General features: G+C 60.3%; 51 protein-coding genes (1 of these 51 cut by a window edge). 19 read left to right on the plus strand and 32 right to left on the minus strand.

The annotated features are described in order from the left end of the window. The first annotated feature begins 383 nt into the window (after positions 1–383). The 4 genes from FHS83_RS00005 to FHS83_RS00020 all read left to right on the plus strand — a co-directional run bounded on the left by FHS83_RS00005 (position 384) and on the right by FHS83_RS00020 (position 3,102). The gene (locus FHS83_RS00005; protein ID WP_167085145.1) at positions 384–623 is read left to right on the plus strand and encodes a GIY-YIG nuclease family protein; all 240 of its coding nucleotides are present in this window, start codon (positions 384–386) and stop codon (positions 621–623) included. Between the two features lie 69 nt (positions 624–692). Beyond that, positions 693–1,145, plus strand: a complete 453-nt coding sequence (locus tag FHS83_RS00010; protein ID WP_167079627.1) for an endonuclease domain-containing protein — start codon at positions 693–695, stop codon at positions 1,143–1,145. Between the two features lie 104 nt (positions 1,146–1,249). Next, positions 1,250–2,743 (plus strand): GMC oxidoreductase, encoded by a 1,494-nt coding sequence (locus tag FHS83_RS00015; RefSeq protein WP_167079629.1) that lies wholly within the window; start codon positions 1,250–1,252, stop codon positions 2,741–2,743. Then, positions 2,740–3,102, plus strand: coding sequence for a hypothetical protein (locus FHS83_RS00020; protein ID WP_167079631.1), 363 nt, complete (start codon positions 2,740–2,742; stop codon positions 3,100–3,102). The genes FHS83_RS00015 and FHS83_RS00020 overlap by 4 nt, the downstream gene beginning before the upstream one ends. Here the strand turns inward: FHS83_RS00020 and FHS83_RS00025 are convergent, their stop codons facing one another. Continuing rightward, positions 3,103–4,869 (minus strand): aminodeoxychorismate synthase component I, encoded by a 1,767-nt coding sequence (locus FHS83_RS00025; RefSeq protein WP_167079633.1) that lies wholly within the window; start codon positions 4,867–4,869, stop codon positions 3,103–3,105. It abuts the gene before it with no gap. Positions 4,870–5,020: 151 nt separating this feature from the next. Here FHS83_RS00025 and FHS83_RS00030 point away from each other — a divergent pair, with 151 nt between their 5' ends. The 3 genes from FHS83_RS00030 (at position 5,021) to FHS83_RS00040 (ending at position 6,598) form a co-directional block, all read left to right on the plus strand. Further along, complete coding sequence (locus FHS83_RS00030) at positions 5,021–5,455, plus strand: Hsp20 family protein (RefSeq protein WP_167079635.1); 435 nt, start codon at positions 5,021–5,023, stop codon at positions 5,453–5,455. Continuing rightward, entirely contained in the window at positions 5,452–5,703 is a 252-nt protein-coding gene (locus tag FHS83_RS00035) for a DUF1150 family protein (RefSeq protein WP_167079637.1), read from the plus strand. Before FHS83_RS00030 ends, FHS83_RS00035 begins: the two co-directional genes overlap by 4 nt. A 142-nt stretch (positions 5,704–5,845) precedes the next feature. Beyond that, positions 5,846–6,598 carry an acyl-[acyl-carrier-protein] thioesterase gene (locus FHS83_RS00040; RefSeq protein WP_167079639.1) on the plus strand — a complete coding sequence of 251 codons (753 nt, stop codon included), beginning with the start codon at positions 5,846–5,848 and terminating at the stop codon, positions 6,596–6,598. 3 nt (positions 6,599–6,601) lie between these two features. Here FHS83_RS00040 and FHS83_RS00045 read toward each other — a convergent pair whose 3' ends face one another. The 8 genes from FHS83_RS00045 to FHS83_RS00080 all read right to left on the minus strand — a co-directional run bounded on the left by FHS83_RS00045 (position 6,602) and on the right by FHS83_RS00080 (position 15,650). Further along, the gene (locus FHS83_RS00045; RefSeq protein ID WP_167079641.1) at positions 6,602–9,385 is read right to left on the minus strand and encodes a UPF0182 family protein; all 2,784 of its coding nucleotides are present in this window, start codon (positions 9,383–9,385) and stop codon (positions 6,602–6,604) included. Positions 9,386–9,488: 103 nt separating this feature from the next. Further along, entirely contained in the window at positions 9,489–9,965 is a 477-nt protein-coding gene (gene ptsN, locus FHS83_RS00050) for a PTS IIA-like nitrogen regulatory protein PtsN (RefSeq protein ID WP_167079643.1), read from the minus strand. 188 nt (positions 9,966–10,153) lie between these two features. Then, entirely contained in the window at positions 10,154–11,680 is a 1,527-nt protein-coding gene (gene rpoN / locus FHS83_RS00055; RefSeq protein WP_167079645.1) for an RNA polymerase factor sigma-54, read from the minus strand. 55 nt (positions 11,681–11,735) lie between these two features. After that, positions 11,736–12,515, minus strand: coding sequence for an LPS export ABC transporter ATP-binding protein (gene lptB / locus FHS83_RS00060; RefSeq protein WP_167079647.1), 780 nt, complete (start codon positions 12,513–12,515; stop codon positions 11,736–11,738). A 40-nt stretch (positions 12,516–12,555) separates the two neighbouring features. Then, on the minus strand, positions 12,556–13,068 hold the full coding sequence (lptA, locus tag FHS83_RS00065) for a lipopolysaccharide transport periplasmic protein LptA (protein ID WP_167079649.1): 513 nt from the start codon (positions 13,066–13,068) through the stop codon (positions 12,556–12,558). Further along, the gene (gene lptC, locus FHS83_RS00070) at positions 13,065–13,826 is read right to left on the minus strand and encodes an LPS export ABC transporter periplasmic protein LptC (RefSeq protein WP_167079651.1); all 762 of its coding nucleotides are present in this window, start codon (positions 13,824–13,826) and stop codon (positions 13,065–13,067) included. Before lptC ends, lptA begins: the two co-directional genes overlap by 4 nt. Beyond that, entirely contained in the window at positions 13,823–14,821 is a 999-nt protein-coding gene (locus FHS83_RS00075; RefSeq protein WP_167079653.1) for a KpsF/GutQ family sugar-phosphate isomerase, read from the minus strand. Before FHS83_RS00075 ends, lptC begins: the two co-directional genes overlap by 4 nt. Positions 14,822–15,038: 217 nt before the next feature. Next, positions 15,039–15,650, minus strand: coding sequence for a ribonuclease D (locus FHS83_RS00080; RefSeq protein WP_167079655.1), 612 nt, complete (start codon positions 15,648–15,650; stop codon positions 15,039–15,041). A gap of 151 nt (positions 15,651–15,801) precedes the next feature. Here FHS83_RS00080 and FHS83_RS19220 point away from each other — a divergent pair, with 151 nt between their 5' ends. Further along, positions 15,802–16,590, plus strand: a complete 789-nt coding sequence (locus tag FHS83_RS19220) for a hypothetical protein (RefSeq protein ID WP_208414143.1) — start codon at positions 15,802–15,804, stop codon at positions 16,588–16,590. On the opposite strand, the gene FHS83_RS00090 is transcribed toward FHS83_RS19220, so the two are convergent. Genes FHS83_RS00090 through FHS83_RS00120 form a run of 7 tightly spaced genes read right to left on the minus strand, consistent with a single transcriptional unit; the run spans position 16,522 to position 25,548 of the window. Continuing rightward, entirely contained in the window at positions 16,522–18,426 is a 1,905-nt protein-coding gene (locus tag FHS83_RS00090; RefSeq protein WP_167079657.1) for an XrtA/PEP-CTERM system amidotransferase, read from the minus strand. The genes FHS83_RS19220 and FHS83_RS00090 overlap by 69 nt on opposite strands. Before the next feature lie 8 nt (positions 18,427–18,434). Beyond that, on the minus strand, positions 18,435–19,946 hold the full coding sequence (gene xrtA, locus FHS83_RS00095) for an exosortase A (RefSeq protein WP_167079659.1): 1,512 nt from the start codon (positions 19,944–19,946) through the stop codon (positions 18,435–18,437). After that, positions 19,943–21,154, minus strand: coding sequence for a TIGR03087 family PEP-CTERM/XrtA system glycosyltransferase (locus FHS83_RS00100; protein ID WP_167079661.1), 1,212 nt, complete (start codon positions 21,152–21,154; stop codon positions 19,943–19,945). The genes xrtA and FHS83_RS00100 overlap by 4 nt, the downstream gene beginning before the upstream one ends. Beyond that, positions 21,151–22,044, minus strand: a complete 894-nt coding sequence (locus FHS83_RS00105) for an XrtA system polysaccharide deacetylase (protein ID WP_167079663.1) — start codon at positions 22,042–22,044, stop codon at positions 21,151–21,153. The genes FHS83_RS00100 and FHS83_RS00105 overlap by 4 nt, the downstream gene beginning before the upstream one ends. Before the next feature lie 21 nt (positions 22,045–22,065). Next, the gene (locus FHS83_RS00110; protein WP_167079666.1) at positions 22,066–23,055 is read right to left on the minus strand and encodes an XrtA/PEP-CTERM system-associated ATPase; all 990 of its coding nucleotides are present in this window, start codon (positions 23,053–23,055) and stop codon (positions 22,066–22,068) included. Between the two features lie 7 nt (positions 23,056–23,062). Then, positions 23,063–24,004 carry an AAA family ATPase gene (locus FHS83_RS00115; RefSeq protein ID WP_167079668.1) on the minus strand — a complete coding sequence of 314 codons (942 nt, stop codon included), beginning with the start codon at positions 24,002–24,004 and terminating at the stop codon, positions 23,063–23,065. After that, positions 24,001–25,548: an XrtA system polysaccharide chain length determinant gene (locus FHS83_RS00120; protein WP_167079670.1), complete on the minus strand. Its 1,548-nt coding sequence runs from the start codon at positions 25,546–25,548 to the stop codon at positions 24,001–24,003. Before FHS83_RS00120 ends, FHS83_RS00115 begins: the two co-directional genes overlap by 4 nt. A 255-nt stretch (positions 25,549–25,803) precedes the next feature. Between FHS83_RS00120 and FHS83_RS00125 the strand changes: the two genes are divergently transcribed. Beyond that, on the plus strand, positions 25,804–27,294 hold the full coding sequence (locus FHS83_RS00125; protein ID WP_167079672.1) for a lipopolysaccharide biosynthesis protein: 1,491 nt from the start codon (positions 25,804–25,806) through the stop codon (positions 27,292–27,294). Here the strand turns inward: FHS83_RS00125 and FHS83_RS00130 are convergent. The 3 genes from FHS83_RS00130 to FHS83_RS00140 all read right to left on the minus strand — a co-directional run bounded on the left by FHS83_RS00130 (position 27,274) and on the right by FHS83_RS00140 (position 30,631). After that, positions 27,274–28,329: a FemAB family XrtA/PEP-CTERM system-associated protein gene (locus tag FHS83_RS00130; protein ID WP_167079674.1), complete on the minus strand. Its 1,056-nt coding sequence runs from the start codon at positions 28,327–28,329 to the stop codon at positions 27,274–27,276. The two genes, FHS83_RS00125 and FHS83_RS00130, sit on opposite strands and share 21 nt — an antisense overlap. Continuing rightward, positions 28,329–29,813, minus strand: a complete 1,485-nt coding sequence (locus tag FHS83_RS00135) for a porin family protein (RefSeq protein WP_167079675.1) — start codon at positions 29,811–29,813, stop codon at positions 28,329–28,331. Before FHS83_RS00135 ends, FHS83_RS00130 begins: the two co-directional genes overlap by 1 nt. 197 nt (positions 29,814–30,010) lie before the next feature. Beyond that, positions 30,011–30,631 carry an XrtA/PEP-CTERM system exopolysaccharide export protein gene (locus tag FHS83_RS00140; protein WP_167079677.1) on the minus strand — a complete coding sequence of 207 codons (621 nt, stop codon included), beginning with the start codon at positions 30,629–30,631 and terminating at the stop codon, positions 30,011–30,013. 429 nt (positions 30,632–31,060) lie between these two features. Here FHS83_RS00140 and FHS83_RS00145 point away from each other — a divergent pair, with 429 nt between their 5' ends. Beyond that, on the plus strand, positions 31,061–32,557 hold the full coding sequence (locus FHS83_RS00145) for a TIGR03013 family XrtA/PEP-CTERM system glycosyltransferase (RefSeq protein WP_167079679.1): 1,497 nt from the start codon (positions 31,061–31,063) through the stop codon (positions 32,555–32,557). Here the strand turns inward: FHS83_RS00145 and FHS83_RS00150 are convergent. Beyond that, positions 32,508–33,761: a glycosyltransferase gene (locus tag FHS83_RS00150; RefSeq protein WP_167079681.1), complete on the minus strand. Its 1,254-nt coding sequence runs from the start codon at positions 33,759–33,761 to the stop codon at positions 32,508–32,510. The genes FHS83_RS00145 and FHS83_RS00150 overlap by 50 nt on opposite strands. Continuing rightward, the gene (locus tag FHS83_RS00155; RefSeq protein ID WP_167079683.1) at positions 33,758–35,068 is read right to left on the minus strand and encodes a nucleotide sugar dehydrogenase; all 1,311 of its coding nucleotides are present in this window, start codon (positions 35,066–35,068) and stop codon (positions 33,758–33,760) included. The genes FHS83_RS00150 and FHS83_RS00155 overlap by 4 nt, the downstream gene beginning before the upstream one ends. Before the next feature lie 124 nt (positions 35,069–35,192). Between FHS83_RS00155 and FHS83_RS00160 the strand changes: the two genes are divergently transcribed. The 4 genes from FHS83_RS00160 (at position 35,193) to prsT (ending at position 42,681) form a co-directional block, all read left to right on the plus strand. Next, positions 35,193–36,410 (plus strand): glycosyltransferase family 4 protein, encoded by a 1,218-nt coding sequence (locus tag FHS83_RS00160; protein ID WP_167079685.1) that lies wholly within the window; start codon positions 35,193–35,195, stop codon positions 36,408–36,410. Between the two features lie 88 nt (positions 36,411–36,498). Continuing rightward, positions 36,499–38,514: an XrtA/PEP-CTERM system histidine kinase PrsK gene (prsK, locus tag FHS83_RS00165; RefSeq protein ID WP_167079687.1), complete on the plus strand. Its 2,016-nt coding sequence runs from the start codon at positions 36,499–36,501 to the stop codon at positions 38,512–38,514. Next, entirely contained in the window at positions 38,511–39,878 is a 1,368-nt protein-coding gene (prsR, locus tag FHS83_RS00170; RefSeq protein WP_208414145.1) for a PEP-CTERM-box response regulator transcription factor, read from the plus strand. Before prsK ends, prsR begins: the two co-directional genes overlap by 4 nt. A gap of 16 nt (positions 39,879–39,894) precedes the next feature. Continuing rightward, a complete protein-coding gene (prsT, locus tag FHS83_RS00175; RefSeq protein ID WP_167079689.1) occupies positions 39,895–42,681 on the plus strand; it encodes an XrtA/PEP-CTERM system TPR-repeat protein PrsT in 2,787 nt (928 codons plus the stop codon). Here the strand turns inward: prsT and FHS83_RS00180 are convergent. From FHS83_RS00180 to FHS83_RS00195, 4 genes are read right to left on the minus strand one after another with little or no spacing between them, the layout of a single operon-like run. After that, positions 42,662–43,231 carry a hypothetical protein gene (locus FHS83_RS00180; RefSeq protein ID WP_167079691.1) on the minus strand — a complete coding sequence of 190 codons (570 nt, stop codon included), beginning with the start codon at positions 43,229–43,231 and terminating at the stop codon, positions 42,662–42,664. The two genes, prsT and FHS83_RS00180, sit on opposite strands and share 20 nt — an antisense overlap. Beyond that, entirely contained in the window at positions 43,228–44,250 is a 1,023-nt protein-coding gene (locus FHS83_RS00185; RefSeq protein WP_167079693.1) for a GNAT family N-acetyltransferase, read from the minus strand. Before FHS83_RS00185 ends, FHS83_RS00180 begins: the two co-directional genes overlap by 4 nt. Next, positions 44,250–45,530: a putative O-glycosylation ligase, exosortase A system-associated gene (locus FHS83_RS00190; RefSeq protein ID WP_167079695.1), complete on the minus strand. Its 1,281-nt coding sequence runs from the start codon at positions 45,528–45,530 to the stop codon at positions 44,250–44,252. The genes FHS83_RS00185 and FHS83_RS00190 overlap by 1 nt, the downstream gene beginning before the upstream one ends. Positions 45,531–45,557: 27 nt before the next feature. Next, the gene (locus tag FHS83_RS00195) at positions 45,558–46,430 is read right to left on the minus strand and encodes a glycosyltransferase family 2 protein (protein ID WP_167079698.1); all 873 of its coding nucleotides are present in this window, start codon (positions 46,428–46,430) and stop codon (positions 45,558–45,560) included. A 183-nt stretch (positions 46,431–46,613) separates the two neighbouring features. Between FHS83_RS00195 and FHS83_RS00200 the strand changes: the two genes are divergently transcribed. Together FHS83_RS00200 and FHS83_RS00205 are read left to right on the plus strand one after the other, a co-directional pair. Further along, a complete protein-coding gene (locus FHS83_RS00200; protein WP_167079700.1) occupies positions 46,614–47,591 on the plus strand; it encodes a glycosyltransferase family 2 protein in 978 nt (325 codons plus the stop codon). Continuing rightward, positions 47,591–48,538, plus strand: a complete 948-nt coding sequence (locus tag FHS83_RS00205; RefSeq protein WP_167079702.1) for a glycosyltransferase — start codon at positions 47,591–47,593, stop codon at positions 48,536–48,538. The genes FHS83_RS00200 and FHS83_RS00205 overlap by 1 nt, the downstream gene beginning before the upstream one ends. Here FHS83_RS00205 and FHS83_RS19715 read toward each other — a convergent pair. Then, positions 48,514–49,593, minus strand: coding sequence for a GNAT family N-acetyltransferase (locus tag FHS83_RS19715; protein WP_167079704.1), 1,080 nt, complete (start codon positions 49,591–49,593; stop codon positions 48,514–48,516). The genes FHS83_RS00205 and FHS83_RS19715 overlap by 25 nt on opposite strands. An 83-nt stretch (positions 49,594–49,676) precedes the next feature. Here FHS83_RS19715 and FHS83_RS00215 point away from each other — a divergent pair, with 83 nt between their 5' ends. Next, positions 49,677–51,668, plus strand: coding sequence for a hypothetical protein (locus FHS83_RS00215; protein WP_167079706.1), 1,992 nt, complete (start codon positions 49,677–49,679; stop codon positions 51,666–51,668). Here FHS83_RS00215 and FHS83_RS00220 read toward each other — a convergent pair. After that, a complete protein-coding gene (locus FHS83_RS00220; protein ID WP_167079708.1) occupies positions 51,614–52,579 on the minus strand; it encodes a hypothetical protein in 966 nt (321 codons plus the stop codon). The genes FHS83_RS00215 and FHS83_RS00220 overlap by 55 nt on opposite strands. A 62-nt stretch (positions 52,580–52,641) precedes the next feature. Here FHS83_RS00220 and FHS83_RS00225 point away from each other — a divergent pair, with 62 nt between their 5' ends. Continuing rightward, positions 52,642–53,547 carry a right-handed parallel beta-helix repeat-containing protein gene (locus FHS83_RS00225; protein WP_167079710.1) on the plus strand — a complete coding sequence of 302 codons (906 nt, stop codon included), beginning with the start codon at positions 52,642–52,644 and terminating at the stop codon, positions 53,545–53,547. Here FHS83_RS00225 and FHS83_RS00230 read toward each other — a convergent pair. From FHS83_RS00230 to FHS83_RS00240, 3 genes are read right to left on the minus strand one after another with little or no spacing between them, the layout of a single operon-like run. After that, the gene (locus FHS83_RS00230; protein ID WP_167079711.1) at positions 53,544–53,723 is read right to left on the minus strand and encodes a hypothetical protein; all 180 of its coding nucleotides are present in this window, start codon (positions 53,721–53,723) and stop codon (positions 53,544–53,546) included. The genes FHS83_RS00225 and FHS83_RS00230 overlap by 4 nt on opposite strands. After that, entirely contained in the window at positions 53,720–54,802 is a 1,083-nt protein-coding gene (locus FHS83_RS00235) for a glycosyltransferase family 4 protein (RefSeq protein WP_167079713.1), read from the minus strand. Before FHS83_RS00235 ends, FHS83_RS00230 begins: the two co-directional genes overlap by 4 nt. Before the next feature lies 1 nt (position 54,803). Beyond that, a complete protein-coding gene (locus FHS83_RS00240) occupies positions 54,804–55,103 on the minus strand; it encodes a sugar transferase (protein ID WP_167079715.1) in 300 nt (99 codons plus the stop codon). Positions 55,104–55,229: 126 nt separating this feature from the next. Between FHS83_RS00240 and FHS83_RS00245 the strand changes: the two genes are divergently transcribed. After that, on the plus strand, positions 55,230–55,379 hold the full coding sequence (locus tag FHS83_RS00245) for a hypothetical protein (RefSeq protein WP_167079717.1): 150 nt from the start codon (positions 55,230–55,232) through the stop codon (positions 55,377–55,379). On the opposite strand, the gene FHS83_RS00250 is transcribed toward FHS83_RS00245, so the two are convergent. Next, the gene (locus FHS83_RS00250) at positions 55,370–56,431 is read right to left on the minus strand and encodes a glycosyltransferase family 4 protein (protein ID WP_167079719.1); all 1,062 of its coding nucleotides are present in this window, start codon (positions 56,429–56,431) and stop codon (positions 55,370–55,372) included. The genes FHS83_RS00245 and FHS83_RS00250 overlap by 10 nt on opposite strands. Further along, positions 56,428–57,136, minus strand: partial view of a glycosyltransferase gene (locus tag FHS83_RS00255; protein ID WP_167079721.1) — the 3' end only. Its footprint extends 1,580 nt past the window's final position; the window shows 709 of its 2,289 coding nt (coding positions 1,581–2,289); its start codon lies beyond the right edge, outside the window; its stop codon occupies positions 56,428–56,430. Before FHS83_RS00255 ends, FHS83_RS00250 begins: the two co-directional genes overlap by 4 nt.

Below are 57,136 nucleotides of genomic sequence, written 5' to 3' on the forward strand. Positions count from 1 at the left end.
GATAGCACGCAGGCGGGCCTCCTCGGACCGCGCAGCTTCGGCTCGGCAAGCCAGTCTTTCTTATCGATTTTCTCTTTCACGGCTACGCTGCGCAGCGGCGGAGGATGCCGCGCCGAAGTGCGATAGCACGCAGGCGGGCCTCCTCGGACCGCGCAGCTTCGGCTCGGCAAGCCAGTCTTTCTTATCGATTTTCTCTTTCACGGCTACGCTGCGCAGCAGCGGAGGATGCCGCGCCGAAGTGCGATAGCACGCAGGCGGGCCTCCTCGGACCGCGCAGCTTCGGCTCGGCAAGCCAGTCTCCTCCCCTCGAACAATAGTTCCATCTCGATTCGCCCTCCGTTACGGAATACACTCGCATGGCGAGAGTTTTGGGTGTTGGGGCGATGAAATACGTTTACATCCTCGCTAGCCAGAGCGCAGAAGAGCATTTCTATGTCGGACTTACCGGCGATCTGCGTGCTCGCCTAGCGAAGCACAACGCAGGTGAAGTGCCGCACACCTCGAAATATCGTCCTTGGCACATCAAGACCTATATTGGCTTCAGCGATCCAGGCCGCGCCGCTGCTTTCGAGCAGTATTTGAAATCGGGATCTGGCAGAGCATTCGCCAAGATGCACCTCTAGGCGAAGCTCCTCTGGGTTCTTCCCCATTTTCCGCTATGGTTCTCTTGGAATCTTCGGGGCGACGCCTCCTTGTTCACACGCAACAAACCTTTGCAGCGCCGAAAGCCCTTGGGGCCGGGCAAGAAGAGTCTGGCGCGGTCGGGCTGGCGCAAGAAGCCCAACGGCACCTCCACCAACCGCGACAGCGAGCTTGAGGAAGACGTTGCCGAAGACGATACCGACGCGCGGGCCCATCGCGCGCTCTGGGCCTTGCTACGCGAGAACGGTATCAACGGCTTCATCTTCCGCGAGCATGAGCGGATCGGGCCTTATGTCGTGAACTTCTATTGTCCCGCCGCCAAGCTGGCCGTCGATATCCGCCTCGCCGGAGACAGCGACGCAGCGCGCACTGCCTGGCTCACCACGCAAGGGATACGTCTTACTCCGCTCAAGGCGCGCGAGGTGCTGGCTGATTCGAAAGCCGCGCTCGATCGCCTCGCCGAGAGCTTTACCCTGCGGGTCATTTCGCGTGAAGAGCCCTGATCCCACGGCGATTTGTGTTTGCGACGTGATACAAATTACATCTTGGAGAAGACTTGCGCCGCCTCGCCCGCTACATTCCGACGCGGATTTGAAAGGCGCATATTTTGGGGTCCTTCATTGATGCCCGCACCGTTCCATCGGGCACCGTTCTAGAAACCGATCTTTGCATCATCGGCGGCGGACCGTCGGGGATTTGCCTCGCGCTCGCCTTGGCAAAGACCAATCTTCATGTCGTGCTTTTGGAAAGCGGCGGCATGGAATTCGACGCCAAGACGCAGGCGCTCTATCAGGGCGACACCTCCGGCGCACCCTATCTCACGCTGGAAGCCTCGCGCTTGCGCTTTCTCGGCGGCAGCTCGAATCATTGGGGTGGCTGGTGCCGCCCGCTCGATGCCATCGATTTCGAAAAGCGCGATTGGCTGGCTCACTCCGGCTGGCCCATCACCAAGGCCGATGTCGACCGTTATTTCGTCAAGGCCCATTCGCTCTGCGAGGCGGGCACGCTGCTCTACGATCGCGCAGCGGATTTCACCCAGGACCCGATCCTGAAACTTGCCGAAGGCGGGGTGCGGACGCGGTTTTTCCAATTCTCCAAAATGCGCGACAGCGTCTTCCCCACCCATTTCGGAGAGCGCTATGCCCCAGATCTGAAAAAGGTGGCGAAGCTTTCGGTGTATCTGAACGCCAATGTCACGCGGCTGGGGTTGGACAAGAGCGGCGCGAAGATTGCCGAGATCGATGTCGCGACGCTGACGGGCAAGCATTTCAAGGTGAAGCCGCGTGCGGCTGTGCTCGCCACCGGCGCTATCGAATCGGCGCGGCTCTTGCTCGCCTCCAACGATGTCCGTCCGTCGGGCGTGGGCAACAGCACCGATATGGTGGGGCGGTTCTTTGCCGATCACCCTACCCCGCGCGACACGGCAACTCTGGTGGTGTTCGACGGCAAGCTCTCGCCCTATTACGGCGCCATCCAGACCATCAAGGGCGCCATCGTCCGCGGTGGCTTCTTTCCGAGCGAAGCCTATCGGCGAAAGCACAAGGTGATGGCCTCCTCCGCCACGGTGGAGAGCAAGGCCGAGCTCGATGCGCTGGGCAAAGCGGCGGTCGCCGAAACGGCGCGGGCGCTCGGCGTGGATGCCTCCGACGCGGTGGCCTATTCGCTCGGCTGCGGCATGGAGGTGACGCCGGATCCCGATCGCCGCCTGACACTTGAAGCGGCGCGCGATGCGCTCGGCCTGCCCAAGATCAAGCTGACGATGAAAATTGCCGACGAAGATTTCGAACAGTATCGCGCGACGCTTGCCGAACTCGGGCGACAGCTTCTGGCGGCGCGTACCGGCATGATCCGCCTGAACCTTTCGAGCCGTTCGGAGTGGCTCGCCAATCTCGATTGGGGCAACCACCATATGGGCACGACGCGGATGAGCGCCAATCCCAAGACCGGCGTGGTGGATGCCAATCTGAAAGTGCATGACGTCGCCAATCTCTATGTCGCGGGAAGTTCTGTTTTCCCGACCTATGGCGCGGCGAACCCCACCATCAATTTGCTGGCGCTGGTGCTACGGCTGGCCGATCACCTGAAAGGCGCCCTGGCATGAGCCTTTCGCGGCGAAACGTGGTGCTGGCGATCGCCGGGATGGGCGGGCTGACCGGCGCGGTACTCAGCGGGCGCGCGCTGCTGCGCAAGCGCTATGCCCCGACGCCCTATGACGATCTTCTGGCGCTGACGAAGGACCGCGATGCCGCCGCGCAAATCGGCGAAACGGTGCTGGCACATATCGAGCCCTTTGAGCCAGAAGATGCGGCGGCGGCGTTGCGGTCGCATATGCGAGGACGTGCACTGGCGGAGGTCGCAGTGGAGGACGCCAAGGCCGCGGAGGTGGTAGAAGCCGGCGGCTGGGTGCTGCCCAAATCCGTAGCGGTGATCTGCGCGCTGGCAGCCAAGGCGGCAGGGTAATTACAAACTCGCCCTTATCAGCCCCCGCAACGAATTGCCGAGATAGAACCCGCCTTCGAGGTCTTCGGGGGTGAGCAACGCCTCACGCGCGCGGTCGGTGTCGAGCAGTTCTTCGCGCAAGATGCCCGGCAGGCAGCCGGAGGATAGCGGCGGGGTGAGCAGCACACCGTCGCGCTCGACGAAGATGTTGGTGCGGCTCGCCTCCACCACCTCGCCTTTCTCATTGAGGAAGATCACCTCATCAAAGGGCGGACATTGGGCGGAAAATGCGCTTTCGTAATGGGCACGCCAATTGGTTTTGTGGCGGGCAAGCAAGTCGGTGCTTTGCAGACGCGTCGGAGAGATGGTGCAGCGCCAATGCTCTTTGGCGGGGCCGAGGCGTCCCGTGGTGCAGCCGATCTCGCCGGCTTCGTCGAGTGTCAGGCGCAAGCGATGGGCCACCGCATCCTGCTCCGGCAGCGCGAGCGCATAGGTCGCCTCATCGAGCACGTCTTGGGCGCGCGAAGGATCAAAAGAAAGCCCCAGCGCCGCCGCCGAACGGGCCATGCGGGCAAAATGGCGCTCCAGCCGCACAAAGCCCTCCGCTTTCGACCAGCGCAATGTCTCGATCAATTCAAGCGGCTTTCGGCCTTGCGTGAAATAGCGCGCCTTGAGCAGCGCTTCGGCATATTCGTCCTCGCCCCGCGAATCCTGCACTACCCCGCCACCGATACCGAGTTCGCCGCGCCCGCCTGAAATCGTCATTGTACGGATGGCAACATTGAAGCGGGCCGAACCATCCGGGGCGAAATAGCCGATGGCACCGCAATAGACGCCGCGCGAGCTTTCCTCCAATTCGGCCAAAACTTCCTGGGCGCGGATTTTCGGCGCGCCCGTGATCGAGCCGCAAGGAAACAGCGCCTTCACGACCTCGGCGGCGCCCTGTTCCGGTTTCAGCTTGGCGGTGATGGTGGAGACCATCTGATGCAAGGTGGGATAGGTCTCCACCGCAAAAAGGCTCGGCACCGAAACACTGCCAGTCTCGGCGATGCGGCCAAGATCGTTGCGCAAAAGATCGACGATCATCAGATTTTCGGCGCGGTCCTTGGGGCTTTGGGCCAGGGCCTCTTGGGCGCGCGCATCTGCCGCCGGATCGGCACCTCGCCCGGCGGTGCCCTTCATCGGCTTGGCAGTGAGAACGCCATCGGCGGAAAGATCGAAGAACAGCTCCGGCGAGAGGCTGAGGATGTGACGCTCTCCATCCTCGACATAGGCGCCGTAGCGGGCGCCTGCGGCCTGCCGAAGCCCGGCATAGAGCGCCAAAGGATCACCCTGGAAGGCAAAGCGGGACCGGAAGCTGAGATTGGCCTGATAGATGTCCCCCGCCGCGATATAGGCCTTCACACGGTCAAAGCGGGCCCGGTAGGCGGTTTCATCCCATTCGGGCGTCAGTGGCCCCGCATAGGCCCGGCCCTGCTGCCAGGCGATCAGCGCCCCGCTGGCAGCCTCGCCAGAGAGGACCTCCGGGGCATCAAAGACCCCGAACCAGGCGAGCGGGCCACGGCGACCGTCGGGCAAGCGCGCCAAAAGCTTGGGCTCGAGCACATAGCCCAGCTCATAGGAAAAATATCCCGCAACATAATTTCCCGCCGCGCGCGCCGCTTCGAGTGCCAAAAGCAGCGGCGCGACCTCTTCCGACCGATCCGCCCGGAGTACGGCTTTGGGCGCAATAAAGCTGCGCAGCGAGCATTCCGTAACGTCATCAAGAAGCAGGACAGGCCTTGTCATGGGATAAACTGCACCAAGCGGTAAGCAACGGCGCATCCATATCTTGAACCGGAGGGATTTCCTCCCACATTCTGTATCAAGCGGTGCCGATTTCCGGGCCGCTCCTGCCGGCGAAAGCCGGACCCCAAAGCCGCTTAAGGAGGGCTTTGATATGAACCGGACCGTGATTTTTAACAGCCCGTTCCTTTTGGGCTTCGAGCGCCTCGAACAATTGCTCGAACGCACCGCCAAAAGTGGCGATGGCTATCCCCCTTACAACATTGAACAAGCAGGCGAGGACAAGCTGCGCATTACCCTGGCGGTAGCCGGGTTCTCGCGCGAGGATCTGCAAGTGACGGTGGAAGACCGCCAGCTCCTCATCCGCGGCAAGCAATCAGAAGGGGAAGACCGCAATTTCCTGCATCGCGGGATTGCGGCACGTCAATTTCAGCGGGCCTTCGTGCTCGCCGAGGGGATCGAAGTGACCGCTGCCAGTCTGGAACACGGACTTTTGAGCATCGACCTCGAACGCCCCAAGAGCAACACAATCGTTCGTACCATAGAGATCCAGGCGGGGCGCCCGGCACTGAGGAGGTCCGAGCCATGACAGAGGTTGAATTCGAACCGCTCGACACTGTTGAAGATGATGTGGAGCGGGTTGCGTACATCAAACCGACCGGCAGCGCGGAAGCGCATCGGCTCGGCCTCATTCCCCCCGGCATCGAACTTCCGCCGGACAGTAAGATTTTCGTCTTGCATGCCGCCGATGGCAGCGTCCTCGGCGTCACCGACAATTACGATACGGCCTATGGCGCGGCGGTGCAGAACCAGTTCACACCGGTCTCGCTGCACTGAACACTGCGCTGCGTTTTGCGCCGCTTAAGAATGAGAACCGGGACGCGAAAGCGCCCCGGTTTTTCTTTGCGCTGATCGGCGCCCTTGCCTGCCCCAAGTGATGGGTCCAAGTAGGGTGACGGCTTGCGGGATGAGAGCGGCAATGGATAGCGCGATCTGGGTTCAGCACTACGACGTCAACACCATGGTGCTCGACCATCACAAGCGGCTGTCCTTGGTCGGCCTTCTCAACATGCTGCAGGACACAGCCTGGATTCACGCCAAACATCGCGGCTGGGGGTTTGAAGACCTCATCGCCAAGGGCACGATCTGGGTGCTGGCGCGTCAGAAGCTGGTGATGCAGGCATGGCCGATGTGGGAAGACCGCATCACCCTGCATACCTGGGGGCGGGCTGGCGGCAGTGTGATGGCGCTGCGCGAATTCGAGATCTTTTCCGGCGACAAGAAGATTGGGGAATCCACCACAAGCTGGCTGGTGCTGGACTACGAAACGCGCAAGCCGCAAAAGCTTGACCGGGTTTCGTTCAATCTGATGTGCCGCGAGGAAGGCAACCTTGCCATCGCTGCCGAACGCCTGACGCCGCGCAGCGATCTTGTGCTGGCAGCCGAGTTCGATGTCCGCCACAGCGATCTCGACGTCAACGGCCATGTCAACAACACGCGCTATGCCGCCTGGCTGACCGATACGATGTCGAGCGGTGATCTCGCCGGTTTCGATATCACAGAATACGACGTGAACTTCCTGGCCGAGACCAGCCTCGGCGATCGCATTCTCATCGAAAGCGAAGACGGCGCGCGCGGCGAAGACGGATGCATCACCCGCGCCTATCAGGGCCGCAAGGCGGGCGCCGACAAACCCGCCTTCGTGCAGCGCGTGGTCTTGCGGCCGCGCTGAGCCCTACTTCTTCCCCGCGTTCATCTCCTCGAGCAGCGGCTTCATAGCGTTGAGTTCGGCGCCGAAGCCGGCCCAATCGCCAGCCTTCAGCTTGGCGAGCGCCTTGTTGTAGTGGTCGAGCGCGGCGCGCGCGGCGTCGGAGGCCGGGCCCTTGCCTTGCGCGGCGTCTTTCAACGCGGGCAGCGGGTTTTGCGCGCCTGCTGCTGCGGCTGCGGCGTCCGCGGCAGCCCCATTCGGCGCGGGGAAGAGCGTAGCAAGAACCTTGGCCAAGCTCTCATCCATCACCACCTTGCCATTATAGACCGCGATGACACGCTTCAACTCGGGCAACTGGCCGGAGGCGGCGCGCAAGTAGAGCGGCATCACATAAAGCAAGGAATCATCGATCGGCACGACCAGAAGATTGCCGTGGATGACGCGCGAACCCATCTGGTTCCACAGCGAAATCTGCTGGCTCACCTCGGTGTTCTGGCTGATCAGCGCATTGATCTGAAAGGGGCCGTAGACGAGCTTGTCTTTCGGGAAGGTGTACACCACCAGCTTACCGTAGCTTGGCCCATCGCAGCGCGCGGCAAGCCACGCGATCATGTTATCGCGCTGGTTCGGCGCCATCGGCAGCATCAGCACGAACTCGGTCTCTTTCTCCCCCGGCAGGCGCATGTTGAGGTAATACGGCGCCATACGGCCTTCGGCATCCCCCTCGTCGCTCGCAGGGCGCTTGGGGAATTGCCACAAATCCTCGCGGTTATAGAACACCTCCGGCGTCTGCATGTGATAGGCGCGGTACATGTCGGCCTGGACGGTGAAGAAGTCCTCCGGGTAGCGCACATGCTGGCGAAGATCGGCGGGCATCGCCGCGATCGGCCGGAACAGACCCGGATAGATGCGCGCATAGGTTTTGATAAGAGGATCGCCGGCATCGGCGATGTAGAAATCCACCGTGCCGTTATAGGCATCCACCACCACCTTCACCGAATTGCGGATGTAATTGGCGGTGCCATCCTCCATGCGCTTGGAATAGGGGAAGGCGCTGGAGACGGTATAGGCGTCCTGAATCCAGAAGAGCTTGCCATCCGAGACGACGATATAGGGGTCTTTGTCCAGACGGAGGAAAGGCGCGATCTTCTTGACGCGGGAGGCGATGTTGCGATGGAAGACGATGCGGCTTTCCGGCGTCACATAAGACGACAAGAGGATGTTGATATCGCCGAAATACCAGGAATAGAGCGCGCGGTTGGCAAGCCCGCCAATCTTCACACCATCCTTGCCGGTATAGGCCGCGTAAACGTTCTGATCGCCCTTGGGGTAATCGAATTCCGGGGTCGAGCTTTTGACGATGACATAGCTTTCCAGCTCTTCGCCGAAATAGATGCGCGGCTCGGTGATTTTGGGACCGCCATTGGAGATCGGCGGAATATCCTGCACATAAAGCGCGGGCAGCCCCCCTTCGGTCGCCTTGGTGACGGGCGACATCGCCACACCGTTGCCGTGCGTGAAGATCACATGGAGATTGAGCCAGGTCTGCACGTTCGACGGCAACAAATCCGATTTCAGCTCGCGCGCCGAGGTCATCACCTGCTGATAGCGCCCATCCAGCCAATAGCGGTCTACGTCGGCGTCGTGGAATTTGTAATAGGTGCGGATTTCCTGGAGCTGGCCGTAGCTCGACAGCAAGGGCTTGTAGTCCCACAGCCGGATATTATCGATGGTGGCGCTGTTGTTCTTGAGCGAGGCATAGCTCAGCGCGTCATCGCCCTCGAAAGGCTTCACCTCGATGCGGTTGAGGTCATAGGCCTCGCGCGTCATGGCGATGTTGCGCGCAATATAGGGCGCTTCAAGCTGCAACTGGCTCGGTTTGACCACGAAACGCTCGAACACCCCGGCGGCCAGCGGCGCGATGACGATGGAGAAAACCACAAGGCCGAAACAGGCGAAGAGCGGCAGCTTCAGGCTCTGGCCGCGGACATTGGCAAAACACACCAGCGCGGCAACCAGCGACAGGCAAGCCATGATCCAGAAGAGCGGCATCTGCAGATGGACATCGGTGTAGCTCGCCCCCACCACGACACCGTTATCGCCATAGACAAGACCAAAGCGCTGCAGCCAGAAATCGGCCGCCTTCGCGACGAGATAGAGCCCAGCGATCACCGAGATATGCGCCGCGGCGGCGGGCGCCACATAGCGGCGCTGCTGATCCACGATGATAGCGCCATGCACCCAATAGAGCGCGGCGGCAAAAATGCCCGATACGACCAGAATGAACAGCAGCCAATCCTTCAGCGCCTCATAGACCGGCAGGCTGAACAGGAAGAAACCGATATCCAAACCGAACAGGGGATCCTTCTCGCCATAAGGAACCTGATGGAGATAGCGCAGCACCAGATCCCAGACGCCAAAGGACGATAACGCTATCAGAAAGCCGAGCCCCGCCCCGGCCACAATGACCGCCGGTCCCCAAGGAAAATTGCGATAAAGCTGTTCCAGCGCGGCGGGCGGATTCAGCCCTTCAATGCTGTTCCAGGGTGAAGCGACGGGGCGCAGCATACGGCGCGGGCCCGCGCGGCGCTGGGCGAGAATACCATTGACGATGAGAAGCGCGGCGCTGACCGCAAATACCGCCGTAAAGAGCGCGATCCGGGCCAAAACCCGCGTCCAGAACACCTCCGCAAGGCCAAGAGAGGAGAACCAGCTCCAATCCACCAGGAAGCCAGCCAGAACGCGGAACCCCACCAGAAGGGCGATGGCCGCACCGATAATGATAAGAAGAAAACGATTGTTGGCGCTCACGATCCTGCCCAAGCGGATACACGCAGCAAGGGATACACCCCGCCCCACGCCCCTACAAGGCGCCGACCGTTCAAGCTTTGTTGTACGGAGGAATCAGGAACCGCTAAGCAGCGGCGGAGGCGCTGCCGTTATTCTGCGGCTCGGTCAGAATGGCGTAGAGCGCCTCTGCCGTGGTCGCCTTGCGCAGCTTCTCACAGACCGCCTGATTGCGCAGAAGCCGCGAGACGCGCGCCAGTGCCTTCAGATGATCCGCACCTGCGCCTTCGGGCGCGAGCAGCATGAAAACGAGATCGACCGGCTGATTATCCACCGCCTCGTATTCGAGCGCGTTATCGAGCTTGGCAAAGAGGCCCGTGATCTTGGAGATATCGTCGAGACGGCCATGCGGGATGGCGATGCCCTGCCCCACACCGGTGGTGCCAAGACGCTCGCGCTCGACCAAGGTCTCGAGGATGCGGATCGACGGCACGCGCGTGAGGAAAGACGCCTTATCAGCGAGATGTTGCAAAAGATGCTTCTTGTCCTTGAACTTCAAAGAAGGAAGCACGCCCTCTGGACTGAGCAGATCGGAGATTTGCATGACGGTCCTACGGTAACCTTCTCTGACCTAGAGAACACTCAACACCGAACGCGCTACCCGGACGCTTGTTGCCAAACTGTCTTGCGGCTTAACCCGCTTTAATCCGTAAAAGCCCGTATTGGACGGGTCTTCTTTCGAAGGGCGCGGACCCATTAGTCCGGGCCATTTTCAAAGTCAACGTCCCCCTTTCAGTGCGGGGCTAAATCGCGGTTTTCCGGGGATTTCAGGCGGCGGCGTTCGACCGAGGACGGGATACGCATCGATTCGCGATACTTGGCCACGGTACGGCGGGCGATATTCACACCATCGGCGGTCAGAAGCGCGACGATGCGGTCATCAGAGAGAATTTCACGCGGCTCCTCGCGTTCGATCATCTCGCGGATACGGTCGCGTACAGCTTCGGCCGAGTGCGATTCAGAGCCATCCATCGATTGAATTGCGGCGGTGAAGAAGTATTTCAGCTCGAAAAGCCCGCGCGGCGTGGAGATGTATTTGTTCGATGTGACGCGGCTCACCGTCGATTCATGCATGCCGATGGCATCGGCGATGGTCCTGAGATTGAGCGGCCGCAAGTGCCGCACGCCATAGGTCAAGAAACCATCCTGCTGGCGCACGATCTCGCTCGCCACCTTCAAAATGGTGCGGGCGCGCTGATCGAGGCTTTTGACCAGCCAATTGGCGTTGTTGAGGCATTCCGTGAGAAAGGTCTTGGCATCCTTGTCGCGCGCCTTGACCGAGACATTCGCATAATAGCGCGCATTCACGAGCAGACGCGGCAAGGTATCGCTGTTCAGTTCCACCATCCAGCCGCCATCAGGCCCCTCTCGCACCATCACATCAGGCACCACGGGCTGCACCGGCTCGGTCGCGAACATCATCCCCGGTTTGGGGCAGAGGGCGCGGATTTCGGCCAGCATATCGGAGATGTCAGCGCTATCGACGCCGCAAATCTGGGCCAGCCCCGCCATATCGCGCCGCGCGACAAGATCAAGATGGGCGACCATCGCCTCCATGGCCGGATCGAAACGGTCTTTTTCCTTGAGCTGCAGGGCGAGGCATTCGGCGAGATCGCGCGCCGCCACCCCGATAGGGTCGAAGCCTTGCAGGACCTTCAAGGTCGCTTCGACGGTGGTGATATCCGCCCCGAGGCGCTCGGCCACTTCAGCCAGATCGCCCCGCATATAGCCCGCCTCGTCCACTGCATCGATCAAAGAGACGCAGATGAGCCGCTTCTCAGGATCGAGCGCGGCAATCGCAAGCTGATCGAGCAGATGATCCTTGAGCGTGCCGCCATCGGCGACGGTGGCTTCCAGAAGGTCCTCGTCGCCTTCATAGCGCGAGCCGGATTTGACGGTGGACCAATCGGTGAGAGGTTCATTGGGCGCTGCACTGACGGCGCCACGCTCCTCACCGTCGGAATAGCGGTCCTCACCAGTGGCATCCATATCGGCGCATTTGGAGAAATCCTCGCGCGAGAGCTCGCGGTCGAGAGCTTCCGCAGGGCCCGCCTCGGCTTGGGGCGGAGCCTCGGCCTCGCCAGCGACGGGGGCGGGATTGTCGTCACGTTCGAGAAGCGGGTTCTTCTCCAGCTCCTGCTCGCAGAATTCGGCCAGCTCCACATTCGACAACTGCAGCAGCTTGATCGCCTGCTGCAATTGCGGGGTCATGACCAGGCTTTGGCCTTGGCGAATTTCGAGGCGTTGGGAGATCGCCATCAGCGTGTCTCCCCTGCCCGCGCGCGGGCGTTACGCAACGAATGCCAGCGGCCAATCATAGCGAGAACTTTTCACCCAAATACACACGCCGAACATCACGGTCGGCCACGATATCGTCGGGCGTGCCTTCCCTCAGCACAACACCATCATGCAGGATGTAGGCGCGGTCGATGATGTCGAGCGCGTCGCGCACATTGTGATCGGTGATGAGTACGCCGACGCCGCGATCCTTCAGATGCTTCACCAGGGCGCGGATTTCGCCCACGGCAATGGGATCGATGCCGGCGAGCGGCTCGTCGAGCAGGATGTAAGAGGGATGGGTCGCCAAAGCGCGCGCGATTTCCACGCGACGGCGCTCGCCGCCCGACAAAGCGATGGAGGGCGTATTGCGCACATGGGTGACGCCGAATTCGGCGAGCAGTTCTTCCACCGCCGCTTCCAGCGCACCCGGATCGGGCTCCACCAGCTCGGCGGTGGCGCGGATATTCTGCTCAGCGGTGAGACCGCGGAAGATGGAAGCTTCCTGCGGCAGATAGCCAATGCCCATGCGGGCGCGGCGATACATCGGCAGACGGGTGACGTCGTAACCGTCCACCTCGATCGTGCCTGCATCGACCGGAATGAGGCCGGTGATCATGTAGAAGCAGGTCGTCTTACCTGCGCCGTTCGGCCCGAGAAGACCAACGACCTCGCCACGCTTCACCGACAAACTCACGGAGCGCACCACGGGACGCTTGTTGTAGGCTTTGGCGAGACGGGTCGCGACCAAACCCTTGCCGCCGTCCACCACGCGGGGGCGGTTCACTTCGGGATCCAGGGTCTCGGTCGGTTCCATGCGAGAACTGTGCCTACCTATGCTTAAGGAACATTGAAGTTCAGGGTTTTTGTGTGTCACTTGGCTCGCTGGAGGGCGAAAACAAGGCCTGCACTCTGCCGCCCTTGCCCTCGCCGCCGTCAAGCGTCGCGAGACCCGTAATCAAATTCACCACCAACTGGCGGCCACGCATGACATTCTTGTCCTTCGTGAGCACGACGTTGCCCGTTAAGGTAATGATACGCGGGTTGACGTCGTAAACCCCGTTATCCCCGGTCGCGATACCGGACGGCGCGTCAATCACCACCTTGCCCTGGGCGTTGATCCGGCTCGGCTTATCGTTGACGAACTGCGCCCGCATGGTGTTCGCGCGAAGCGCCACCTCGCCCTGATGCACGACGACATTCCCGGTATAAAGGCCGGTCTTAGCGTTGGCATCCGCGGTGAAATTATCCGCCGAGATATCGATCGGCGCGTTGGGATTGAGCATACCCTTGCCGAAGCTGGCCTGCTGCGCAACGCCCGCCCCTGTCAGGGCAGCCAAAGCGAAACCCGCGATAAGATAGCCCCTCATTTCTTGCTCGCCTTCTGCGGAATAAGCGTCATATGGACGTGCCCGCTGAGTTTGACTTCTTTCTTTATCCGGTCGGCGTGGAAACGATCGGCGCGGAACCGCCCGAGAGGACCATGCCCCTCCACCGGCGTATCGCTCTCGATCACGTTCTGATGGATATAGGCCGTCGCGGCCGTGGTATGGAGCTGATAGCCATTGTCAGTGAAAATCGAAATCCCGCCATCAAGCTTCAGGATGCCCGCCTCGCCATCGATCCAGCCATGGGCGGCGGTGGCGTTGACCCAGCTCTGGTTCTCGAACTGCATATCGGCATCGATCTGCTTCAAGCTGGCGCGCTTCTTGTTCTTGTCGGTGGGATCCTGCACCAGCTCGGCGAAGGTGATCTTATAGGGATTGCCCTTATCATCGACGCCGGTGAAGCTCGATTTGGTCATGGTCAGGTCGCGCGCGAGATTGCCGCGCTGCTGCACGCCGATGGTGCGATCCTTCTGGCGCGGCATCACCGAATAGGCGACCACAGAGGCGAGCAGCACCACCGCCGCGATCGGCAAAATGCCTTTCATGACGCTGACAAAACGCGAATAGCGCAAGGCGTCCATCGCCTTCAGACGCTGGCCCTGAGCCCAATCGCGCGCAGGCGCGATGCGCGGCAGCACCGGCGGCAAGACCGTCTTGGGCTTCTTCTCCGCCTCAACCTCGCCGGAAGGTCCGGGCAAAGGCTGTGCGACAGCCGACTTCACCTCGTCTCTGCGGGTCATCGCAGACCTGCGCGCAGACAATCATGGATATGCAGCAAGCCGACGGGCTTGGCGGCCACGGGCTTGCCCTCGAGTACGAACAGCTGGGTGATTTTCTTCTCGTTCATCAGGGCAAGCGCTTCGGCAGCGAGCTGATCAACGCGCACCACCTTGGGCGAGCGGGTCATCACATCCCCGGCTTTGGCGTCTTTCAGATTCTCGTCAAAGCGGCGGCGCAAATCGCCATCGGTGATGATCCCGACCAGCGCGCCGGATGCATCTACGACCCCGACACAGCCGAAATTACGCTTCTCCATCACCGAGATGGCTTGGCGCAGCGGCGCATCAAGGCGCGCCAGCGGCAGCTCGTCGGCGCTATGCATGAGATCGCCGACCTTGGTCAGCGCCCGCCCCAAAGAGCCACCGGGATGCAGATTACGATAGGCTTCGGTCGAAAACCCGCGCCGTTCCATCAAGGCAATGGCGAGGGCATCGCCCATCACCAGCATCATGGTGGTGGAGGTGGTCGGTGCGAGGCCATGCGGGCAGGATTCGCGCACATGCGGCAGCACCAGCGCCACATCGGACGCCTTGAGCAAGGTCGATTCGGGATTCCAGGCCATGCCAATCAAGGGAATCCCGAAACGCTTAGCGTAGACGATGAAATCGGAAAGCTCGGAGGTTTCCCCGCTCCAGGACAGGATCACCAGCACGTCCTGCAGCGTGATCTCGCCAAGATCGCCATGGCTCGCCTCGGAAGGATGGACGAAATGCGCGGGCGTACCCGTGGAGGCCATGGTAGCGGCGATTTTACGGGCAATATGGCCGGATTTGCCGATACCGGAGACGATCACCCGCCCTTTCACACCGACAAGGACATCCACAGCGCGGCTGAAGGCCGGGCCAAGCGCATCACCAAGCAGGCTGACAGCCTCCCCCGCCGACGCGATGACTCGCCGGGCAACCGAAAGGTCCCCGGACTGTTCAGGCGGGCTGCTGGTAGGCACAGAACGCATCAAACACCCAAGAAAGAAGGTCGAAAACTGGCCCCTGCCCTGACAGGATGGCACCCATCAGAGCCAGAAAGCCGCGAGCGGGCCACCGAAAAGCAGCCGCCTTAAGCGAAATTCGTGCCAAGTGTGGCCAAAACCCCGCCGCGGTCAAGCTGGCTTCTCTGACTGGGGTAAATATCTGTACCAACGGCCAGATTTCCAGCCCCTGAGGGCCTCACCCTCAATGCGCGAAGATATCCACCTCGCCCCAGCCTGCCAGATCCAGCGCGGTACGGGTGGGCAGGAAGTTGAAGCAGGAGGCGGCGAGCTCGGTCCGCCCCTCGCGCGCCAGCATGGTGTCGAGCACCTCTTTCAGGCGGTGGAGATAGGCGACGTCATTGCCCGCATAGGCAAGCTGGCGCTCGGAAAGCTCGGGCGCGCCCCAATCGGAGCTTTGCTGCTCCTTGGAGAGATCGACACCCAAGAGCTCGCGCACCAAGTCCTTCAAACCGTGCTTATCGGTATAGGTGCGCACCAGCTTGGAAGCGATCTTGGTGCAATAGATCGGCGCGGTGACTACTTCGAGATGGCGCTGGAACATGGTGACGTCGAAGCGCGCGAAGTGGAAGAGCTTGATGGTGTTGGGGTCGGAGAGCAGCTTCTTCAGATTGGGCGCGTTGTAGCCGCCGGGCATGAACTGCACGGCATGGCAAACCCCATCGCCAGAGGAAAGCTGCGCCAGGCAGAGGCGGTCGCGGAAGGGGTTGAGGCCCAAGGTCTCGGTATCGATGGCCACAATGGGGCCGAGGTCCAGCCCATCCGGGAGGTCGTTCTTGTAGAGCTTGATCTTCAAAAGACACCTATGAAACTTCGGCAAAACTGCCCGTGATCGTAAATATCTTTTACGCCATCGCAGGGCTTCGTCCATAACGCTTTATGGGCGCGGCGTCAGTTCCCGCGGCACAAAGCTTGCTCCCGCAACATCTGTATGGGCGGGAGGGAAAATGAAAAGGCATGTCTTAAGGTTCGCGGCGAGCCTCATCTTCACGACGGGCACGGTCGGCGTGCTGGGATTGCAGGTGAATCCGGGCGATTTCACCAGCATTGCAGCCAAGGCAGAGACACAGGCCAGCATGACAAGCGCCGCATTGTGGCGGCAGGGAAAACGATTCTCGAGCGGGATTTCAGGTTTCCTGCAGCGCAGCGTTGCGCGTCCTGCCCGCGCGCTCCAGCCGCAAGTGTCAGCCGAATTTACAGAAACGGGGCCGCGCAACACCGCGGCGCCAACCGGTTCGATCGGCGTCGCACCACAGCCAGCCTTCATAGAGATCGGCGGAGGTCTTATCGGCGGCGGGTACTATTCGGGCGGTAACGGCGGCGGCACGCCAGGCGGCGGCGGCGGCTCTAATCCGGGTGGCGGAGGCAATGGCGGCGGCACAACGCCTGGCGGCGGCGACAATGGCGGTGGCGCGACACCGGGTGGCGATCACCCTGGCGGCGGCGATCATCCCGATAACGGAGGCAATGGTGGCGGCACCACGCCGGGTGGTGGTGGCGGCACGACGCCTGGTGGCGGAGACAATGGCGGTGGCACAACGCCAGGCGGCGGTGATCATCCCGGCGGTGGGGATAACAATGGCGGCTGCGGCGAGAATTGCGTGAACGTGCCGGAAAGCGGCGGCATGCTCTATGCCGTGCTTTTGGCGTGGAGCTTGGCTTTCGGACTACACCAGTTCGGGCGTCGGCGTCAGGTGGCGCTGCAAGAAGCCGTCAAACATCCAGATCAGCCATAAGGTGCGGCTGTTATCGGACCAACCTTTGCGGTGCGCATCCAGCATGCGTGCCGCAAAAGGCAAGTCCAAAAACTCATCCAGCGCCGTACCGCGCTTGAGGCGCAAGCTGAAAGCCTCGCCGAATTCGCCGCGGAACCAGCGCGCCAGCGGCACCGAGAAGCCCTGTTTGGGGCGATAGAGCACCTTATGCGGCAATAAGGGTTCAAGCGCACGTTTTAGAACGAACTTGCCCTCGCCGCCCCTGAGCTTGAAATCGCGCGGCAGGCTGAGTGCCCATTCGACAAAGCTCGCATCCAGCATGGGCACGCGCACTTCCAGACTGTTCGCCATGGAAGCACGATCGACCTTGGTGAGGATGTCGCCGGGGAGCCAGGTTTTGAGATCAACATATTGCGCCATAGCGACGGGATCATCGAAGGGCGCATTCTTCATGTGCTGAGCGATCACATCGGCGGCGCGATAGCCTTTGAGTGCCCGCTTTAGCTCCGGCGCGAACAAGGCCGAACGCAACTCATCACTAGTGACCGAGACATTATGGAAATAGCCCTCTGCGGTGGTCGCCGCCAATTCGCGAAAGGTCTGGCGGGCACGAAACATCCGCGGCGCCCAATCAAGCTGCGGGTAGACCTCGCCCAGCGTGCCAAACACCAACCGGCGCATCAGGCCCGGAAAAACACCCCGTAACGCCTCTTCGCGGGCATGGAAGGGATAGCGGCGATAGCCTGCGAACAATTCATCCCCGCCATCGCCTGAGAGCGCCACGGTGACATGGCGGCGCGCCAGCTTGCATAAGCGATAGGTCGGCATCGCCGAAGAATCCCCGAAAGGCTCATCATAAATGCCCGGCAGCCGCGCCACCGTTTCCATATCGTCGGGCGAGACCACCTCGACATGCTGGGTGACGCCATAGCGCGAGGCCACCGCTTCGGCATGACTGCGCTCATCGAAAGCAGCCTCTTTAAAACCAATGGTGAAAGCGGAAAGGCCTTGCGGCAGAGATTTCGCCATCAAGGCGGTAATGGCGCTGGAATCCACCCCGCCCGACAAAAAGGTGCCGACCGGCACGTCGGCGACAAGCTGCGCGTTCACCGAGGCCGCAAGCCGCGCGCGCAATTCCTCCGCCACCGTCGCCGCATCGCAAGGCGCATCCGAGATCGGCTTGGGCTGCCAATAGGTCCTGAGTTTAGGCTCCTGCCCGCGTTGCAGGCTTAAGGCGCAGCCAGCGCCGAGCTTCTTCACCCCGGCATAGATGGTGCGCGGATCTGTGACATAACCATAGGCAAAGAAATCCTCCACCGCGCGCGGATCTATGCGGCGAGGGAAATCCGGACGCACCGTCAGCGCCTTCAGCTCCGAAGCAAAGACGAAGGTCTTGTCGGGCAGCACAGCATAATAGAGCGGCTTCTCGCCCAACCGGTCGCGCGCCAGGAACAGGGTTTGCTCGCTCCTGTCCCACAGCGCGAAAGCAAATTGTCCCTCGATATGATCGACGCAATCATGGCCCCAGGCGACCCAGGCGCGCAGGATCACTTCGGTGTCGGAATTGGTGCGGAAGGGATGGCCCTGCCGCTCCAATTGGCGGCGAAGCTGGCGGTAATTGAAAATCTCACCATTGAAGACGATGGCGATGCGGCTGCCTTCGGTGAACATCGGCTGCTCACCGGTGGAAAGATCGATGATGGCCAGGCGGCGATGGCCAAGCGCGAGACCGGGTTCGAAATGAAAGCCCTCCCCGTCGGGCCCGCGATGCGCAATGGCATCGTTCATGGCTTTCGACAGCAGGCGATCAGGCTGCAAGAGCCCCACCATATCAAACCATCCCGAGATTCCGCACATGACTGCCTCTATCGCGCGTGATCAATCCGCGCCTTGATGGGAGAAAGCGTGGTGGCGACATCTTTCAGACGCTTGCGCGCCGTATCGAGATCACCCTCCACAGGGGTGGAAAGCGCCAGAAGCGCCGCGCCCTCGCCGCCCGAAATGGCGCTGCGCATGCGGTTGAGCTTCACGGCGAAAGCGCTGGTGGTGTAATCACCGCCGCTGACATAGCTCCACCAGATGAGCCGCGAGACACCGCCCGAGCCGAGAACAAGCTCGCGGAACTCGATAGGTTTTCCGCCGATACTGGCATTGGCCGTTGACTGGGAAATGGGGTGCCAGATTTCTTCATCCCACATCTTATTGGCAGAGGAGATGAGATGGCGCCCGCCATCGCCGTAATACTCGGTATGTACCGAGACGGGCGGTGTCTCGGGCTTCCATAGCGAGAACTCGAGCCGCGCATCCGGCGATTGGTATTGCGGTGCCCAATCGCGGGTGACGGCTGAAACCTGCCATTCCGCAAAAGACGGCGGCAAAGCGAAAGCATTGGTATTAACCGGAACGGCTGCTTCCGCCCGCCAAACTGCAAAACCCGGCACCAGTGCCATTGCGAGTACTGCGGTGAGAAGCACCGGTACCAGAGGCGAGGATTTTAGAGCGCAGGGCAAGACGGGCGCTGCGCCCGGCATCTCATCGGCGAATTTCAGCCCGACATACATCAGGACGGCCAGGATCGCGACCGAGAAGCCCCAGCCATAGACAAGATGATCCGCGCCAACCGCGATGCGGTTATCGCTAAAATGGGCGAGCAAGACGATGCCGAGCGCGCGAAAGCCATTGCCGATGATGGGCACGATCACACTCGCGAGCATAAAGAGAAAGATTTTGCGCGGTGTATTATAGGTCAGATAGGAAAACAGCGCGCCCACCGCAACGGTGGCAATCAGAAAGCGCAGCCCCGCACAGGCCTCGGCCACCTGGAACTTGCCATTGGCAAGCTCGATCAGATTGCCTTCGGTGTAGTGCAGAATACCGAGAATATTGAGGCCGTGGTCGATGAACCAGGTCGTGAAGTGTTGCAGGGGCGCGATAAGATACTCACCCATCGGCACCAGGAAAAAGAGATAAAGGCAAGGAAAAAGGATTGCGCGATAGACCGCCCCGCCCAAAAGCGCCCAAATCAGGATTTGCGCAAAAGCCACAACCGCGAGCTGTTCGATTTCATTGATCGAGGCGAGCTCTCCCAGAAAGGCGGCCACGATCACCAGCGGCGCCAGAAGCAGCGCAGGCGCATAAGCGGCGGGGCTGAGCACCGCCAGTTCATCACGCTTATTCCAGATGAGATAGGCAGAAACCGGAATGATGAGAAAGCAGTGCGAGAAGGTAGGAGAGACCCACCACACCGTTACCGCCGCCGCGATGGCAGGGGCATAGAAAATTCCCAAGGCGATCAGCGCGAGCACCAGGGCAGAAAGATGCAGGCTCCAAGTAGAAATGCGCTTGGCGGCGGGGGCAAATTCTGTCGCGCTGCTCATAAAGTGGCCTCCAAGCTATCCGATTCCGGGGCGAGCAATTCATCCAGCAGCGCGAGATTTGTGTCCCAGCTATAGTGGCGCTCCACCAAATGCCGGCCATTTGACGCGATACGCGCGCGATCCGGCCCCGTCGCGGCGGCAATCACCGCCTCGGCAAATTCAGCGGCGCTATCGGCCACCCAAAGATCGCGCCCGGCGATAACACTGAGGCCACGGCTGGCGGGCGTGGTAGCCACCACCGGCTTTTGCAGCGCGAGCCCTTCCAGCACCTTATTCTGCACCCCGCGCGCCAGGCGCAGCGGCGCCACCACCGAAGACGCATGGGCGATATAGGGGCGAACATCCTCCACCCTGCCCGTCACCACCACACCCTCACGCGGCTTCAACAGTTCCGGTGCGGGCTTTGCCCCAACGATGTAGAATTTGGCTTTCGGCAGCGTGCGGCGGATCAGCGGAAATATCTGCTCAGCAAACCACAAGGCCCCTTCGACATTGGGGCGGTAATCCATTGTGCCCACCATGGCGAGCGGGATTTCATCGCCGCCGTAGGGCGCTGGAAAACTCTGCTTTGGACTATAACGTTCAAGATCTACGCCATTAGCCATGCTGAAAATGTGGCGGCGGCTTTCAGGCGCGAACGCGCGAAAGGTATCAGCTTCGAAGGGGGAGACCAGCAGCGTGGCACTAAAGTGCACCGCCGCATCCCGCTCCAGCGTGAGAAGTGTGCGCGCCTCGCGGCCATAGAGCCAGGCCTTAGGCCCGCGCACGGCGTTAGCATATTGGCGCCATTTATCGGAATCGACGTCCACCATATCGAGCAGCGCGCGATCTGGCGCGATACGACCCATCACAAAGGGCGCCATGGCGGAGCTAAACACCACCACGCGATCGACGCGCGGCAGCATATGATTGACCCAGCGGCGCAGGCGTGTACTGGCGAAATAAGAGGTAGTGAGCGGTGCGCCCGCAACCAGCGCGCCCAGCATGCGTGCCCCGGAAACCATCTTGTTCAAGGGTACAAGACAGCACTCGCCTTTGACATAGCGACGTAAGGCGGCTTCGTGCTGCAAATCCGAAGCATCATCCACAAAAGCGCCGAGATGGACACGATGACACTTAGAAAGGTGACGCAGAATGTGGAAGGCGCGGATTTTCTCGCCCTTGTCGGGCGGATAGGGAATGCGGTGGCAGAGGAACAATATGTTCACGCTGCCTCCAGGAAAATCTCATCCATGCGGCCCCATTGATAGGAGACAAGCAGCCGCTTCAGCTTATCTTCCATGCGCGAAAGATTGGTGTAGTGGCGGATGCGCGATTTGAGAGACGCACCGCGCACGCGGGGCTGGCCCGCATCGATTTCCCAGGGATGAAAATAAAACACCAGCGGCTGATCATCCCGCGCGCGCACGCTATCCATCGCCCTTCGCGAAAGGCCGAACGGCAGAAGTCGAAAATAGCCGCCGCCACCGCTTGGCCAATTGCGGCCCAACCAACGCAAGGAGGTGACGGGGATTTCGAGGAAATCATCCTCGGCCAGCGGATGAAAGGCAAAGCGTGGCGCTTCCGGAATGCCGTAATTGTCATGCGCGATGGGATTGGTGGAGGAGGAATAGCGATAGCCCGCCAAGGCCAGCGCCTCCATCACCCAGAGATTTTCCTTCATCACCGAAAAGCTCGGCGCGCGATAGCCCTTCACCGCCACCCCGCTGATATCCTCCAGCACCGATTTGGCGCGACTGACATCGCCAAGGAATTCCGAAAAGCTTTGGGAATCTGCACGTTTGTGATCGCTGCCATGCGAGGCAAGCTCATGCCCGCCCGCCACAATGGCTTTCACGACTTGGGGAAAACGCTCCGCCACCCAGGCCAAGGTGAAGAAGGTTCCGTGCACTTTGGCTTCGGCAAACAGCGAGAGCACGCGCTCCATATTGCGTTCGATCCGGCTGGTACGCTTGGCCCAGCTATCGCGGTGGATGACATCGAAAAACGCTTCCACCTGGAAATAGTCTTCCACATCCACCGTGATGGCGTTGCGCAGCTTTTCCGGAACTGCGGCGGGGCGGGCATTCCATCCCTCGATCACACTCTGGGGGTTCATCTCAACTCTCGCATCCATGGCCTAACCCCGCGCTGCCGGATCGATCATCTCGGCGAGGCCCACCGCGAGCTTGCGCAAAGACTTCTCCTGGTGATTGACCCGCCCTTCCAAGGTCTCGAGCCTGGCGGTGATAGGCGCGCGATCCATGCGGGTGAGATAGTTTTCTTCCATCGCCGGCGCAGGCGTGACTGCCTGACCGCGATATTCCTCACGCAGATCGGCGGCGACGCGCTCTACATCACCCGCGGCGAAAACATGCATGTTGTCGAGAAAGCCGAGGAGCAGAAGACGGCTGCACAGCGTGTTGATCTGGCGCGGCACACCACCGGTCGCGACATAGATCGCATCCACCGCCCCGTCTTCGAATGCGGGATCGCCCGTCCAGCCCGCATGTTTCAAGCGATGCGGCAGATAGAGCCCGACCTCATGACGGCTCATGGGCCCCAGGTGATAAGAGGCGATGACGCGCTGGCGCAGCTGCTCAAGATTGGGGTGGGTCAGCGTATCGCGAAATTGCGGCTGGCCAACCAGAAAGATCTGACAGGGCGAATGCACGCCGACCTGAAAATTGGAAAGCATGCGCAGCTCTTCCAATGCGGAGGCGGAAAGGTTTTGCGCCTCATCGACGATCAGCAGTGCTTTGCGGCCCGCGCGCTCCAGCCCCTCGAAGAAATCCTGCAAGCAAAGCAGTACCGCGTCTTTCTTCTCCGGCACATCACGGATCTTGAAGGCAAAGCAGACCATGCGCAGAAGTTCGACACCGGTGAGCAGCGTGGTCACGACATGGGCAGCGACGACTTTCTCCCGATCCACCGTGGCGCAAAGCCGCTGCACGATGGTGGTTTTTCCTGCCCCAACCTCGCCGGTGATGACAATAAAGCCCTCGCCACGCGACAACCCATACATCAGATGCGCCATGGCCTGCTCATGGACCTGGCTTTCGAAATAGAAGCGATGGTCCGGCGTGAGAAGGAAAGGTTCGGCCTTAAGGCCATAGAATTCGGTATACATGGCGTGGCTACGCCTCGCCGTAACGGTAATAATCGGAATAAGGCGTGGCGCGTTGCCATTCCGGCGCCTTATTGAAAATCAAGCTGATCGAAGGGCATGCGACCACGCCTTGCAGCGCCTCTTCGACGTGATGGCGCGCCACTTGGCCTGCCGCGACCACCATAATGAGATGATGCACGTGCATGGCGAGGGCTGCGGGCTCCGCGGTGGCCAGAACCGGCGGCGCATCGATCACCACGATGCTTTCGCGGAATCGGCGCGAGAGCTGCGTGCAAATATCGGCCATGCGCTGGGAGGCGAGCAGCTCCGGCGAGGTTTCGTCGCGCGAACCCGAGAACAGAACATGCAGGTTGGGAATGTCAGCGCAGCGCGTCAGCACCTCATCCAGATTCTGGCGGCGGCCAGTGAGGAGATCGAGCAAGCCCTCGCGTGGTGCGTTTTCGAAATACTGGCTGACCGAAGCGCGTACGACGTCGCCATCAACCAGAATAACGTCGAGATTTTTCTCAGCCGCAAGACAGATGGCAAGATTCATCGCTGTATAAGTCTTGCCCTCACCCGCGAGCGCGCTGGTGATCATGACGATATTCTTGGTCGTGGCTTTGGTCGCGGGATCGCGCGTCGAAGGCAACAACTTGCGCTTTATGGAGCGAAATTCGTTATAGGTGACAGTGCCGCGCGCATCCGGCGTGATCATGCGGCCTTCTTTCAGCCTGCCCACGGCCAAGCGGACGGTGCGATCCGGCGTTTGCGCATAGGCCGGGCGAAGTTCTTCCCGGATGGGCTCGCGTGGCGGAGGTTCGCGCGGAGGCGCCTCTCTAACAGACGCCGCGGCTTCCAGCACAGGTTCGAAAAGCGGCTCGGTACGATCCATTCCCTCTTCAGGCGGACGTTTCAGCGCCGCCTCACGCATGGCGCGCTGAATTAAGTTGAGGCGCGCTTCCGTCATATCAGCCCCCCGCCATTGGCGACATTGGTGTGAAAGAAGACCAGCACCACGAGATACAGAGCGACCAGCGCACCCCCGCCTGCCGCAAAATAGGTGGCTGAGCGGCGGATACGCATAAAGTCACTCGCGGTGCGCGCCACTGTGACGGCGCCCAAAACCGGCAATGCGAAGGCGGCGCTAAGCTGCTCCACGGTCATGAAGCGGCCCGATACCGCACCCAGCCCGACCGCGCCGGCGAGGCCGGCAGCAATACCCGCAAGCAGCACCGCAAGATTGAGCAAGAGCCGGTTCGGCGAGGCTGGACGGTTGGGCAGCGAAGGCGGGTCGACAATACGGAAGACCATATTCGATTGCTGATCGCCCGCGGCCTGCGAGATGTTGGCGGATTCACGGCGCTCCACCAGAGCTTCGTAGTTTTTCTTCAGCGCCTGATAATCGCGGTCGAGGTTGTCGTATTGGCGTTTGATGTTGAGAGAATCCCCAGCCGTTTTTCCAGCGTCGTCCAAGCGCTTCTGCGCCTCGGCAAGACGGCTGGTGGCCACCGCGAGATTGACCTCCTCATCGGCAAGCTTGGTGCGCAGCATCAGATAGGTGGGATTGGCGACCGATTGCAGCCCGCCATCTTCCGCCGGATTCACCTTCTCGGTGAGCTGAGATTTCAGGCGCGCAACAAGCTGCTTCTGCGCAACGACATCGGGATAGTCTTCCGTGAAGTGAGCACGCAACTCATCAAGCTTGGCGCGGGCCTGACCCAATTGCTGGCGCTTATTGTCCACCGTACCAGCCCCACCAAGCTGCACGGGTGCTGGACCATTGATATCCATTGTAGCGGGGGTGGCGGCAAGCTGGGCCCGCAAGGAATTGCGCTTCGCCGCCGCTTCCTCCACCGCCGTCTTGGCCGTGGTAATGGCGCCGCGCGCTTCATCGATATCGCTGGTGCCAAAGAAGACGTTGAGATGGGCGGCACGGAAATCAGCCTTGCGCTTATCGGCTTCCTGAATCTTTTTCTCGTAAGACGCGATCTGGCTGTCGATGAAGCTGCGCGCATCGTCGGATTCACGGCGCTGGTCACCGACATTGGAATCCACCATCACAGAGAGCAGCGTTTGCGCGACGCTTTGCGCATAAGCGGGGTTCGGATCGGTGAAGCCGACCTCATAGAGGTTTTTGGTGCCAAGCGCCTTTAATGAAACATGGCTGGTGAGTCGCGCCACGGCATCCTGCATCTGAGGCTGGCTCATGCCATTGGATTTGGGATTGGTGACCCGCACCACCCGCTCCATATTTGGGGCGGTCACCAGCGTGCGCAACATGACATTGATCTGTTGCTGGGTGTCGGTGGACACGACAATGCCCTTCAGAAGCGGGCGCATCATGGTATCTGTGTCAATATATACCTTTGCGGAAGATTGGTAGGCGTTGGGGATGAGCGCCACGGCAACCCAGCCGATGAGACACACAGCCCATGCAAGCCCCAGCCCCCACCAGCGGAACTGCCAACCGCCACCGATCAGGCTGAGGAGCTGAAGCTTCCAGCTTTGCATATTTACCCCAGTTCCCTTGCTGTTCAGCACATCTTCGCGTTCGTACGCGCTGCATTCTATTTCGTTTGATCCTTATCCCGTTTCACCTCTACTCTCAAGAAGCGCTGCGAAGGCGCGTTTGTTGTCACGAAAAATGCGCTGGTATTTTTAGCGGGAAGACGTACCGGCACGCGTGAAGACGGCAGCAAGGGCAGCAAAACTTTGTCTTGGACGCTGTTTCACTTTTGACACGGACAATCAGGACACGGAGTAAAGATGAAGGGTTCCGGCGCGCATATGTTGAAAGGCTCCGCCTGGATGATTTCCTTGCGTTGGGCTATGCGCCTGATTGGTGTGGTCAGCACCATCATCCTCGCCCGCATCTTGACGCCACAGGATTTTGGCATCGTCGCGGTGGCGATGATCCTGGTCGGGCTATTCGAAATGCTGAACATGACCGGACAAGCCGCCGCCATCGTGCGTCTGGAAGCGCCCACCCGCGAGCATTACGATTCCGCTTGGACGGTTTCCGTGGCCATAGGCCTCTTCATCGCCGCCGCCATTCTGATTGCAGCACCTTTCACAGAACACTACTTCCACGAGCCGCGCGCTATTTTGGTGATGCAATGCCTTGCCGTGCGCGCCGTGCTGGGCGGGCTGGAAAATATCGGAACGGTAGATTTTAGCCGCGAGCTGCGCTTCGACCGCTTCTTCGTCTACAATGTCGTTACCAAGGTGCTGCAATTCGTGCTGACGGTAACCTTGGCGGTCGTGCTGAGGAATTACTGGGCGCTGGTGGTCGGCATTCTGGCGGGACAGGCTTCGCGCACGGCGCTCTCCTATTGGATGAGCCCTTTCCGCCCGCGCCTCTCCTTCGCGCGCACCGGCGAGATCTGGTCGTTTTCCATCTGGACCTTCGCGCGCTCGGTGGCGGGCTATCTGCAGACCCAGGTCGACAACATCGCTATCGGCGGTATCGCGGGCGCGGCCATGATGGGGCGCTACACAGTCGCGAAAGACATCGCCACCAGCCCAACGCAAGAAATCATGACCCCGATGATCGCGGCCTTGTTTCCGGTGATGTCGAAATGCCGGAATGATCCCGAAGAACTGCACCGGCTTTACCTGCGCATGCTCGGCTGGTCGGCAATCATCTGCCTTTCTACCGGCGTGGGTGTCGCCATGGTCGCGCCCGACATGGTGCGGGTTATTTTAGGCCCGAAATGGATCGATGCGACGCCGCTGGTCGTGTTCATGGCGCTGAATGCCGCTACAGCAACATTGCTTTCAGGCACCGGCACGCTTTTGGACGTCTTGGGCAAACCCGGCCTCAGCGCACAAATCCAATGGACCCGTTTTGCCCTTTTCACGGCGGTCATTTTCGCGGTGGCTTGGAGTTTCCGCAGTGTCATGGCGGTGGTGGAAACGCGTGTCATCGTCTCGGCGCTGTTCATCCCCTCGGTGATTTTCGCAGTGCGCAATGCGAGCGGCGTCTCCGCGCGCGATCACCTTTCAGCGATGTGGCGGCCTGCTCTGGCGGCGGCGGGGATGGCGCTCGCCATTTGGGGGGTGCACGGCATCAACCCCTTCGGCCCACTGATCCGCCTGTCCGTGGATGTGTTGGTAGGCGCGTTGAGTTTCACCGGGCTTCTGCTGGGGCTGTGGGAATTGTCGGGGCGCCCGCGCGCGGCGGAAGGTGATATTCTCACCTTGCTCGAACATGCGCGGATCAAGGTTTTGCGGTTTTCAGCCCAGCCCGCGAATTAGGAAGGGGCCTAAGAAATTCGCCACGGGCATCGGCAGCTTTTTCCACAGCGAGATAAATGCTGCGTATTTGGGATTGTTCGGATTTTTTTCCGGCAGGCTGGTGCCAGGCTTCAGGAAGTACTCGTATTCCAGCCACTCCGGCTCGAAACCCCAATTCTTCTTGAAGGCGAAAGCGCCCGTCCCGGCCTTGCTGCGGCCGAAATCAAAATGGGTGCAGCCACGCGCCACGGCATGGCGCATCACCTCCCAATAAAGAAGATCATTGGCGCCGCTCTTGCGTGCAGCAGAGCTTCCGCCGCCGTAATACGGCAGCACCGTGCCGTTGTGATAAAAGTTCAAGACGGCACTGACAGGCTCACCATTGTCCCGGATCACCATCACATCGCAGTCGGCCCCGAAGGCGGCCCGTAAATCGGCGAAATAGCGTTTCGGGAAAACCGGCGTGCCGAGATTACGCACGCTTTCGGCATAGACACGATAGAGCGCCTCCACACCTTCTTCCACCCCGCCCTTTAGCGGCGAGGCGATGGCTTTGCGCACCACGGCGCGCTGCTTGCGCGGAATGGCGGTGAGGTTTTCCTCTTCCTTAGATGAGAGCGCGCGGCAAAACCCGGCATAAAGATCGCGCTTGGCGACCCAGCCGGCACGCTCCGCCTTGCGGCTGCGATATTCGAGAAAGGGCGCCCTTGTTTGCGCCATCAAGGCGAGCGCGGCGTGATCCAGAGCCGCCACCGCATCCGCATCGCCCAAGGGCCCGCCTTCGACACAAAACGGCGCCGCGATCAACCCATTCCCGAAAAGGCGGCTTTTCTGATGAAATAGCGGCAGCACGCCTGCGATCTCGCCGCCGCGCTCGGCAATGAGATAGTGCGGCTTGAGACCGAAATTGCGCGAAAGAACTTCGCGCCAGCCGAAACGATGAAAGAAACTGCCATCAGCGCGCGCGAGCACAAAACCATCCCAACCTGCTCCATCCCCGGGCCCGGCAGCGCGGACCTTGAGCTGAGAAAGCAAGATGGCATCACGCGCATCCATCAGAGCCGCGCTCGGATACCGATCAGCACCTGATCCTCGGTGAGCGGCCTGTTGGGCACGCTGATCAAGGCTTGCGAGCTTCGGTGCACGAGATGGTTGGTAAGATAAAGCTCCAGATGCCGGGAAAGCTGGTAATTCACCGCCGCGTCGGCTGAGACGATGTTGTCATGCCCGCCAAACTCATTACCGCGGGACCAGGCCGCAGAGAGCGTCGCCGTGGTTTTGGGATTGAGATGGCGCGTTACGGTTCCACGCAGCCCATAGACGGAGCTTCTCAGCTTGAGCCCTGTAATGGGAGACGCATCGAGGCGATCACGCTCGTTACCGAAGGCGGTCAGGCTGTAATTCATCTGGCCCTCGCTGTGGATCAGCGAAGCCTCGATGGAGCGCATGCGGTAGATGGAATTATCCAGCGCCAGCCCGCCTGGGTTCAACGGCGAATAGCCGGTGCCCGAGCCCGCGCCAAAGCCGCCATTGTTGAAGCTGCCATTGTTCCAGCTCGTGCTGCCGAGGCGGCTCAAGATATCGCCTTGCGGCGTGGAAATGCCGTCGGTCGCCTGGGCAATGAAGCGCGTCAACGGCGAAATTTCCCACTGCGCCGAGCCGGTATAGGTGGCGAAGTTATGCTGCGTGCCCGCCTGGAACGTGAAGCTGAGCGCAGGGCCCTGGCTGAAGGTGAAACCACCCATCGCGGTGGGACCAGAGAGATCCTCATTCAGCGAGGCGGTGGAATGAAAATCGCTGTAGCCGCCCACCACAAAGAGCTTCAGATAGCGAGTCGCCGCATAAGTGACATTGCCAATGCCTTCGATTTGGCGCTGGGTGCGGGTGGTCTGCGAATATTGGCCATAAGAACCCAGCGCACTCCAGGAAAGCTGCTGGAACCAGCTTCCGCTCGCGATCTGTTCGCTGATGGTGGTGGAATAGGAATTGCGCGCCGGATCGATGGGGACAGGCGTGCCAGTATTGCCCGCAGAAGGCTCCACAAAGAACACCCCACCCTGCGAAGCACTGAGGTTCGAGGTGAGATAATCCTTAAAGCGCAACATAAATTGCGGCGAGACCGAATAGCCATAGGTATCCCGCGTGTTATAGCGCGAGATCGGCTCGCCGCCCGCCGAGAGGTCGCCGACGCGCGTAAGATCGGCGGGCGCGGCAAAGGCATTGGCGTTGAGGAACAGCATCTCGGGCACCAGAACAGTGCGCGAGGTGAGATTGAGCCGGTGCGAAAGATGATTGAGGCGGTGATAGGTCGACCAATACTGCCCCGTGAGAAGATAGCTGGCATTGGCCTGCAGGCGGGGCTTTAAGTAATTCAGATCAAGCCCGATGCGACCGCGGGTGAAGGTATCATCACCCTGCCCACCGCCGGAAAAGCCGCCCGCATTAGTGCTGTAGCCCTCAGCAAGATCGGCGAACGCGTTGAACTCCACCGGCGGCAAGGCGGCGGCAACCGCATCGCCTAAAGCCCCCCCCGAACTCATCGCATCCGCACCAGTTGGCGTTGCAGCAGAAGAAGAAGGTCCCGCGGGCGCAGTTTCCTGCGCCATCGCGGGGAGAACCGAAACCAATAGCGCGGCTGCGAGGAAGCGATACCGGTTTCGATTTTTTCCTTCCGGACCGGAAGGGTCCGTACTGCCATACTGCATGATCACCAGCCCCCGTTCTGGATCAATATCCTCTAGAAATAAGTCTGAGGAATGATGATCACATCACCCGGCGCCAGAGGCGCATTCGCACTCATATCGCCATCCTTGATGAGATCATCGAGTCGCAGGCCATAGCTTACCTGTTTTCCGTCGACAGAACGTACCAAAGTCGCGCGATCCCCCGAAGCCAAAGGTGTAAGCCCGCCCACCGCGATCAAGGCATCCAGCACCGTCATGCGATCACGATAGGCCAAGGATTGCGGGCGCTGCGCCTCACCGACCACACGCACCTGCTGCGCATAAGGGCCGACAAAGGAATGCACGATCACCGTGACCAGCGGATTGTTCACGTATTTCTTCAGTTGATCCTGAATATCAGTGGAAAGCTCGGTCGGCGTCTTGCCCGCGGCGGTCATGTCATTGACCAGCGGCAGCGAGATCTTGCCATCCGGGCGAACGGGCACCTCGGTGGAAAGCTCACGATTCTGCCAGACGAAAATGCCGAGCGAATCCCCCGGCCCGATGCGATAGGCGGTGGCGTTCTCAGGTACAGCGGGCGGTGGAGGTAAGTGGCTAGCACAGCCTGAAACCAGCAAGGTAAACGCCATCACGAGCATAACGGCCGGGAGGCCGGCCAAAACCTTACGTTGCATCAAGAGCCCCTGTGTGCAGTCGCTGTCTGCAACTTAGCCAGGAAACAAAACTATTTCCAATAATCGCTCGCAGCTAGACATCGAAAGCTGTGACATCCCTGCACCGGTCGCAAACAGAACGACAAAGCATCGTAAGGCTCGCGGAAACTGACTGACGCCTGACTCAACAATCGTAAAATCGACCCGCTGGGCCAATTCCAGCCCCTCCTCCGCAGCGGCAGGAAGAGACCGAGCGATCATTTTAATCTTTTATTATCAATGACTTTCCAGAAGCATAAAGGCGTACGGTCGTAACAATGACACCAAAGCCAGGGATCGGCGGCCCCCATTCCCCCGAATTAGTTACAACTCACTCGCATTTAAAAGTGTCTTTTGCCCGACGCCTGATTTGGCTAAGGATGCGCGAGCGGAGCTGGTGGGACCTATCAAATGCAGAACACGCTAGAATTGTCCCAAACTCAAGCGGCCACACTCGCCCGCTTACCATGGGTTGCATCCACCACGCCGAATTATAGGCTGCGCCGCCGCTTCCTGCCGAGCTCCCGCACCACTTTGGCCGGGCTCGATCTCGTCTTTATGGCCGGGTTCATGGCGGCGCTGATCTATGCCGTGCATGCGCGATTGGGCTTCGCCACGCCGGTGCAAACCATCGCGGTGATCCTCACCATGGCGAGCCTGTCGATGGCCTTTGCTTATGCCGCGGGGTGCTATCGCCCCGATGCGCTGGTGAATTTCTCGACCTCGATCACGCGGCTGGTGGTAGCGCTGGCGGTGAGCGCGGCGCTCTCCATGCTGATCATCCATTTCGCTCTGGCGCAGCTCTTTGATGCCCTCGCCTTCCAGAGTGCGAGCCGCAGCCTGACTATCGTGCTGCTCGGCACGGGCGCCAGCCTGATCGCGGGCATGACGACAAGGCCGCTGTTCCTGGCCATGGCACGCCGGCATTGGTTCCGCCGCCATATCCTCATCATCGGCACCGGCATTCGGGCGCAGCATCTGCGCGATCTTTTCCGCCGTTCCGACCGCCGATTGGCAGAACTGCATTTTGTCACCGAAGATTATCTTGGCGGCACTCCCCCCATGGTGGGCGGAGAACCGGTGCGCCCGCTTCCCGAAGTGCAAAGCGTCGCCGAGCTGGAAGATCAGCTTCATATCGATCAGGTGGTCGTGGCGGTGGACGACCTCAACGGGCTGCATTTCGACCATCTCTTGCCTTGGAAGGCCAATGGCGTGCCGGTGTTCGATTTCAATACCTTCCTGGAACGCGAGACCGGCCGCGTCGACCTCACCTGGACCGCCTCGCATTGGCTGGTCTATTCCGAAGGCTTCCGCTTTGGCTTTTTGGATCGCGGGCTGAAGCGCGTGCTGGATATTACGGTGTCGCTGGGGCTGCTGCTCTTGACCTTGCCGACACTGGTAGTGATCGCCTTTGCCATCCTGTTCGAGGATTTCGGGCCGATCTTCTATCGCCAGGAACGCGTCAGTCAGAACGGCAAGACCTTCAAGATCATCAAATTCCGCACCATGCGCGTGGATGCCGAAAAATTCGGCGCGCAATGGGCAAGCCAGAACGATCCGCGCGTCACCCGCATCGGGCGCTTTCTGCGCCGCAGCCGCATCGATGAAGTGCCACAGCTCATCAACGTGCTCTTAGGCGAGATGTCGATGGTGGGGCCGCGGCCCGAACGGCCGGTATTCGTGGACCAGCTCAATGCGCAAATCCGGCTTTATCACCTGCGCCATTCCATCAAGGCCGGCGTCACCGGCTGGGCGCAGATCAACTACCCCTACGGCGCATCCGTGGAAGATGCCGAGAAGAAGCTGGAATACGACCTTTATTACCTGAAGAACTTCAGCGTGCTGCGGGATCTTTCGATCATGCTGCAGACCTTCCGCGTGCTGGTGTTTGCACAAGGCTCTCGCTGAACGGCTTTTGCATCGCATTGATGCAGATGTCTTCGAACACCCGGCCAACCTTGCGTGAGGAGTAGTTCTCCTCGACCAGTTGCCGGGCTGCCAGCGAAAGGCGCCAGCGCAAAGCAGGATCGCGGAGCAGCCGCAGCACAGAGGCCGCGAAGGCTTCCGGGCTGTCAGCATTGAGATAATGCAGCTCTGGCGTCACACCGAGCCCTTCAATCCCAACCGATGTCGAGACCACCGGCAGGCCATAAGCCATCGCTTCAAAGGCCTTGATGCGCGTGCCCCCACCAGCTCTCAGCGGGATAACATAGGCCTGCACATCTTCGAGATATGGGCAAACATCCTTCACAGAGCCGGTGAAATGGCAGGTAAGACCCCGGCGTTTGGTCTCCGCCACCAATCCGGGGTCGGGATTTCGCCCAATCACCCGCATTTGCGCGCCCGGCACTTCCGCGACAATCAGCGGCCACACCTTATCCAGGAACCAGCGCACGCCATCGATATTGGCGAGCGAATCCATGGAGGCGGTGAAAGCGACTACCGGCGGACCTTCCTTGGGCGGATGAAAGGCAAAGTGATCAAGATCGACACCAGTGGGAATAACAGCTGCGGCGACGCCATAGGCTTTCTGAAAAGTGGCGCGGTCGCGCTCCGATACGGCCACCACCCCATCAAAGCGGCGCAAGGATTTCGCCTCGAAGCTGCGCATCTTTTGCCACTGACTTTGCCAGATGCGGCGGGTAATCGGGTTCTTTGCGAGTTCGGCGTGGCGGGCGAAGATTTCCGCCTCCACATTATGGGTGAACAGCACGGAGGGCTTTTCGAGCTTCTCTGGCAGCAGAATGGCGGCGTGGAGGAAATCGGCCACCACCAGATCAGCCCCAGCGATAGCCGATGCTACAGCTCTCGCCGCCGCGCCCGACCAATCCGTAACCACCGAAACCGGCTCGCGCGCCACGAGATAGCGCAGCCGCGTATAATTGTGCAGCGGCCCGCGCGGAAGCTGGGCCCAAGACAGGAACCGATCGCAGAGTGCGAAGAGCTCGGATTGCTCTGTATCCGGAATGACCGGCGGCGCAGGCGAGATCAGCGTGACATCGAAATGCCCGCCCTTCAGCCCCTTCAGCACATGCGCGGTGCGGATTTTTCCGCCCATATCCGCCGGAAGCAGGTAACGCGGCGAAATGAACAACAGCCTCGGGCGCCTCACCAGCAAATCCCCTGATAGCTTTCCAGCCTCTCCAGCCGCGCAACACCTTGCAGATCGACGATGCGGCGCCCTTTCTGCAGGCGCGCCACCGTTTCCGCCTCGGCTGCGCCAAGATGGCCGATCACAATCACTCCAGCCCCCTCCAGCGTTTCCTCCACGCTGTCTTTCAGCAAAGCGCCGAGATGGGGGATTTCCTGCTCGATAAAGGATTTGTTGGCGCCTGTGAGCCGCGCCAGCTCAACATCCTTGTCATAGATCGAAAGGCCATAGCCTTTGCCGATCAGCTTCTCCGCCAAGGCCACCAGGGGGGATTCGCGCATGTCATCCGTACCCGGCTTGAAGGACAGGCCGAAGAAGGCGATCTTCTGGCGCCCGCCACTTGTGATCATCTCGAAGGCGCGGGTGATGTGGCGCTCATTAGAGCTCATCAAGCTGGACAGAAATGGCGTCTCCACCCCGCGAGCGTCCGCCAGGGAGAGAAAGCCGCGCAAATCCTTGGGCAAGCAGGATCCGCCAAAGGCGAAGCCCGGCTTCAGATACGCGGGCGAGATATTCAGCACACGGTCCTCACAGAACACCCGCAAGGCCTCGCGCGCATCAACCCCCAACTCCTTCAGCACCGCCCCCGCCTCATTGGCGAAGCCGATCTTCACCGCATGGAAGATGTTGCAGAGATACTTGATGCTCTCCGCGGTGTATTCGTCGGTTTCGATAAACGGCGCATCAATGTCTTTATAGAGCGCCTTAAGGGTTTCTATCGCGGCAGGATCGCTTGCCCCGATCAAGGTGAAAGGCGGATTCGCGAAATCCTTGATGGCCCGCCCCTCGCGCAAGAATTCCGGGTTATCGGCAATATGCAGGCCCTCGCCCAGCTTGCGCCCGGAGGTGCGCGCCAAAGCCGGCGCGATGCGGTCGCGCACCGTTCCTGGCGGAACCGTGGAGCGGACCACTACCGTATGCGGAGTTGTCTTGGCGGAAATCGCTGCACCGATCTCGACCGTGACATGATCTATGCTTTCGAGCGAAGCGGCCCCAGAGCGGCTGGACGGCGTGCCCACCGAAATGAAGGACACATCGCTTTCGCCTATCGCTTTCTCAACATCCGTTGTGGCACTGAGCCTTCCCGCCGCGACAAGTTCCGCCATGGCTTGCGCCACACCGGGCTCGACAATGGGCGATTGCCCGCGATTGATCATCCCCACCTTATCGGCATTTACGTCAACACCGATCACCTGATGCCCCAGCCGCGCCAGACAAACACCCGACACAACACCGACATAGCCCATACCGAAGATGGAAAGCTTCATGATGTCATCCGCGTTGGTTTCCAGGAAGTGCCCCGCAAATAGATTGCAGACATCATCAGTATTGCCAACCAATAAGAGATGAAGCTTTGATCAGCGAAAGACCAAAGATGCGGAAACAGCACAAATGACCTCTGTCTTAACGGCAACAACACTGTTCCCCAACTGTGCAAGACCGGCCTTCGGTGCTTTCGTTGCGACACGGTTGAGGGAGCTTGTCGGGTCAGGAAAGCTGCATGCGACCGTCATCGCGCCGGTGCCGTTTTTTCCCCTGCCCATCCGGCATCCGCAGCTCGGCCGCATCGATCGTGTTCCGTATCGAGAGGAGTATAGCGGCATGGCAGTTTATCACCCGCGCTATCTCGTCCTTCCCAAAATAGGAATGCGCCTCACCCCATTCACGCTGTATCACGCGATGCACACTACGCTTCGCCAGCTTCTTTCAGAGGGGCATCGCTTCGACCTCATTGATGCGCATTATTTTTATCCAGATGGCGTGGCTGCCGTGCGTCTGGCCAAGGAGTTTGGCCTGCCCGTCGTGGTCACAGCCCGTGGCACGGATATCAATCTCATTCCCCGGTTTTCCGGGCCGCGGCGCGCCATTCTTGACGCTGCCGCCAAGGCCGATGGCGTGATCACGGTCTGCCAGGCCCTGAAAGACGAGATGGTGGCGCTCGGCGCGCAAGGCTCGAAAATCCGCGTATTGCGCAACGGCGTCGATCTTAAGCTTTTCCATCCCAAGGATCGCGACAAGGACCGCACCGCACTAGGGCTGCACCGCCGCACCCTTGTGAGTGTGGGCTGGCTGATCGAGCGCAAAGGCCATCATCACGTGATTGCCGCGATGCCGGAATTGCCAGACACCGATCTTCTCATCGTGGGCGACGGCCCGGAACGCGCCGCGCTTGAACGCCTTGCCGCCCGACTGGGCGTTGGCGGCAGGGTGCGCTTTCTTGGCATGCGTGCGCAAAAAGACCTTCCCGCGATCTATCGCGCAGCAGACGCGCTCGTGCTCGCCTCCTCGCGCGAAGGCTGGGCCAATGTGCTGCTCGAGGCGATGGCCTGCGGCACGCCGGTGGTGGCTTCCAATGTTTGGGGCACGCCCGAAGTCGTAGCAAGCCCGGTCGCGGGAGTCTTGATGAAGCAGCTTGATGCGGCGGGCGTTGCCGAGGCTGTCGTAAGATTGTTCAAAAGCCTCCCCACCCGCGGCGACACCCGTCTTTACGCGGAACAATTCGGCTGGGCGCCGACAACGCAAGGGCAGATCGCTTTATTCCGCGAGATCCTGGAACGCCGCACGCGTCATCATTCCGTCCCGACACTGGCGTCAAATCCACACTTGTAATTATTGCTTACGTTTCTTGCTCGGTTTCGTTGAGTGGCCACGCGCCCCTTGCTACTGCTTAAGTACAACAAACCAAAAACTCGGGCGCATGGGTCAAGGACTCTCCCTATTTGCAGGATTCCTGACGGGGCTCGGCTTTGCCGGATTTTCCGTTGCATTGCCCGTGTGGGGCAAGCGAACTTGGCCAAATGCATTTCTTTCCATCGCGGCGGCGGCAACCTCGCTCTGGGCCATTACGATCCTCCTTGTGGGAGCGGACATCGCCAATCCCGCCATCGCGCGTACGGCGGCATCTTTGCGTGAAGGCTGCTGGATCGCGCTTACCATCGCGCTGTTGCGCCAGGACGCGCCGCAGCACAGCCTGTGGCGCAGACTTGCGGTATGCGCCGCCCTGCTGGTTGGCTTTGACATTTTCCTGACGGTGCGCGACGGCACCATCGATACGGGTCTTGGTCTTCGTCTTAGCCCGCCGCTCACCCATTTCGCCGTGGCGGTAATGGGGCTGATCCTCACCGAAAACCTTTATCGTAACGCCAGCCGCTCCCGGCTGTGGTCGGTGAAGCTCTTGATCGCGGGGCTGGCAAGCCTTTACGGCTATCACATCGTGCGCGAAATTCCGCCCCTTCTTGGCGGCGAGATGATCGTGCCTTTCGCTCTGGCCGAGCCACTTCTTTATCTGGTCTGCCTGCCGTTGTTTGTGGTGACGGCGGTGCGTAGCCAATCCTTGCGGCTGAAGGTTCATTCCTCGCGCCGTGTCGTCTTTCATTCCGCCACACTGATCGTAGCGGGTATTATCCTTCAAGGCACTGCCGCGGCCGCGCTTTATGTGCGCCATTTCGGCGGCACCCCCGCGACGGTACTGGCCATCGTGCTGGGCTTCTCGTCTTTGGTGGCGCTGATCGTGGCGCTCTCTGCCGAAACGGTGCGCTCGCAAATCCGTACCTTCATCAACGAGAACTTCTACAGCTACAAATACGATTACCGCCAGGAATGGATGAAGTTCAATCAATCGCTCACCCGCTATGAAGATCGCGGCGGGCCGGAGCGCGCGCTGTTCGCCCTGTCCGATCTTTTGGATAGCCCAGGAGGCGCGATTTTCGTGCGTCGCCAAGGCTGGAAACAATTCGCGCGGCTCGCCTATTCCACCTTCGGGGAAAATCTGGGCCCAATCCAGGAGAGCGATCCGCTTCTGGCGACAATGACGGATCCTGGCTGCGCCTTTATCGAAGCCAGCACGCAGAGCGTCTGGCTAACGCGTTTTCCTGAAGCCTGGCTAGTGGTGCCGCTGTTCCACCAAAACACGCTGATCGCGTTTTGCCTTCTAGGTAAGCCGCGCGCAGCCAAAAGGCTTGATTGGGAAGATCGCAGCTTGGTGGGACTCATCGCCAGCCAGCTCGCCGCCGCGCTGGTACATGAGCAAACTGCGCTGGCGCTCGCCGATAGTCAGCAGCTTGCCGAGTTCAACAACCGCGTCAGCTTCGCTTTGCACGATCTAAAAAATACCGCCGGACAGTTAAACCTTCTGGTGCAGAACGCGGAGAAGTTCGGCGATGACGCCGCCTTCCGCTCCGACATGATGGATACCATCCGCCATGCTGGCGATAATCTGCAAAAACTGATCGGCAAGCTGCGCGACGGCGATACGCCACGGCCCGCAAAAACCAAAAGCAGCGTTATCCTCAATGAAGTTCTATCGCGGTGCGCACGAAAGCGGCCGGGCGTGGTTGTGGCGGAAGAAAGCCCCCAGGCGTTGGCTTTGAGCCAGCCTTCGACCTTCGAAAGCGCGCTCGATCACGTTATCGCCAATGCGACCGAGGCAAGCCCTGAGCCGGGCAGCGTATCGCTGTCGCTCGTATCGCGCGAAGGGCGGCTATGTGTTTGCGTACGCGATCAGGGGCCAGGCATGAGCGAGGAATTTCTCGCGCGAGAACTCTTTAGACCCCTGCGCACCACAAAAAAGAAGGGGCTTGGCATTGGCGCATATCAGGCGCGCGCGCTGATGCGCGAATTGGGCGGAGATATAGAGGTGGAAAGCATTGTCGGACAAGGCACCAGCGTGTGGCTGATCCTGCCGCAGGCGCAAGATGCGGAGACGCTGTCATGATGCGCAATGTGGAACCGCGCAACAAAATCCAACGCATTCTTTTGGTCGAAGACGATCAGGGTCTGCAAAAACAGATGCAATGGGCGCTTCACCCAGCCCCTGTCGTCACGGCCGGCACGCGTAGCGAAGCGCTGCGGGCATTCGAGGACGGCGACATCCGCCTTGTCATTCTCGATCTCGGACTTCCGCCAGATCCGGATGGCGCCACGGAGGGCTTGCGCATTCTTGATGCTATCCTGTCGAGCGCGCCGCAAACCAAGGTGATCATCCTGTCGGGCAATGCGAACCGCGAAGTGGCCGTGGCGGCGGTGGCGCGTGGCGCCTTCGATTTTGTCTCCAAGCCGGTTGATATCGAGGTCCTGAAGCTGATCGTGCAGCGCGCGGAACGCATGTTCGAGTTGGAAGAGGAAAACCGTACCCTTCGTGCCTATGCGGATAAGCGCATGCCCGGCTTTGTCTATGGCTCATCACAGATGCAGCAGGTCGCCCAGACCATCGAACGCGTGGCACGCACCGATGCAAGCGTGCTGGTGTTGGGTGAAAGCGGCACGGGCAAGGAACTGATCGCGCGGGCGCTGCATGAATCCTCTCCGCGCGCGAACGCCAAGCTGGTGGCGATAAATTGCGCCTCCATCCCGGAGAATCTTCTGGAGAGCGAGCTTTTCGGCCACGAACGCGGCGCCTTCACCGGCGCCGTGAAGCAGACGCTCGGCAAGTTCGAAATCGCCGATAAGGGCACGCTCTTTCTGGACGAGATCGGGGACATGCCGCTGGCTCTGCAAGCCAAGCTTCTGCGCTTTCTGCAAAGCAAGCAGCTTGAGCGCGTGGGTGGGCGTCAGACATTATCGGTCAATGTGCGGGTGATCTCCGCAACCAACCAGCCGCTCACCGCTCTGGTGAAAGAAGGCCGCTTCCGCGAAGATCTCTATTACCGGCTGAATGAAATTCGCATCGACCTGCCGGCCCTGCGCGACCGCGATGGCGACGCCATCATCCTAGCGCAGCATTTTAGGGGTCTTTATGCGCGCGAGCATGGGCGCAACCTGAAGGGCTTCACCAAAGACGCACTGATGGCGCTGCAAGCCCATAAATGGCCCGGCAATGTGCGCGAACTCGAAAACCGCGTGAAGCGTGCCGTGATCATGACCGATGGCCCGCTGATCACCGCCGAGGACCTCGAGCTTGTCGCCGACGGCAAGCCACGCAACCTTAACCTGCGCGATCATATGCGCGAACTCGAAGGCGCCTTGCTGCGCGAGGCCCTCGCCGTTTCCGACGGAAATGTCTCCAAGGCCGCCAAGCTGATGGGGATCAGCCGCCCGCAAGTCTACAACCTTTTGAGCGCCCAGAAGCGGCGCGCCTGATCAATGGGAGAACGCCATGGCCAAACTTCCCCTCTATGGGACGCTCGCCGCTCTTGTGCTGTGTGCGCCGGCTGACGCCGCTATCGGCACGCAGCCACCGCAGTCCAGCAACAGCCCTTCCGGCTTAGGTGATCTCTTGCGCCAAGCGCGCCAAGCCATGAGCCAAGGCCGCGCCAATGTCGCGGTGTTGTATTTGAAAAATGCCGTGGCTTTGGCGCCCAAGAATGCCGATGTGCGGCTGGAGCTTGGCTATGCCTATTTGCGCTCCGGGGATGCGGCCTCGGCCGAACGCGAATTGCGCACCGCGCGCAGTTCTGGCGCGCAAGACGCGCGTGCCTTGCCGATCCTTTTTGAAGCCATGCTGGCGCGGCGCGAGAACCAGCAGATCCTGGATCAATTCCCCGCCCCAGGCAATGACGACCGCAGCCCGTTGGCGGCGGCGACCTGGCGCGCCCGCGCCCTGGCGCAGTATGAACTTGGCCATATCGATGAGGCGCAGCAATATCTCGATACCGCGCTCGCCTTCAACCGCGAGGTGCAGACCCTGGTCGCACGCGCGCGCATCGCCAAAGACCGCCACGACACCGACACCACGCTGAAACTCCTCAACGAAGCCGCAGCCAAGGCACCCAATGACCAATCCGTGCTGCTGACCAAGATCAGCGCCTTGCAATCGGCCAATCGCGCCAACGAAGCCCTGCCGGCCGCTGATACGCTGGTGAACCGGTATCCCGACACCCCCGTGTCGCGACTGGCGCGGGCGAGCGTGCTGATGCAGATCGGACAAGACGCCAAGGCGCGCGGCGATGTCGATGCGGTGCTGGCGCGCTGGAAAACCCTGCCCCAAGCGCAATATCTGAAAGCTATGCTGCTCGACCGCGCCAAAGACCCCAAAGGCGCATGGATGATCGCGCAGGCATTGCCGCCCGAGTTCATCAATGCGCGACCGGAAAACGCGATGATGGTTGCGCGTATGGCGGCGCTCTCCGGACATAATGACGTAGCTATGACAATTCTTTCCGGGGCCGCGTCGCGCTTTCCAAATGTCGCCGAGCCTCGTCTGTTCCTGGCCAGCCAATATCTGCGCGAGAAGAACGCCCAGCGCGCGCTCGACACACTGCAACCCTTGCACGATAGCACCGACCCGCGCGTGGCCATGCTGCTTGGCCAGACTTATACCGCCCTTGGCCAATCCGCCAAGGCGACAGAGTATTTCGACCGAGCGGGCGATCATGGCAGCGATCTGACTAAGCGCCAGGCCGCCATCGCCAGCATTCGCGCAGGCGACAATGAGGCGGCGGTGCGCCAACTCCGTGATGTCTTCGCCAAAGACCCCGCAGATCAGATCACCGCCGGCATGCTGATCACGGCACTGGTGCGCAGTGAAGATTTGAAAGGTGCTGACGATATTGCGCGCCGTTTGGTGGCCGCTGCTCCAAAAAGCGCCTATGGCCCGCTCTATCAAGGCCAGATCGCCATCGCGCGTAAGGACTACAACGCCGCTATAGCAAGCTTCGACCGGGCGTTGGCGCTCGATCCTAAGCTTCAGATCGCGCTTTATGATCGTGCCCTGGCACGGGCCGGAGCGGGCGATGCCGTGGGTGCCGGAAAAGACCTTGATGCTGTCCTTGCCCGCGATCCCGGCAATAGCACCGCGATGATCCGCGCCGCGGAACTTTCCTTGCGTCTGGGTCAGGATGCCAAGGCGGAAGGCTATCTGAAACGCGCGGCAGCGAGCGATCAGAAGAGCGTTACCCCATCTTTGGCGCTGGCGAGCTATTATCTCAGCCGCAAGCGTATCAAGGAAGCTTCTGCCGTGGTCGCGGCAGCGCGCCAGCGGGCACCAAAAGATAACAACGCGGCGGCGCTGCAGGGCGAAATTCAGCTCGCCTCCGGCCAGACAGATGCTGCGCTGGCGACCTTCAGGCCCCTTGCCGCGGCGCTACCGAACTCGCCACAGATCCAGCTTCTTCTGGCAAGTGCATTGGTTGCGAAGAAGGATAACAAAGGCGCCGAAGCTGCCTACAAGCGCAGCCTCGCCCTCGCGCCGCAATTCACCATTGCCCGCACCGCGCTGGTGCGCTTCGCGAGCGACACCGGCAACACCTCTCTCGCGCTCGCCACAGCCGAGGAAGGAACCCAGAAAGACCCAAGCGCAACCAGCGATATTCTTTACGCCACCACGCTGGCGCGGCTAGGCAAGCGAGACCAAGCCATCATGGTTATGCGCCAGGGCTTTGCCAAACATCCAAGCGTGCCGAGTGTCATCGTGCTCAGCCAGCTTCTGCGCCAGGCCAAGAAAGCGCGCGAGGCCGATCAGGTGTTAGCGGAATGGACCGATAAACATCCGGCTGACATGGCCGTGCGTCTGGAATTGGCGCAAGGCCTTATGCAGACCAACCCTACCCTCTCCGAGGCACAGTTTCGCACCGTGCTGAAGACAGACCCCAACAACATGATCGCGCTCAACAATCTTTCCTGGCTGCTGCAGAAGCGCGACACAAAACAGGCGCTCGCCTTTGCCGAACGCGCCGCTAAACTGGCGCCGCAAACGCCAGCGGTGCTCGATACGCTCGGCTGGGTGAAGTGGCTTTCCAAAGATGTGCAAGGCGCGCTCACGACGCTGCAGAAAGCCCATGATGCCGAGCCGCAGAACGCCGAAATCGCCTACCATCTCGCGGTCGTGCAGAATGCCACTGGGCGCAAAGCCGATGCAAAAAAGACTCTCGCCGCCGTGATGGCCTCGAACCAGCAATTCTCAGAACGGGCCGACGCGATGGCGCTTAGCGGGACGCTGCGCTGACCTCTTCGCCTAGGAGGTCGCGCGCATCCATGCTGATCTTGACCAGCGCCTCCCAGGCGTTGCGGCAGGTGTCGCTATCGCGGACCGATTTGAGCGCTGCGAGCTTGCCACGCAGTGCCTCATAGCGGTGCAGAAAAAGCTTATCGGCATGCGGAAGATCGGGAAACGGAAACTCCGCGATCTTACGGCAATCGGCAATGCGCTCAGGGGAGAGGGTCTCATCCGTGCAAGGCATCCGCCCCAGCGTATTGCGGATGCACTCGCGCAAGGCATGGAGCTGCTGCGGCAGGGGTTCGTGGACCGCGGGTGTGATGGTGCGAGAGGCGACAACCTCTAAGCTCGGCCGCTTGCCCTCTCGCGCCCGGGCGTTGATGCGCGCGGCCCGGATCACCGCTCTGCCCCAAAGGCGGGCGGCGACCAGCGCCAGAATCCCGCTGATCAGAATTTGCCAATCATAGAGCCATCGCAGCAATTCGCGTGCTGCCACCGGCAATACCGTGTGGCCGAAGAATTGAAACCAGCTCCCAAGCGTTGCCCAGAATTCGCTCATGCGCGCGCCTCCTGCCGCAGTTTGCTTTCGCGCTCAGGGGCAGACAAGAAAGGCGCAGCGTGGAACGCAACGGAAGCTGCGCGATTTTCCCCTTCCTGTCGCCGCATTGCACGCATCATCCGCATAGGGAGGATTTCGCGCAAATAGACCGAAAGGCCGGCCGTAGTTGTAACATTGGCGGCAATGACGCCGATCCGCCGCACGCAATCTTTCGCCCAATCGCGCTTATAGGGATCATCACCCCGGCCGAAATCCAATTCGGCGATCGCATCGCTATCGAGCACAGCGGCGGCCATCACAGCGGTAAGCAGCGTTCCCGGCGAATAGGCATCGTGATCGCGCCGGTGTACGAGTTTAAAGATCGTTGCCCGTCCCTGTGCCACCAGCCATATCTGCGCTGCTACCGCCTCTCCGCCGAGGCGCATCAGGCCCATACGCACCATGCCCTCCGCACCAAGACGTTCCACCATGAGCGGCAGAAAGCCCGGATGCGGCTCGGCTCCCTTCCAAGAGGCTTCCCGGATTGCTTCGTAAAGCTTCATCGCCTCGGAAAAATTATCGCGCAGCACGGTGAATTGCGCGCCCGCCTTCTCGGCCGCAGACGCCTTGCGGCGCCACGTATTGCGCAACCGAGAGGGTCGCTCGGCCCAATAGGAAGTGAATCCGGAAACTTTCTCCCTACGGCAGATGAAATGGCCATAGCAGGCCAGCGCCAGCCCGGACTGGCCAAGCCCATCCAGAAAGGCGGCGGTCACCGGATCCTCCGCATCCATCGCATCAAGGCGCAGCACCGTCCGCACATAGGTTTTCGCCTTTGCGCCCAACGCGCGGGCACTTTCGACATTCTCCGCCATAGGGGCATAACGGGTTGTGTAAGGCGCCGTCAGCCCGCGCGCACCACGCATGCTCACCGCGATCGGTAAAATCGCATCGCCTTCGCGTGCCATTTCAGCGCATTCCCCCGCCGCCAAGGTGGTTTCGGCGAGAGCGCCAAACCATGCAGGAGAGAGCTCCGCCATCACGCCGCTGCCGCCAAGGGTGCCGGTCGGAATTGAGCCCGCTCCCGCCGCGCCGACACCTGCCGCGAGAGGGGAAGCAGCAGACACACCGCAATGACAAAGAGGTCATAATAGGCAAGGCTCAAAGCCGCGCCGGAAACGCAGAACACAATCAGGCTCGCCTGCAGGGCTGTGGCGAGCTCTCCACCCCAGCGATATTCTGGCAAGCGCCGTCCCGTCCGGATAATCGCGGTGGTTTTCAAAAACGCGCCAGCCAGAATGAGAAGATAGAGGATCAAGCCGATATAGCCGTGCTCTCCCAAGACCTGGAAATAGATGCTGTGCGCGGCATGATTCAACTCGTCAGGGAAATAGCGGTGAAAGACGGGCGCCAGTTGCGGACCATAAAATCCCGCGCCGAAGGGGAAGTAGTCTTCGGCAGTATGCATCGCCACCTGCCAGGCGACCAAGCGGCCGTGCACGGATTCATCACTTTGGACAGACTCCACCGAATTCATCGTCCGCATGCGGTCGAAATAGGCAGCGGGCATGAAATGCAGCGTGAAGGCGATCAAGGCGGAAGCAACAGCGAGATAGGTGAAGCGATGCTTCATCCGCATCAGCCCCATCACTCCCAGAACCGCAAGCCCAATCAGCGCGCCACGCGAATAGGTGCCAATCACTGCAATCACCGTCAGCACCATGCCCGCAAGAAGCCCGAACTGCACCCGCCTGTCGCTGCTTTGCTGACGCAGATATTGCGCCAAGGGAAGGCTCATCAGCATAGCGACCGCAAGCTGATTGTTGTCGTTGATCATTGAGCCGGAAGGGCCCAGCACGTGGTTATTCCCACCCGTAATGATGGTGAAAAGCCCGCCTTTGACGCCGTAGTAAAAGAGCGAAATCACCGCCACCCAAACGACCGCCTGAAACCGCACGCGATTGGTGACGACAGAGGCCAAAAGAATGCCGAGCGCAAAGGTCTTCCAGGTCCGGTCCCAATAGCCCCAGGACCATGCGGGATCATAAGCGAAGAAGGTTCCGAGCGTGGTCCAGAGAAGAAAGCCCAGCACGGCCCATAATATAAAACCGTTCGGCGGAAGCTTTTTCTCTTTCGACAAGAGCCAAGCCAAAAGCGTAACCCCGGCAATGAGCATATTGGTTGAGCTCATGAAGCCATAGGTCTCGCGATGCGGGTTCTGCAGCGTGAACCACTCCCAGATCAGCACCCCAACAAAAGGCCAGCGCAGCGTCATACCGAGCCCGGCCAAGATTGCGATGAGAAGTAGAATTTCGCGCAAGGTGAGAACCTTTTGGAACGATAGACATCAAGCCATTTGGCGATGGAACAACGGCGTCTTCACAATGGCGGCGAGATTTCGAAGCGGTCGATGGCCAAGAAGCGCTGCGCGCAAGAGATAGCGGCTTCCAGTTATAAGAGCTCCATGGCAAAGCGCGATCCGCCCCGCGTTGCCAAGCCTTTCGCCCAATATCGCCCGGCGCTCCGCGTCGGAAAGTTCCGCGCCGAAAGCCTTCACATGCCGCATAATCATTGGCAGCACATAGCGCGCATGGTCCTCTGCGCGATACGCCGAGAGCGAGGCAGGCTGAACGTGAATGCGCGCGAGACTTTGCGCAACGTAAGAAAGCCTCCCAGCCCGCGCCAGGCGGACCCAAAGATCCTGATCCTCGCCCACGCGTAAACGTTCGTCGAACCCGCCAAGCTTCAACAGCAGCTCGCGGGGGGCAAGCACTGTTGGTGTCGAGACGAAATTCTGTTGCAGCAGGGCTTTCCATGCGTCAACGCCCTCATGCGTCGGGCGGCCCCGGAACGTATCGCCCATAGAAGAACCGTCGCTCGCGAATTCTTCCGAGGCGCAGAAGACAAGGCTTGTTCCGGGTACGCAGAGGGCACATTGGCGCTCGAGCTTTTGCGGCAGCCACTCATCATCTGCATCCAGAAAGGCGATCCAGTCCCCAACCGCTGCCCGAATGCCAGTGTTGCGCGCCGCCGCCGCGCCCATCTGCCGGTCATGACGCAGAACGCGCACGCCATTGCCAAGGGAGACGGCATCTCGGCTTGCATCATCCACCACGATAATTTCCGTAAGCGGAACAGTTTGCCGGAAGACGGACTCCAGCGCACGCCGCAAGGTTGCTGCGGCGTTATAGGCCGGAATCACGACGCTGATACGCGGCATTGAAGAGGGCCTCCAGAAGCCGTCACAATACCGACTGACATGCTTTTGTATAGATCGCGTCGGCTAAATGAGATGACGCTAACGATGCGGAATACGTGCCACTGGAGTCACAATCGGAACAATTCACACAGCTTTGTCATTTGATCGCCTCATTGCAGCAAAGCTCGTGTATAGATGCGCAACATGACGAAATCGCCTGCCATCTCCGTTGTCATTGCGACGCGCGACCGCCCCGCGCAACTCGCAAGGCTCTTGCATTGCGTCAAGGACCAGGACTTTTCCAATTTCGAATGCATCGTGGTGGACGATGCGTCCAGTGATCAGACCCTGCATCTTTATGAAGAGCTGTGGCGCGAGCTTGACGCGCGCTTCATCCTGTTACGGCAGGAAAGCGGCGCAAAGGGACCGTCCTTTTCCCGTAACAAAGGCATTCGCGCGGCGCTAGCGCCCTTTGTGGCGTTTTGCGATGACGACGATATGTGGACGCGCCGCGATCATCTTTCCTGCGCACTTGACGCGCTCATAGCACATGGCGCGGATTTCTTTTTCGCAAATATGCGGACCAGCCGGAATGGCGAAGTACTGGGCGCGGATTTCTATGGCCGCATCCGGCACATCTTGACCAGAACGATACTCAGCGATGGGGTCTTCGAAGTTGCCCCCAAAGAACGCGCGGCGGCGATGCAGCACATCTTCATTCACTGCAACAGCATGGTGGTGTCACGCCACCTCTTGCACAGCGCGGGACTCTACTGGGAAAAGCTGTTTATGGCGGAGGACCGCGATTTCGCTTTACGCCTTCTCGACCGCGCTAAACGTGTCGTCTATCGCGATGAGGTGGTGGCCGATTACGACCGTACGGCCATCGCAGGACTCTGCAAATCCTACACCGAGGATGAAATCCGCAGTTTCGTGATCCTCGCCATGCTGCACGCGGAAACCCAGATGAACGATACACAACTGCTGGCCGTCGCGCGCGGCTATCGCGCCTGGATGCTGTACGAACTAGCGCAAAGCGCCCGCCAGGAAGGCCGCCAGGCGGAAGCGCGAGAACTGGCGTTGCAGTCCGTTCTCTTGCGCCCAACCCTCGCCGCCCTGAAACAGCTTCTCTCCTTGAGACTTTATAGGGCTCCCCGCCTGGCGGAAGGGCGCGCACGCTGATGCCGCCCGCCGTCTCTGTGGTAATCGCCACCAAGAATCGCCCCACCTATCTCAAGCGCTTGCTCCTTTGTGTGCGGGATCAAGACCTCACTGATTTGGAATGCATCGTGCTGGACGATGGCTCCGACGCAGCGACCTTGGCAGCCTATGATGAGATCTGGCGCGAGTTGGATGGCAGGTTCACGCTGGTTAAGCGCGAAGACCGCCACACGGGAGGCCCTTCGAAGGCGCGCAACCGCGGCATTTCTTTGGCGCGCGGTACCTATGTTGCTTTCTGCGATGATGATGATCGCTGGATATGCCGCGATCACCTCTCCACCGCAGTGCGCGGCATGGAAACGTATGGCGCCGATCTCTTCTTCGCCGCGATGCAGACAGGTGCGAATGGCGAAGTGATCGATCCCGATCTGTACGCTCCCGCGCGACCCGCGCTGCAACGCTACCCGATCGAGGACGAAGCGGATCTCTTCGAGGTTCCCGTTTCCTCCATGACCAGGTTGCTGCGTCATAGAACATTGCACACAGACACTATCGTAGCCGCGCGGGCGCTTCTGATCGAGGCCGGTCTCTATTGGGAGAAGACAAATCTCGCGGAGGACCGCGACTTTTCCTTCCGCCTCACCGACCGGGCGCGGAAAATCCTCTTTCGTGCGACGCCTTCCGCCGAATTGGAAGTAAGCCCGCATACCAGCCTTTACCGCACCTTTGCGGAGCGCGAGAAAGCTCTGTGGTCTTATCTTGCCACGCTGCATAGCGAACTTCAGGTGCGCAATCCGGTTCTCCGGCGGCTCTGCCGCGCGGTCAGGGCTTGGGACATGCTCGATCTTGGCAAAAGCGCATTGAAGGAAGGCCGTTTCCAGCTCTCCCGCCATTTCGCGCGCGAATCCTTCTTCCTGCACCCAAGCCTTTCGGCGCTTCGTCTTTACATCGCGGGCTTGGCACGCTGAACCGCCCAATGGGCCAATTGCTCTGCGATCACGCCGAGACTTGGGCGCCGATAGCGCCGCCAGCACAATTCATAGCGTTCGAGGCCTAGCGACGATTTCAATTGATTGGTTCCGGCAAGAAAATCGTAGGTAAGCAGCCCCCGTGCTGCGTAGTGCTCCATGGCGGCGGCGTGACAGAGATAGCCCGGGCGGGCCACCTCCTCCGCAAAGCCGCTTTGATAGCTCGACACCACACCATTGCGCTGAAAATTATAGAGATAGCCTAAAAGCCGGGATCCAGCCTCGAGCCTCAGCAACTCGACACTGCCATCTTCGATGCCCGTGGATATCACCGCATGATGAAACGGCTCGAAAATCGGATTATCAAAAGCGTGATGCTTGCGCCGCTTTTCCCAGGAGCGGATGTGCAAAGCCTTGAGCTCAGCGAAATATGCGAGCGCCTCGTCTTTGTCTTTCGCAGCCGTGATGGCGACATTACCGCCGGCGTCGCGAAGGTTCCGCCTGAGCTGCTGCCGGGTGTTACGGCTGACGCATTGCGCCACGCCGGTCTCGGCCACTTTGCGCAGATCCGTGCGATAGGCAAAGCGTATATTCTCCGCCGAAGATATCTCCCGGGGCAAAGCGCCTTTATGCTGCGACATGCCCGGCACCACCAGCTCTCGCGCGCCAAACGCGCCTTCCGCGAAAAACTCCAGAAGGCCGAGCCATAGCGCCCCCTCCTCAACGCCCGCGAGCGCAAAGCCGTTATGCTCGATCATCACGCCATCGGCTTGCGGATCACCGATGGTGTTTAGAAAAGCCTGCCGCACAGGGAAAAGATGGGCTTGCCAGCCATGCCGCCACGTCACCAGCGCCAGAGCATGCGTGCTGTCACCGCGCGATGCCCTTAGAAGCGAAAAACGCTCGGGCCAGGACGACAGCATGGCATTGATCCAGGACCAGGAGAGAAAGAAGGAATGCGCACCGGCAGCATCCAGCGCGCGCCATTCGCGCTCCAATGCCGCGCGTGACGGAAGCTTCTCCAACCGGAAATAAATCTCGCGCGAATCCCTCACGCCTGCCTCATCGCGGCATTTGTTTGTGCCGCTACATTTTGATACCACGCTCTTGCAGCTTTGACAGCAGCATGGAGAAAAGCTTGAAGCGAAATCTTGCGGCGGCATTTCTCTTCCTCTGCGGCAGCTCCTATGCGGCAGACCTTTCGCTGGAAGCAGTGGGGCCAGCAGGCAACGCTGTTCCCATCACTTTCGGCATGGTCTTCGCCCCAGGCGAGATAAAAGGCGCGCTCACCGCACGCGACAAGAACGGCGCGGTACTGCCGCTGCAAGTGGATGCCAAGGCGCGCAACAAAGACGGTTCGCTGCGCCATGCGATCATCACCACGACTGTGGCGCGCGCGCGCGATGGACAGGCCATTAACTTCATCCTCGCGCCCGGCGCGGTGCCGCAAGGCGCTCCCGTCACCCGCGCGGCCCTGCCGGGCAATTTCGACGCCGTGGTGAACCTTGATCTCGGTACCACACGGCTGAGCGCATCTGCCCGCGCCCTCCTCGCTCAAACTAAAGCGGAAACCTGGCTGGAAGGACCGCTGGTTTCCGAATGGTGGGTTTCAGGCCCCTTGCGTGATGCCTCAGGCCGCGCGGATGTGCATCTCACCGCGCGTTTCGGTTTGCGCAGCTATGGGCCGGGTAAGCCATTGCGGGTGGAGGTGGTGGTGGAAAATGGCTGGACCTATGTGCCGGCCCCACGCTCCGTCGCCTATGCCGCTGCGATTATGCTCGGCGGAAAACAGGTATTCTCGCAAGAGAGGATTGTTCAACAATCTCACACGCGCTGGCGCCAAGTGTTTTGGTGGGACGAAAGCGCTGAAAGCTATATCCGCCCTCCCTTGGAGCAATTAAAGCGCGCGCGGGCCATCCCCAACTACGCGGCTGGGATCGATGCACCGGCAGATGCCATGATGCGGTTCTATCGCGCCGCCAATCGGGGGCCCATGGGAACAGGCGTTATCTATCCTGCCATGCCCGTGACAGGACAGCGCCAGGATATTGGCCCTCTGCCCGGCTGGACCGTATCTTATCTTGTCGGTGGCTCCGCGGCAGCGCGTGAACTCACCTTGAGCGCGGGCGATCTCAGCGGCAGCTTTCCCTCTCACTACCGCAATGAGAAAACGGGCCGCCCAACGACGTCGGAGGATTATCCCAAGATCAGCACCCATTATAATTTTGTGGGGCGCGGACCAACCAATCTTCCGCTGCCGGATTTGGCGGGATTGGCCAAGCCCTACACGGCCGAGCCCGCGCATGAACCCTCGCTGGCTTTTGTACCGTATCTTCTTACCGGCGAGCGCTACTACCTCGAAGAGCTGCAATTCTGGTCGCAATGGAATAGCTGGGGCACGGCGCCGGAATATCATGGCTTTGAAAAAGGCCTGATCGGCTGGGATCAGATCCGCGGCCAAGGCTGGTCCTTGCGCACAATGGCGCAAGCCGCCTACATCACCCCGGATGGTGACCCGATAAAGCCGGTTCTGCTGCGCCAAATGAAAGCCAATGCGGCGTTCTATGACAATGCATATTCCAACAACCGTGCCGCGAACATCTTCCATACCGCTCTGCGTGACAGTGATACCGCCGACTCCGTGGCCCCGTGGATGGATGATTATCTGAGTTGGGCTGCCAGCTATGCGGTGCAGCTTGGCTTTGATGAGTTCACGCCCTTCGCGCGTTGGAAAGCCGTCTTCCCGGTTCAGCGCATGATCAATTCGGATTATTGCGCCGTGATGGCGACGAAATACTACATGCTGGTGAAAGACAGCCCCCGCCATTTCATCGACAGTTGGGCCAAGCTTTACGTCGCGAACCTGCCCAAGGAGTATCGCAGCGGTCCGCCCATCGCCTGCGGCAGCCCGGATATGACCAAGGCCTTCAAGCTCAATCGCGATGGCGAGATGATGGGAGATTCCTCCTCTCCCAACGGTTATCCCGCCCAGCTGCAGCCAGCCTTGGCAGCGGCGGTCGATCTGAATGCGCCCGGCGCACGCGAGGCCTGGGCGAAGTTCCAAGCTCGCCCGGTTCAGCCGCGCGGCGGGGTTGATCCCAAATGGAATATTCTGCCTTGGTCGCCGTGATCGAGAAGGTCCGCCAGCCCAAGCTTTCCACATGCCGTGCGAAGATCGTAATGGCGCACCAGCTCCTCGGACATGTTGCGTCGAACGTCAGAGCCGTTCGGCTCTTTCACGCCCTGATAATCGAGCCGCCCGATTTTGCTGAAATGGCCTTCCTCATAATCGCGGCCATCAAGCACCATACAATGCCCACCCTCATGGCGATGCCAATGGCGGATGCCCGCCCCATGATCCCAATAGCGCCAACGCCGGATGGTTTTGGGGTGGGATTGATGGGGATGCGCCCAGAAGGCCATCCACCAGCCGCAGCCTTTCTCGAACTGGTCCCGGCTCGCCGAAGCCGTAGTGCAGCCGACAAGCTCCCAATACCGCTGACGCCAAGGCAAATAGCGATAGCGAAACCCAGGATCGACCTCACATGCCGCCGTTACGCTATCAGGCAAGGCCGCGAAGATGCGCGCGAGTTCGGCCATCTTCTCGCGCCGCAGAAGCAGATCGGAATGCCAGAAGGCGAGCCGCCGCGCGAAAAGAAAGGCAAATTCCAACGGGAAGTGCGGATAGAGCAACGGCAGACCAAGTTCGGCGTTAAAGTCGAACACCACCGCACCGGACACTGTTTTTCGCGGCGGACCCACGCGCGGATCAAAGCCTACCAGCGGCGTCCAGCCAGCTTCGGTCACGAGCTTTTGCTGCACCAGACACCATTCATGCTCTACGTTCCAGCACAGCCAAGGCTTCTCGATCCCGCTCAGCGCGCGGCCCCAGCCTTTCGCGATGGCGAGTACCTCCTCAAGAGAAAAGCCCAGAGCACGAAAGGCACTCCACACGCCCTGCCCGGCTTGCTCCAGCTCGATGCGATACTCCCGGAAACGAGCAAAGCGCGGGTGCACGATCTTTCCCGGCAGCGCGAGCATCTTCTTCCCCCATCTCCTCACTCGCCTTGTAGCGAAGCCCGCGTCACGGAGGTCAAGAGCGCATGAAAGCCGCCCTGGTGATATTTGCATTCGTCGTCCCCGCTCAGGCAGCGGTACTCGAGGTCGGGTCTGGAACGGCTTTCAGCTTGCCGAGCGCGGCCATCGCCGCCGCCAAGCCAGGAGATACGGTCCACATCGCCGCCGGGAGCTATCGCGATTGCGCAGCCTGGACCGTCGATGATCTCACCATAGAGGGCGAAAACGGGACCGTGCTGCGCGAGGCGATTTGCCAAGGCGCGGGGATTTTCGTGGTGAACGCGCCCAACGCCATCATCCGCAACATCAGCTTTGAAGGCGCTTCCATAGCGGAAGGTAACGGCTCTGGCATTCGCGCCAATGGCCAGCGTCTTTTGGTGGAGCATTGCAGTTTCCGGAACAATCAAGACGGTATCCTGACGGCGAATAATGGCGGGGCCGAGCTAATTGTCCGTGATAGCCGTTTTGAGAAGAATGGTGCCTGCCTGCCCAATAAAGGCTGCGCCCACGGCATCTACGCGGGGGTCATCACAAGGCTAAGGGTTGAGACGTCGCACTTTCGCGATGCCGTTGCGGGCCATTATATAAAGTCGCGGGCGCGACGGACGGAAGTGATCGGCAACCGGATCGAAGACGGCGACAGTGGCCGGTCAAGCTATCTCATCGACCTTCCCAATGGCGGCGCCCTCGAAATGACAGGCAACACCTTGCAGAAGGGACCGCGAACCGAGAACCCAACCGCGGCGGTGATATTGGGCGAGGAAGGCGACAAGCGCCCGGCTGGCCCGGTGACGATCTCTGACAACATCTTCCGCAATGACGGCCCGCCGACCATCTTTGTGCGCAACGATGCGAAATCTCCTGCGCTTTTATCGGGCAACAAAATCACAGGCAAAGTGCGGCTCTTGGTCGGGCGCGGAGCGGTAGACTAGCGCCGAAGCGCGTCTTCCCGTGACCAGCGTTTGGGTTTTGCGCGCGGCGGCTCCGCATCGGGCGGCCGCATGGCCAGAAAACCGCCGGTGCCATCGCTCCCATCCTGCCGCGTGAACCAGATGAGGACGATAAAGATCGCGATAATCGAGGCGAGGAAAAACAATCCACCGATCATGCCACAGGCTCCATCACCTTCGTGCCGCAGAAGAGCGCCTCGTAGGCTTCGAACATCTGTTCCTGGTCATAGCGCGACGCGGCCATTACCTTGTTCATCGCGCCGATGGATTTTGCCTGCTCGCTATCTGAGAGCAGCGCCTCCAAGGCGCCCGCGAGCGCTTCGGCACTTTTGGGAACGATAAAGGCACGATTATCAGCGCATACCATCTCGCGCACATCCCCCACATCAGTCGCGGCGATGGGAAGCCCCGCCGCCATGGCCTCTAGAACCGCCGTGGGCATCTGTTCGGTGTCGGAGGACAGCGCCAGAACGGAAAGCGCGGCGTAAACGCGGTCGGTCTCGCTCGTTTGGCCGAGAAAAGACACTTCCTCTCCAAGCGGGGCAGCCTCACGCTCAAGCTTGGCACGCTCTGGACCGTCTCCCGCGATCACCAAACGGCAGGGGCGCTTCTGCCGTACCAGACGCACGGCTTCGATCAAGCGCGAAAGGTTTTTCTCTGGCCGGAGCACAGCGACAGTGCCGATCAGGGGACCATCTCCCGGGATCGCGAGCGGCTTTATGGAGGGAGCCCCAAAGCGGCGGCAATCGACCCCGTTGGGAACATAACGCAGGCGCGGCAGGCGCCAGACATCTCGAGCCAAGCGGAAAAGCGTCTGTGATGGCAACACCACGGTCGATCGCGCAAGCACATACCGCCGCGTCAACACCCGGCGGCGAAGCTGGCCTTGCGCCTCCTCGGGACCGAACCCGTCCTCGATATGGATATGAGGCGCGAGCCCCGGCCAGTTAGCGATGGCGCATTCAATACTACCCCAATTATAGGTGATCAGCCGCTGCGGCTTCAGTTCGCTGAGAAGTTTGCGGAAAAGGCGAATATTGCCAAGCGTGTCGCGCCGCCGGAAACCGAGCACAGGAAAGCTGACATCCAGGCCTGGCGCCAAGCGCTCGCGGCAATCCGTGCGCCCGTCCATTGAGATCACGACATGGCGAAAAGCCCGCCCAAAGCGGTTCGCCAGCGCTGCAAAGCGCATTTGCGAGCCGCCCACGACGAAACTGGGAAAGACATGCAGCAGCATGTCAGTGCTCGCGGCGGATCATGGGAGGCAGCAGCGAAAGCTCCCCCTTAAGGACATTGAACAGCATAGGCACGCGATCGACATGAAAGCGGCAGAGAAAAGTTCCGCAACGCTGCGCCCAAGGCGAATTCCGGCGCACGCGCAAAGCGAAAAACCGCAACCGGCGACCATCGGGCAAAATTTCTTCCCTTATTTCAAGAGGAAGCGGTGCAAACATTATGAAGACGATAACCAGTGCTGGGAGACAAAGGAGAAGAAGAGCAAGGGCAGCGGCAATGTCTCCCATCCGGCTCATGCGCATAATGTCCTCTATCGGCTCACATTCCTTCGGGGAATGTATTAAAAGCTTACATGTAGCGATGACGGACCAGTCAGGTTATACTGCGGGCACGCGATCGCGCGATTTGGAACGGCAAGGAATTCTTTGATGTCCCTGTGGCTTATCTTGGGGATTTGGGTCGCGCTCTCCTTCGCGGTGACGCCTCTGGTTGGGTATTACCTCTCCGGCGCGCCTCAGCGTGCGGCCCAACGCAAGGCGCATAAGGAATTGGCGGCGCGGGTGGAACATCACCCCTGACATGTGAGCCACTTTAAAGTCTCCATGAGACGCGCGGCGTGACGATCTTGAGATAATTCGGCCTCCGCATACTGCCGGGCCGCCTGCCCCAGGCGCAGGCACAAAGCCTGATCTGCCAGCAAACGTTCAACAGCGGAACGAAACGCACCCGCATCACCGCAAGGCACGATTAAACAGTTCTCACCCGGATTGAGATAATCCTTGATGCCATCCGAGAGGCTCGCCACCACGGGCTTACCACAGGCAAAGGCCTCCAAAAGCGTGGTGATTCCGCCGGGATGGCGCATATTTTTCAGCGGTAGAAGCACCGCCTTGGCGCCACGGTAAAGCGCACGCAGCTCTGCATCTGAAATCCGCTCGTCAACTATCGTGACATGGGCTGGCGGATTGCGCGGCCTCAAATGGGTTTTCAGCACCAGCTTGCAGCCCAGGGGAAATACGGCCTCCTCCAGCAGCGCGTAATCGCGCGAGACATCTCCGCCCACTGCCAGAAGATAATCGCCCTCCTCTGCCGCAGGCGTAAAAAAGCGCGTGTCCACCTGCTGGCGCAAGAAATGAACATTTTTTATGCGATATTTATCGCGCAAATATTCCGCTTGGCCGCGCGCAAAGGTGAAAACCGCATCCGCCCGCTTCACACAAAACGCGACGATCCGCGCCCGCATGCGCCAGCCGATATCATCCCCTATATCGATGATGACGACCTTGGGTTTGAAGCCCAGTAGATGGCGCAAAGCGAGGATAACCAGCACGCCCGATTGATAATAGCTGATGACCACGCTCGCATTGCGCTGTGTGAAGAGAACGCGCAGCGCCCGCCAGGGATCTATGCTGGCATACAGCGACGGCTTTTTTGCGAGCGGATTTTTCGGAAACGCATTGACATCAAGAAAGGCCACGCGCGCGCCCAATCGCGAAAGCGCGTTTGGCACCCCCAAGCGATCAAGGCCCTGACTGCGGATAAGATCCGCTTGGCGATTGGACGGCAACATCACCAGGTGCAGATCGTTCTGCGCCGAGAGGTTCCGTGTCTCTGTCGCCAGAATGGTCATGGCAAAGCCGCCTTCTGACTGCGATTGAGCTTGGCGAGGGTATAAATCTGGGAGGTCGTGGCGGGCGCACCGCCGATCTCAGCAAAGAAAAACGCATAGAACTCCTCGAACCAGGCGAGAAATTTCTCGAGTTCGGCGGCCGAACGCACATAAGGCGTGTTGCCCGGCACTAGAGATGGCGAATGGAAGGACAGAGTGAAAATCCGCGTGCCGCGCTTCAAAAGCGCGCGCACCAGCCGCTTGGCATCGGACACTTTGGTCCCTTCCGGCGTGAGGCGGATGCGCTCCATCAGGCCGGATCGCGCCATCAAGGATCGCGACAAGGCATGACGCTCATCATCCTCGAACAGTCCTTTGGCAAGCGCGCGGCTGGAGGGGGTTTCACCCGTGAGGCGGCCGATATAGGCGGAGGTTAGAGGCAGTTCGAGTATCTCACCTGCCGAATCCAGCCAATAGGGCCGGGTTGGACGGCCGAAGAATGCGGGCCCGCCAATGGCGTGATAGCCAAATTCTGGGACCACGCTGGAGTCGATCTCATACCCCAGGCGAGAAAGCGCCATCACCGTGTTAGGGCCGATGCCATAGCGCCCGGCACGATAGGCTTTTGGTGCGCGGTCAAAGCGCGAGGCAATGGCTTCTGTCAGCACGCGGATTTTCGAAAACTCTAGCTGCGGCGGCAGATTTCCCGCAAAGCTGTTGAAGGGT

The organism is Rhizomicrobium palustre, from assembly GCF_011761565.1.
In the GTDB taxonomy this organism is placed as follows: domain Bacteria; phylum Pseudomonadota; class Alphaproteobacteria; order Micropepsales; family Micropepsaceae; genus Rhizomicrobium; species Rhizomicrobium palustre.

Bases quoted from the DNA above. Each gene is read 5' to 3' on its own strand.
- FHS83_RS00155 (WP_167079683.1), bottom strand. From the start codon at position 35,068: ATGAAGCTTTCCATCTTCGGTATGGGCTATGTCGGTGTTGTGTCGGGT.
- FHS83_RS00125 (WP_167079672.1), top strand. From the start codon at position 25,804: ATGAAGGGTTCCGGCGCGCATATGTTGAAAGGCTCCGCCTGGATGATT.
- FHS83_RS00195 (WP_167079698.1), bottom strand. From the start codon at position 46,430: ATGCCGCGTATCAGCGTCGTGATTCCGGCCTATAACGCCGCAGCAACC.
- prsK (WP_167079687.1), top strand. From the start codon at position 36,499: ATGGGTCAAGGACTCTCCCTATTTGCAGGATTCCTGACGGGGCTCGGC.
- FHS83_RS00025 (WP_167079633.1), bottom strand. From the start codon at position 4,869: ATGACAAGGCCTGTCCTGCTTCTTGATGACGTTACGGAATGCTCGCTG.
- lptB (WP_167079647.1), bottom strand. From the start codon at position 12,515: ATGGAACCGACCGAGACCCTGGATCCCGAAGTGAACCGCCCCCGCGTG.
- FHS83_RS00075 (WP_167079653.1), bottom strand. From the start codon at position 14,821: ATGCGTTCTGTGCCTACCAGCAGCCCGCCTGAACAGTCCGGGGACCTT.
- lptC (WP_167079651.1), bottom strand. From the start codon at position 13,826: ATGACCCGCAGAGACGAGGTGAAGTCGGCTGTCGCACAGCCTTTGCCC.
- FHS83_RS00250 (WP_167079719.1), bottom strand. From the start codon at position 56,431: ATGACCATTCTGGCGACAGAGACACGGAACCTCTCGGCGCAGAACGAT.
- FHS83_RS00110 (WP_167079666.1), bottom strand. From the start codon at position 23,055: ATGTATACCGAATTCTATGGCCTTAAGGCCGAACCTTTCCTTCTCACG.
- FHS83_RS00020 (WP_167079631.1), top strand. From the start codon at position 2,740: ATGAGCCTTTCGCGGCGAAACGTGGTGCTGGCGATCGCCGGGATGGGC.
- FHS83_RS00225 (WP_167079710.1), top strand. From the start codon at position 52,642: ATGAAAGCCGCCCTGGTGATATTTGCATTCGTCGTCCCCGCTCAGGCA.
- FHS83_RS00200 (WP_167079700.1), top strand. From the start codon at position 46,614: ATGACGAAATCGCCTGCCATCTCCGTTGTCATTGCGACGCGCGACCGC.
- FHS83_RS00145 (WP_167079679.1), top strand. From the start codon at position 31,061: ATGCAGAACACGCTAGAATTGTCCCAAACTCAAGCGGCCACACTCGCC.
- FHS83_RS00115 (WP_167079668.1), bottom strand. From the start codon at position 24,004: ATGACGGAAGCGCGCCTCAACTTAATTCAGCGCGCCATGCGTGAGGCG.
- FHS83_RS00220 (WP_167079708.1), bottom strand. From the start codon at position 52,579: ATGCTCGCGCTGCCGGGAAAGATCGTGCACCCGCGCTTTGCTCGTTTC.
- FHS83_RS00040 (WP_167079639.1), top strand. From the start codon at position 5,846: ATGGATAGCGCGATCTGGGTTCAGCACTACGACGTCAACACCATGGTG.
- FHS83_RS00130 (WP_167079674.1), bottom strand. From the start codon at position 28,329: ATGGATGCGCGTGATGCCATCTTGCTTTCTCAGCTCAAGGTCCGCGCT.
- FHS83_RS00240 (WP_167079715.1), bottom strand. From the start codon at position 55,103: ATGCGCATGAGCCGGATGGGAGACATTGCCGCTGCCCTTGCTCTTCTT.
- rpoN (WP_167079645.1), bottom strand. From the start codon at position 11,680: ATGGCGATCTCCCAACGCCTCGAAATTCGCCAAGGCCAAAGCCTGGTC.
- FHS83_RS19220 (WP_208414143.1), top strand. From the start codon at position 15,802: ATGAAAAGGCATGTCTTAAGGTTCGCGGCGAGCCTCATCTTCACGACG.
- FHS83_RS00180 (WP_167079691.1), bottom strand. From the start codon at position 43,231: ATGAGCGAATTCTGGGCAACGCTTGGGAGCTGGTTTCAATTCTTCGGC.
- FHS83_RS00235 (WP_167079713.1), bottom strand. From the start codon at position 54,802: ATGCTGCTGCATGTCTTTCCCAGTTTCGTCGTGGGCGGCTCGCAAATG.
- lptA (WP_167079649.1), bottom strand. From the start codon at position 13,068: ATGAGGGGCTATCTTATCGCGGGTTTCGCTTTGGCTGCCCTGACAGGG.
- FHS83_RS00140 (WP_167079677.1), bottom strand. From the start codon at position 30,631: ATGCAACGTAAGGTTTTGGCCGGCCTCCCGGCCGTTATGCTCGTGATG.
- FHS83_RS00205 (WP_167079702.1), top strand. From the start codon at position 47,591: ATGCCGCCCGCCGTCTCTGTGGTAATCGCCACCAAGAATCGCCCCACC.
- FHS83_RS00090 (WP_167079657.1), bottom strand. From the start codon at position 18,426: ATGTGCGGAATCTCGGGATGGTTTGATATGGTGGGGCTCTTGCAGCCT.
- FHS83_RS00160 (WP_167079685.1), top strand. From the start codon at position 35,193: ATGACCTCTGTCTTAACGGCAACAACACTGTTCCCCAACTGTGCAAGA.
- FHS83_RS00105 (WP_167079663.1), bottom strand. From the start codon at position 22,044: ATGAACCCCCAGAGTGTGATCGAGGGATGGAATGCCCGCCCCGCCGCA.
- FHS83_RS00005 (WP_167085145.1), top strand. From the start codon at position 384: ATGAAATACGTTTACATCCTCGCTAGCCAGAGCGCAGAAGAGCATTTC.
- FHS83_RS00035 (WP_167079637.1), top strand. From the start codon at position 5,452: ATGACAGAGGTTGAATTCGAACCGCTCGACACTGTTGAAGATGATGTG.
- prsT (WP_167079689.1), top strand. From the start codon at position 39,895: ATGGCCAAACTTCCCCTCTATGGGACGCTCGCCGCTCTTGTGCTGTGT.
- ptsN (WP_167079643.1), bottom strand. From the start codon at position 9,965: ATGCAAATCTCCGATCTGCTCAGTCCAGAGGGCGTGCTTCCTTCTTTG.
- prsR (WP_208414145.1), top strand. From the start codon at position 38,511: ATGATGCGCAATGTGGAACCGCGCAACAAAATCCAACGCATTCTTTTG.
- FHS83_RS00030 (WP_167079635.1), top strand. From the start codon at position 5,021: ATGAACCGGACCGTGATTTTTAACAGCCCGTTCCTTTTGGGCTTCGAG.
- FHS83_RS00230 (WP_167079711.1), bottom strand. From the start codon at position 53,723: ATGATCGGTGGATTGTTTTTCCTCGCCTCGATTATCGCGATCTTTATC.
- FHS83_RS00185 (WP_167079693.1), bottom strand. From the start codon at position 44,250: ATGGCGGAGCTCTCTCCTGCATGGTTTGGCGCTCTCGCCGAAACCACC.
- FHS83_RS00135 (WP_167079675.1), bottom strand. From the start codon at position 29,813: ATGAGTTCGGGGGGGGCTTTAGGCGATGCGGTTGCCGCCGCCTTGCCG.
- FHS83_RS00245 (WP_167079717.1), top strand. From the start codon at position 55,230: ATGTCCCTGTGGCTTATCTTGGGGATTTGGGTCGCGCTCTCCTTCGCG.
- FHS83_RS00120 (WP_167079670.1), bottom strand. From the start codon at position 25,548: ATGCAAAGCTGGAAGCTTCAGCTCCTCAGCCTGATCGGTGGCGGTTGG.
- xrtA (WP_167079659.1), bottom strand. From the start codon at position 19,946: ATGAGCAGCGCGACAGAATTTGCCCCCGCCGCCAAGCGCATTTCTACT.